This is a genomic window from Myxosarcina sp. GI1(2024), assembly GCF_053543375.1.
On record NZ_JBKGTY010000018.1, the window covers coordinates 1 to 54284 of the forward strand.

At 43.0% G+C, this 54284-nt stretch carries 50 protein-coding genes and 3 pseudogenes; 23 read left to right on the plus strand and 30 right to left on the minus strand.

Annotated elements, in window-relative coordinates:
- The first annotated feature begins 304 nt into the window (after positions 1–304).
- From ACLFKQ_RS29585 to ACLFKQ_RS29600, 4 genes are all read left to right on the plus strand, one after another.
- A complete protein-coding gene (locus tag ACLFKQ_RS29585; protein WP_449003196.1) occupies positions 305–592 on the plus strand; it encodes a hypothetical protein in 288 nt (95 codons plus the stop codon).
- A gap of 422 nt (positions 593–1014) precedes the next feature.
- The gene (locus tag ACLFKQ_RS29590) at positions 1015–2577 is read left to right on the plus strand and encodes a gamma-glutamyltransferase (protein WP_449003197.1); all 1563 of its coding nucleotides are present in this window, start codon (positions 1015–1017) and stop codon (positions 2575–2577) included.
- Positions 2578–3145: 568 nt separating this feature from the next.
- On the plus strand, positions 3146–4501 hold the full coding sequence (locus ACLFKQ_RS29595) for an IS701 family transposase (protein ID WP_449003198.1): 1356 nt from the start codon (positions 3146–3148) through the stop codon (positions 4499–4501).
- A gap of 361 nt (positions 4502–4862) precedes the next feature.
- Positions 4863–5099 (plus strand): hypothetical protein, encoded by a 237-nt coding sequence (locus ACLFKQ_RS29600; RefSeq protein ID WP_449003199.1) that lies wholly within the window; start codon positions 4863–4865, stop codon positions 5097–5099.
- A gap of 120 nt (positions 5100–5219) precedes the next feature.
- Here the strand turns inward: ACLFKQ_RS29600 and ACLFKQ_RS29605 are convergent, their stop codons facing one another.
- From ACLFKQ_RS29605 to ACLFKQ_RS29705, 21 genes are all read right to left on the minus strand, one after another.
- Positions 5220–5654, minus strand: coding sequence for a hypothetical protein (locus tag ACLFKQ_RS29605; RefSeq protein ID WP_449003200.1), 435 nt, complete (start codon positions 5652–5654; stop codon positions 5220–5222).
- A gap of 50 nt (positions 5655–5704) precedes the next feature.
- Positions 5705–6298, minus strand: coding sequence for a hypothetical protein (locus tag ACLFKQ_RS29610; protein ID WP_449003201.1), 594 nt, complete (start codon positions 6296–6298; stop codon positions 5705–5707).
- A gap of 194 nt (positions 6299–6492) precedes the next feature.
- Positions 6493–6747 (minus strand): hypothetical protein, encoded by a 255-nt coding sequence (locus tag ACLFKQ_RS29615; protein WP_449003202.1) that lies wholly within the window; start codon positions 6745–6747, stop codon positions 6493–6495.
- 40 nt (positions 6748–6787) lie between these two features.
- Complete coding sequence (apcD, locus tag ACLFKQ_RS29620; protein WP_449003203.1) at positions 6788–7309, minus strand: allophycocyanin subunit alpha-B; 522 nt, start codon at positions 7307–7309, stop codon at positions 6788–6790.
- Entirely contained in the window at positions 7281–9620 is a 2340-nt protein-coding gene (locus ACLFKQ_RS29625) for a phycobilisome rod-core linker polypeptide (RefSeq protein WP_449003204.1), read from the minus strand. The genes apcD (ACLFKQ_RS29620) and ACLFKQ_RS29625 overlap by 29 nt, the downstream gene beginning before the upstream one ends.
- A gap of 93 nt (positions 9621–9713) precedes the next feature.
- Positions 9714–10190, minus strand: coding sequence for an allophycocyanin subunit alpha-B (gene apcD, locus ACLFKQ_RS29630; protein WP_449003205.1), 477 nt, complete (start codon positions 10188–10190; stop codon positions 9714–9716).
- Between the two features lie 69 nt (positions 10191–10259).
- Positions 10260–10745 carry an allophycocyanin subunit beta gene (locus tag ACLFKQ_RS29635; protein WP_449003206.1) on the minus strand — a complete coding sequence of 162 codons (486 nt, stop codon included), beginning with the start codon at positions 10743–10745 and terminating at the stop codon, positions 10260–10262.
- Positions 10746–10919: 174 nt separating this feature from the next.
- Complete coding sequence (gene apcD, locus ACLFKQ_RS29640; RefSeq protein WP_449003207.1) at positions 10920–11396, minus strand: allophycocyanin subunit alpha-B; 477 nt, start codon at positions 11394–11396, stop codon at positions 10920–10922.
- 42 nt (positions 11397–11438) lie between these two features.
- On the minus strand, positions 11439–11582 hold the full coding sequence (locus tag ACLFKQ_RS29645; protein WP_449003208.1) for a hypothetical protein: 144 nt from the start codon (positions 11580–11582) through the stop codon (positions 11439–11441).
- Between the two features lie 106 nt (positions 11583–11688).
- Positions 11689–11913: a photosystem II reaction center phosphoprotein PsbH gene (psbH, locus tag ACLFKQ_RS29650; protein WP_449003209.1), complete on the minus strand. Its 225-nt coding sequence runs from the start codon at positions 11911–11913 to the stop codon at positions 11689–11691.
- Between the two features lie 55 nt (positions 11914–11968).
- Entirely contained in the window at positions 11969–13519 is a 1551-nt protein-coding gene (gene psbB, locus ACLFKQ_RS29655; RefSeq protein ID WP_449003210.1) for a photosystem II chlorophyll-binding protein CP47, read from the minus strand.
- Positions 13520–13563: 44 nt separating this feature from the next.
- Positions 13564–13704 (minus strand): hypothetical protein, encoded by a 141-nt coding sequence (locus tag ACLFKQ_RS29660; RefSeq protein ID WP_449003211.1) that lies wholly within the window; start codon positions 13702–13704, stop codon positions 13564–13566.
- Between the two features lie 47 nt (positions 13705–13751).
- Complete coding sequence (locus tag ACLFKQ_RS29665) at positions 13752–13874, minus strand: hypothetical protein (RefSeq protein WP_449003212.1); 123 nt, start codon at positions 13872–13874, stop codon at positions 13752–13754.
- Between the two features lie 41 nt (positions 13875–13915).
- Positions 13916–14974 (minus strand): photosystem II D2 protein (photosystem q(a) protein), encoded by a 1059-nt coding sequence (gene psbD / locus ACLFKQ_RS29670; protein WP_449003213.1) that lies wholly within the window; start codon positions 14972–14974, stop codon positions 13916–13918.
- A 256-nt stretch (positions 14975–15230) separates the two neighbouring features.
- Positions 15231–16646: a photosystem II reaction center protein CP43 gene (gene psbC, locus ACLFKQ_RS29675; RefSeq protein ID WP_449003214.1), complete on the minus strand. Its 1416-nt coding sequence runs from the start codon at positions 16644–16646 to the stop codon at positions 15231–15233.
- A 58-nt stretch (positions 16647–16704) separates the two neighbouring features.
- A complete protein-coding gene (locus ACLFKQ_RS29680) occupies positions 16705–17829 on the minus strand; it encodes a photosystem II q(b) protein (protein ID WP_449003215.1) in 1125 nt (374 codons plus the stop codon).
- 85 nt (positions 17830–17914) lie between these two features.
- Positions 17915–18997 carry a photosystem II q(b) protein gene (gene psbA, locus ACLFKQ_RS29685; RefSeq protein ID WP_449003216.1) on the minus strand — a complete coding sequence of 361 codons (1083 nt, stop codon included), beginning with the start codon at positions 18995–18997 and terminating at the stop codon, positions 17915–17917.
- Positions 18998–19574: 577 nt separating this feature from the next.
- Positions 19575–19964, minus strand: a complete 390-nt coding sequence (locus ACLFKQ_RS29690) for a response regulator (RefSeq protein WP_449003217.1) — start codon at positions 19962–19964, stop codon at positions 19575–19577.
- A gap of 225 nt (positions 19965–20189) precedes the next feature.
- Positions 20190–20558 (minus strand): response regulator, encoded by a 369-nt coding sequence (locus tag ACLFKQ_RS29695; RefSeq protein ID WP_449003218.1) that lies wholly within the window; start codon positions 20556–20558, stop codon positions 20190–20192.
- A gap of 71 nt (positions 20559–20629) precedes the next feature.
- On the minus strand, positions 20630–23101 hold the full coding sequence (locus tag ACLFKQ_RS29700) for an ATP-binding protein (RefSeq protein ID WP_449003219.1): 2472 nt from the start codon (positions 23099–23101) through the stop codon (positions 20630–20632).
- An 81-nt stretch (positions 23102–23182) separates the two neighbouring features.
- Entirely contained in the window at positions 23183–25024 is a 1842-nt protein-coding gene (locus tag ACLFKQ_RS29705; RefSeq protein ID WP_449003220.1) for a response regulator, read from the minus strand.
- A 340-nt stretch (positions 25025–25364) separates the two neighbouring features.
- Here ACLFKQ_RS29705 and ACLFKQ_RS29710 point away from each other — a divergent pair.
- From ACLFKQ_RS29710 to ACLFKQ_RS29745, 8 genes and pseudogenes are all read left to right on the plus strand, one after another.
- Positions 25365–25638: pseudogene (locus ACLFKQ_RS29710) on the plus strand (hypothetical protein); the annotation flags it as partial.
- Between the two features lie 407 nt (positions 25639–26045).
- Positions 26046–26264 carry a hypothetical protein gene (locus tag ACLFKQ_RS29715; RefSeq protein WP_449003221.1) on the plus strand — a complete coding sequence of 73 codons (219 nt, stop codon included), beginning with the start codon at positions 26046–26048 and terminating at the stop codon, positions 26262–26264.
- A 513-nt stretch (positions 26265–26777) separates the two neighbouring features.
- On the plus strand, positions 26778–29111 hold the full coding sequence (gene psaA / locus ACLFKQ_RS29720) for a photosystem I core protein PsaA (RefSeq protein ID WP_449003222.1): 2334 nt from the start codon (positions 26778–26780) through the stop codon (positions 29109–29111).
- A 202-nt stretch (positions 29112–29313) separates the two neighbouring features.
- A complete protein-coding gene (gene psaB, locus ACLFKQ_RS29725; protein WP_449003223.1) occupies positions 29314–31545 on the plus strand; it encodes a photosystem I core protein PsaB in 2232 nt (743 codons plus the stop codon).
- Positions 31546–31713: 168 nt separating this feature from the next.
- Positions 31714–32283 (plus strand): photosystem I reaction center subunit XI, encoded by a 570-nt coding sequence (locus tag ACLFKQ_RS29730; RefSeq protein ID WP_449003224.1) that lies wholly within the window; start codon positions 31714–31716, stop codon positions 32281–32283.
- Positions 32284–32345: 62 nt separating this feature from the next.
- Positions 32346–32498: a photosystem I reaction center subunit VIII gene (gene psaI, locus ACLFKQ_RS29735; protein ID WP_449003225.1), complete on the plus strand. Its 153-nt coding sequence runs from the start codon at positions 32346–32348 to the stop codon at positions 32496–32498.
- Between the two features lie 68 nt (positions 32499–32566).
- Complete coding sequence (locus tag ACLFKQ_RS29740; RefSeq protein WP_449003226.1) at positions 32567–33046, plus strand: Photosystem I reaction center subunit III; 480 nt, start codon at positions 32567–32569, stop codon at positions 33044–33046.
- Positions 33047–33121: 75 nt separating this feature from the next.
- Positions 33122–33262 (plus strand): photosystem I reaction center subunit IX, encoded by a 141-nt coding sequence (locus ACLFKQ_RS29745; RefSeq protein WP_449003227.1) that lies wholly within the window; start codon positions 33122–33124, stop codon positions 33260–33262.
- A gap of 708 nt (positions 33263–33970) precedes the next feature.
- Here ACLFKQ_RS29745 and ACLFKQ_RS29750 read toward each other — a convergent pair.
- The 3 genes from ACLFKQ_RS29750 to psbD (ACLFKQ_RS29760) form a co-directional block, all read right to left on the minus strand.
- Positions 33971–34642, minus strand: a complete 672-nt coding sequence (locus ACLFKQ_RS29750) for a HEAT repeat domain-containing protein (RefSeq protein ID WP_449003228.1) — start codon at positions 34640–34642, stop codon at positions 33971–33973.
- A gap of 177 nt (positions 34643–34819) precedes the next feature.
- Positions 34820–36202, minus strand: a complete 1383-nt coding sequence (psbC, locus tag ACLFKQ_RS29755; protein WP_449003229.1) for a photosystem II reaction center protein CP43 — start codon at positions 36200–36202, stop codon at positions 34820–34822.
- Positions 36186–37244 carry a photosystem II D2 protein (photosystem q(a) protein) gene (gene psbD, locus ACLFKQ_RS29760; RefSeq protein WP_449000900.1) on the minus strand — a complete coding sequence of 353 codons (1059 nt, stop codon included), beginning with the start codon at positions 37242–37244 and terminating at the stop codon, positions 36186–36188. The genes psbC (ACLFKQ_RS29755) and psbD (ACLFKQ_RS29760) overlap by 17 nt, the downstream gene beginning before the upstream one ends.
- Before the next feature lie 473 nt (positions 37245–37717).
- Here psbD (ACLFKQ_RS29760) and ACLFKQ_RS29765 point away from each other — a divergent pair, with 473 nt between their 5' ends.
- The 9 genes and pseudogenes from ACLFKQ_RS29765 to ACLFKQ_RS29805 all read left to right on the plus strand — a co-directional run bounded on the left by ACLFKQ_RS29765 (position 37718) and on the right by ACLFKQ_RS29805 (position 45735).
- A complete protein-coding gene (locus tag ACLFKQ_RS29765; protein ID WP_449003230.1) occupies positions 37718–38269 on the plus strand; it encodes a photosystem I assembly protein Ycf4 in 552 nt (183 codons plus the stop codon).
- A 115-nt stretch (positions 38270–38384) separates the two neighbouring features.
- Entirely contained in the window at positions 38385–39128 is a 744-nt protein-coding gene (locus ACLFKQ_RS29770) for a peptidylprolyl isomerase (protein ID WP_449003231.1), read from the plus strand.
- Positions 39115–40248 (plus strand): beta-ketoacyl-ACP synthase, encoded by a 1134-nt coding sequence (locus ACLFKQ_RS29775; RefSeq protein WP_449003241.1) that lies wholly within the window; start codon positions 39115–39117, stop codon positions 40246–40248. The genes ACLFKQ_RS29770 and ACLFKQ_RS29775 overlap by 14 nt, the downstream gene beginning before the upstream one ends.
- Before the next feature lie 395 nt (positions 40249–40643).
- A complete protein-coding gene (locus tag ACLFKQ_RS29780) occupies positions 40644–41969 on the plus strand; it encodes an ISNCY family transposase (RefSeq protein WP_448998174.1) in 1326 nt (441 codons plus the stop codon).
- Between the two features lie 296 nt (positions 41970–42265).
- Positions 42266–42431: pseudogene (locus ACLFKQ_RS29785) on the plus strand (IS1634 family transposase); the annotation flags it as partial.
- Between the two features lie 178 nt (positions 42432–42609).
- A complete protein-coding gene (locus ACLFKQ_RS29790) occupies positions 42610–42882 on the plus strand; it encodes a hypothetical protein (protein WP_449003232.1) in 273 nt (90 codons plus the stop codon).
- Positions 42879–43001 (plus strand): annotated as a pseudogene (locus ACLFKQ_RS29795) (clan AA aspartic protease); the annotation flags it as partial. The gene ACLFKQ_RS29790 and the pseudogene ACLFKQ_RS29795, both read left to right, overlap by 4 nt.
- Before the next feature lie 333 nt (positions 43002–43334).
- On the plus strand, positions 43335–44411 hold the full coding sequence (acsF, locus tag ACLFKQ_RS29800; protein WP_449003233.1) for a magnesium-protoporphyrin IX monomethyl ester (oxidative) cyclase: 1077 nt from the start codon (positions 43335–43337) through the stop codon (positions 44409–44411).
- A 373-nt stretch (positions 44412–44784) separates the two neighbouring features.
- The gene (locus ACLFKQ_RS29805; protein ID WP_449003242.1) at positions 44785–45735 is read left to right on the plus strand and encodes a pentapeptide repeat-containing protein; all 951 of its coding nucleotides are present in this window, start codon (positions 44785–44787) and stop codon (positions 45733–45735) included.
- A 97-nt stretch (positions 45736–45832) separates the two neighbouring features.
- On the opposite strand, the gene ACLFKQ_RS29810 is transcribed toward ACLFKQ_RS29805, so the two are convergent.
- On the minus strand, positions 45833–46093 hold the full coding sequence (locus ACLFKQ_RS29810; RefSeq protein WP_449003234.1) for a DUF1830 domain-containing protein: 261 nt from the start codon (positions 46091–46093) through the stop codon (positions 45833–45835).
- Between the two features lie 351 nt (positions 46094–46444).
- Between ACLFKQ_RS29810 and ACLFKQ_RS29815 the strand changes: the two genes are divergently transcribed.
- Both ACLFKQ_RS29815 and ACLFKQ_RS29820 read left to right on the plus strand, forming a co-directional pair.
- Positions 46445–46855, plus strand: coding sequence for an acyl-CoA thioesterase (locus ACLFKQ_RS29815; protein WP_449003243.1), 411 nt, complete (start codon positions 46445–46447; stop codon positions 46853–46855).
- Between the two features lie 50 nt (positions 46856–46905).
- A complete protein-coding gene (locus ACLFKQ_RS29820; RefSeq protein ID WP_449003235.1) occupies positions 46906–47865 on the plus strand; it encodes a DUF362 domain-containing protein in 960 nt (319 codons plus the stop codon).
- A 168-nt stretch (positions 47866–48033) separates the two neighbouring features.
- Here ACLFKQ_RS29820 and ACLFKQ_RS29825 read toward each other — a convergent pair whose 3' ends face one another.
- From ACLFKQ_RS29825 to ACLFKQ_RS29845, 5 genes are all read right to left on the minus strand, one after another.
- On the minus strand, positions 48034–49905 hold the full coding sequence (locus ACLFKQ_RS29825; RefSeq protein WP_449003236.1) for an iron uptake porin: 1872 nt from the start codon (positions 49903–49905) through the stop codon (positions 48034–48036).
- Positions 49906–50264: 359 nt separating this feature from the next.
- Positions 50265–50792, minus strand: coding sequence for a 2-oxo-4-hydroxy-4-carboxy-5-ureidoimidazoline decarboxylase (gene uraD / locus ACLFKQ_RS29830; RefSeq protein ID WP_449003237.1), 528 nt, complete (start codon positions 50790–50792; stop codon positions 50265–50267).
- Positions 50793–50829: 37 nt separating this feature from the next.
- A complete protein-coding gene (uraH, locus tag ACLFKQ_RS29835) occupies positions 50830–51195 on the minus strand; it encodes a hydroxyisourate hydrolase (protein ID WP_449003238.1) in 366 nt (121 codons plus the stop codon).
- Positions 51196–51260: 65 nt separating this feature from the next.
- On the minus strand, positions 51261–52424 hold the full coding sequence (hpxO, locus tag ACLFKQ_RS29840) for an FAD-dependent urate hydroxylase HpxO (RefSeq protein ID WP_449003239.1): 1164 nt from the start codon (positions 52422–52424) through the stop codon (positions 51261–51263).
- A gap of 45 nt (positions 52425–52469) precedes the next feature.
- Positions 52470–53873: a uracil-xanthine permease family protein gene (locus ACLFKQ_RS29845; protein WP_449003240.1), complete on the minus strand. Its 1404-nt coding sequence runs from the start codon at positions 53871–53873 to the stop codon at positions 52470–52472.
- Positions 53874–54284 lie beyond the last annotated feature (411 nt).

The window sequence follows — 54284 nt, forward strand, 5'->3', positions numbered from 1 at the left end:
ACTCTCTCGGGGGGGGGTTTTAAAAAGCGCTGGCGTGCTTTTTCGCGGGGGGGTTTGGGGGGGGGGGGGGGGGGGGGGCGGCCCCCCCCCCCCCACCGCCCCTCCTCAGCAATTAAAGACCTCCGTCGTTGCTCAATCTGTTTCAAACCTTGGGCTAGATTTGAGATGGATTTTCCAACCTTGTCTGCTTGGTAATTTTGTAGTAGACAAGGTTTCTGCTTACAATAGCTAGATTTATACTTTGTCCAATCGGAAGTGCGATCGCTTCAATCTTTCTTAATGCATTAATTTTGAGGAGGTCATAATGTTAGAAAAAGATCGCGAACTTGCTAGTTTAATTAATTACTGGGAAGACCATTTAGCCAAGTGGGAAAGGGAATATCGCTTGTTTGGTCCCAAGGGAGAGCTCGAAAAACATCAAACAGGCTTTGTTAAGTCGGATATCAATGGCTTGAAACGCCGAATTAACAAACTCCATCGTTTACAAGAACAGGTCAACTCCACAGTTGAGGAACTAGAAAATTATCGTCAAAAAATATTAGAACAAGGCAACCAAAGAATGAATCAATTCCACATACATCAGTACGAATAGAAGAAAAAAGCTGATGACTAACTATGTATATCTGCTCGAAAAACTTAGCTAAGTGGCAATTCAATGCACTACATAAAGTCTCTAGTCCGACGAATCGAGCTAGAGATCCTCTAAATTCTAACGTGGCAACTAGGTATTCATCGACGGAGATTTTGGTGTTTCGCCACAACTAAAAGATTCAGCAATCCAGGACAATCAAATCTTCTGGTCGGTCGTGGTGCTTATCAATCAGTAATAAGTTAGCTTGATGATTGCCAAGGTATCGTTGATAACTATCAAAGCTGTTATAGCTCCCGCAAGTTTTTCGTGGAGTTCGAAATAATTACTTTCCAAGCTCTAAAAAACAAGAATCTTTCTTTTATATTTAATTTTACCCAGCTACTTAGTATTATTATGTGTTAACTGATAGCAAATCCATTTTTATGCCGAGAAAAGTTATTATTGCTTCTGATGCTCAAATTGTAGTGGATGCTGGTGCTGCCGTAGCTAATCGGGGAGGAAATGCGGTTGATGCAGCCATTGCCGCGACTTTAAGTTCTATGTGTACCAACCTGGGAATCATCGCTCCCGGTGCTAGCGGTTTTATTACCATTTGGCGTGAGGGAGAAGACCCCATTGTCATAGATGCCTATGCAGAGATGCCGGGACGAGGATTGGATTCGGTTGAGTTTGGTAGTGGAATGCAAGAGGCTTTTTTCGATTACGGTGGCGGCACGAGTACGATGGTGGGTTATGGTTCTGTGGCTACCCCTGGGATGTTTGCCGGTTTGAGTTTGGCTGCAGAACGATATGGCAACCTTCCTTGGTCAGAAATAGTTGCTCCAGCACAACAGCAGGTAGCACAAGGCTTTTCTCTCTCTCAAGTAGCAGCAGAATATTTTTCCTACACTCATCGAGTTATTTTTGGTTGGCATCCCGACAGTTATCGAATCATTCATCAAGCCGACGGTAAACATTTACAGTTCAACGATGTGGTGAGACTTCCCGAACTAGCTCGAAGTTTGCAGTCGATCGCTGAGGGGGGAGTAGACGTTTTATATCGCGGAGAGTTGGGAGAAAAAATTACTGCAGAAATTCAAGCCAATCAGGGTTTACTCACTCTCGAAGATTTAGATTGCTATCGAGCGATCGAGCGATCGCCAATCATAATTAATTTTGGAGATTGGGAAATTGCTACTAATCCTCCTCCGGCAGTAGGAGGTATTTGTTTGGCTACGATGCTGCTATTAATGAAGGAGCGATTGAATTTGCCACGCCATCAAGGTCAAGTAACATCTCTGAATCCAGAGACAGTCAAGAAAATAGCAGAGATTCAACAGGCGGTATTGCAATATCGTAGTAACTATTTAGAAGGAGTAAGTGAGGAACTAATCGATCGCGAAGCAGTTCATTTACTGTCAATGGCAGCTGAAAATGATTGGCAACAGCTAACTAAATCTCCGTCTACAATACATATCTCAGCAGTGGATAGTGATGGCTTGGCTTGTTCGATCTCTGCCTCTTCTGGATATGGTTCGGGGGTAATGGCTGGAGGTACGGGTTTGTGGCTGAATAATTCTTTGGGAGAAATTGAGCTGCATCCCCGAGGTTTACACGACTTATCTCCAGGGACTCGCCTTACTTCTAATATGGCACCTACGGTTTGTCGACATGCCGATGGCTCGGTGTTGGCGATTGGTTCTCCTGGAGCATCACGCATTACTACAGCGATCGCCCAAGTTGTGTTTAATTTTATTAGCTTAGACCTATCATTAGAGCGAGCAATCTCAAGCCCTCGATTGCACTTTGAAGTTTTTAACCATATTCCTACGATCGCTTTTGAAACCGGGTTAAATGTGGATGCACTAAATTTAACCAGTCGTCGATTCGAAAGACTCTCTATGTATTTTGGAGGAGTGCAAGCGGCTTTATGGAGTCCTACCAATGGTTTGACTGCCGCTGCCGATCCGCGTCGTACTGGAGGCATTGCCTGGGGTGAAAACTAACTAACGTCAGTTCGGGTTAAGAGCATTAATTGGTTGAGGTAGCTGCAAGCAGGCTGCTACCGCAGCGAGTCCTTTTTCTAAATACAAATAAAAGGACTCGGCGCAAGTGCGCCCAGCCCTTTCAAGGTCTCGTAATTTCCCCAAATTATAATTAGATGGAAAAAATATAGTTTGTAGTTGAGAAATAGCCAGAATGATTCTAAGTCAAGTATTTGAGCGTTTTGTAGAAGAAAGTCCTGTTTCGGTGATGGTTCGGGGACTGCTCGAAACAATTCTATATCCTCAAAAACTTGACGCTCTATTTGAAAGGAGTACAGAAATTCAGTACACGCAGTAACTACTGTTTTCTACTGTAGTAGAGATGATGAATGAAGTTGCTTGTGGAATTCGACCTTCAATTCATGCTGCACGCTCTAGCTAAAGTATCAACAATGAATGAAGGTTTCGGTCACTTCGGTTTATAACAAGCTAAATGCAATGGAGCCTAATCTCGACTTTATCCATTGTGAAAGAAAAGTGAAGTCTAACAACGATACATTATTTCTAAGTGTATCGTTAGGCTCAAAGCATGAGTTTTAAGTTGCCCATTGAAATCATTAGCGTTCTCTTGCCTTTTGCTAAATTATTCTCCAAAAAGGTTTGGAATCATGTTCAGCTTCTGCTAGTTGGTGCGATTCTCACAACAGGAAAACGAACTGTAACTTCAGTAATAGAAGTGATGGGACTAGCTGATAAGCCGAACTTTCAGAATTATCATCGGGTGTTGAATCGTGCAGTGTGGTCAAATCTTCAAGCTAGCAAGATATTACTAACAACTTTAATGATGACATTTATTCCTAACGGAACAATAGTTTGCGCAATAGATGACACGATAGAATGCCGGAAAGGAAAAAAGATCAAAGCTAAGGGTATCTATCGCGATCCAGTACGCTCGAGTCATAGCCATTTTGTCAAAGTCAGTGGTTTACCTTGGTTATCAATGATGTTGTTGGTAGAAATTCCCTGGGCAAAAAAGGTTTGGGGCTTACCATTTTTAACAGCTTTAGCTCCATCCGAACGATATCACCAAGAACAACAACATCGACATAAAAAACTAACTGATTGGGCAAGACAAATGATTTTTCAAGTTAGACGATGGCTACCAAATCGAGAGCTAGTAATCGTGGCAGATAGTAGTTTTGCTTGCCTAGAACTACTTTCATCTATTGGTAAACTGGCTTCTACCTCAATGATTACTCGTTTACGCTTGGATGCTGCACTTTATAAACCTGCTCCATCAAGACCCCCAGGCACGATGGGTCGTCCCCGTCTCAAAGGAAAAAGGTTGCCCAACTTGTCCCAGGTTTTGCTTGATAGTAATACACACTGGACAAGCATGACGCTTTTGCGTTGGTATGGAGAAACTGAGCGTCAAGTAGAAATTACTACAGGATTAGCTGTTTGGTATCATACTGGACTGCCTGTTGTTCCGATTCGCTGGATTTTAGTCCGCGATCCTTTGGGCAAATTTAAGACTCAGGCTTTGCTGTGTACTAATTCCAAATATCAACCCCAGCAAATCTTAGAATGGTTTACACGTCGTTGGCAAATGGAAGTAACCTTTGAAGAAGCTAGAAGACATTTGGGTCTAGAAACTCAACGCCAATGGTCAAATTTAGCCATTGCACGCACTACTCCTCTTATTTTGGGGCTATTTTCTCTGGTTACTCTTTTAGCTCATCATTTACAAACCGATTTTACTTGGACTACTAGACAAAAAAGTTGGTATGTCAAATCTCTGCCTACTTTTTCTGATGCCTTAGCTCTGGTGCGTCGATTTCTCTGGGCTAGCAGTTTTTCCATGTCATCTAATCCTGCTGACATCGTAAAAGTCCCTCGTTCTTTATTCAACCGTTTGAGAGATCTTGCTATTTATGCTGCTTGATTGGATAAAGTCGAGTTTAGTTTCTGTGCTGAATTAGTTAGAGAAACCGCAGCTTCAATAGAAGCAATTGTTCAACATTTAATTTAAAGGGAAATTTAGCTGATTGGCTACCTGGTTATCGACTGAAAATTTTAGACGGAAATGCCATAGCGGCGAGTGAACATCGTCTCAAACCTCTTCGTAACTCTAATAGTGCTCCGTTACCTGGACAATCTTTAGTGGTACTCGAGCCATCGTTGTTTCCTATAATATTCTTTCTGTCGTTTTAGCGACTCTGAGAAGTCTTCACGGTATTAGAAAAATTGAGCAAGAAGTTTCCAGCTATTATCTAGCCGATGAAATTTGCGGCACCTATCGTGGCATGATGATTGCAATTCCACCACAAGAATGGGAAATCTTTGGGCAAATGAATCTCATTGAATTGACCAATATCCTTCAAAATTTGGCAACTCATGTTGATTTAGCTGTTTTTATGTCCCATCCTCGCGGACCAAAAAAGACAAGAAGGAAATTCAAACGAACTCGTCCTTCTAAACGTCCTCATGTTTCTACTGCTAAAATTCTATCCAAAATTAAGACCAAAAAACAGACACCTTGAAAGGGCTGCTTGTCTCTAAGTCTAATTCCCCTTGAAAATCGACCTGAAGTTTGATAGTTTCAGCTAAACTTCTTTTGGCGATCGCATTGCAGGTATCTATCTGATTGACTGACAAAACTTTTAGGAAATATTGTAGGAATATGTTTGAACCTTAAACTCCAACTGAAAAAAGCGTTGGTTATGTTGTTTAAGTGATGCCATTGCAGGAGTCGGGTCTTGATTACCACAGAAGGTCACAGAACGAATTAACTTCCAACCATTAACAACTGCAGCTTTGACCCAATCCCAACCAATACGGAAATAGCTATTGCCACGAAACCAATGAGTATCAACCCATCGTCGTTTACCGCTATCGACTACCTCAACGCCTTGTGCGCTAGTATAAAGAGTAGCTACAGCCAAAATAAACCATAAGCGGCATAAAGCACAGACATCTCGAATCATGGAACGTTGAATATTGCACCCTCCTGACTGGTCATCTAAAAAGTTTTCTTCGATATCGAAACGTAATCCATATTCAGCAAAAGTTTGTAGTGTGGTTTTTTCGTCACTCACAATTGCCCAAAGTTCTCCATTGACGTTATTACGACCAATAATTACATGAACTATGCCATAAAATTCCCCTTTGTGAATTCGGACATTATGTAGGCAAATTGCCTCTCCAAAGTCAACATTTTCATTAACTCAGTATGCACAAAGCCCCTATCAGCTAGCAGCACTACCTTGACTGATTTTGCTAGTCTGGCTGGTGCTTGTTTGAGCATTTCTCGATAATCCGAAAATGAAATGCTAGCACTTTCGTGTTTCATTACCCTCCAGATTACAGGTAAAGCTCTGCCACGATGAATTACGCAGAGGCGGACTAAACAATATTCATCCCAAAAAAGCGAGGTGTCTAATGCCAGAAAAATACTTTCTTCTTGCCAATTCGCCAAAGCTGTCTTGATTAATGGTTTGTACAGACGATGAACATTGATTCGAGGATTATTTAACCATCTCTCTATTCTTCTTTGTCTGCTTTGGGCATATTTTCCGCGACAAGGAATATATATTGACCATTTTGTCAGATTTACGCTGTTTGTATCTATCAAAGCAATTATCATCCAAATGCAAGTTTTGAGATGGCATAGATGTGACCAGTTCACTGGTTGAGAAATCCATTGACCCAAGGCATTATAAAGACGGGAGTTTTGATTCACAGTATTCTGAAATTACGAGTAGTGTCTAATCTCAGAATGCTGACTCCCCTTGCCGTTTGTCAATCCTGTAACTTCCTACTGCTTCTTGATTTCAAGACTTGTATTCTTCTCTTTTGTCAGTCAATCAGGGTATCTATAACGGCTTTGTATACGAGTGGTCAGACAAAAATTCGGAGACAAAAATGCGAGGTTTACTACGGCGATCGCCTTTCTGAAGTGAAGTTGGGTTCGAAATCTTGGCAGTCGATCGCTTCTTCCGTTAGAGCGATCTTGGGGTTTAAGGAACATTTTAGATAGTGTTTGCCTGTAAAATAGACACATTTGGAGCAGGGTATTTGATGTAGTTTTTTTAAATAAGCAAACGCTTTTTGAGACGATCGCATAATTTTAAGAGCTAAGAATGAAAGAACGATCGCCCAAAAGCATACGACAAAAACAAAATGTAACATTAAAGTAAGTAAAACAGGTTACTTTATCTTGCAGACAAAACTAATATTCTACCGATCCATCGTTAATGTAGTAGTGGGGGTCTGGTGTAGATAGAGTTTGAATGATATGGTCGAAGTAAGGCGTGACTTCTGCTGCATCGACCTCGCCCAGTAAAATAATTGCTTCTTCTTTGAGACAGCGTATGGCTTCAGTCCAGTTACCCAGAGGAATGCCTAAAGATTGATACATTTCCTTCATGCCGATAGTGCCAATATCTGCTAGGGGTTGTTCGTTGCCAGCCAACACACAATAGGCAATCAAACGGACATACCAACCTTGGTCGCGCTGACAGGAATTGGTCTTTCTTAGGTTGCCACTATTGCTTGGTGTGACTGGACAGCGTTTCCAAAATCTCCGCGAACCCCTTTGTACCAGCCTAGTTTCATTGTCGGCAAGAATTTTAGCGATCCGAATTCGATTTGCTCCCGATTGACAAAAGTTTTGCAAGAGATTAATTTCGCTAAGGTTGAGGTAGCGGAGTTCTTCATCGGCATTAAGAATCACTTGTTTTACTATACTCATAGGTTTCTGTGGTTTCTGTTTCTGGGGAATTTTCTGGGACGGATGGTAATTCTGTCTGAGGTTTGGCTCGATCGGAGTTAGAAGTAGCAACTGATGCTGGTTCTTTTGAAGGGGTAGCTTGTTTTATAGCCATTGCCACATTTATGGTCTTACTAGCAGCAGAACCATTAGTTTCTTTTGCCAATCTAGCCAGTCGCTCGCTGTCTTCCCGTTTTTTTTGAGCTACAACTTGTCCTGCTGTAGTTTTACGGTCTAGTTGTGCTTGCGACCAATTTGTCGGTTGAGAGAGCGATCGCATCGCCCAACCTCTGGGGGTAAGATAGCGTTGGTAGGGAACTGTATCTTCGCCAAAGGTTTCTAGATATTCGTCGCTGTCTAGGATGACATCGACTAAGGGGTAAAAACCTTGTTGGGAACATAGATCGTAATATCGATTTAGCTCTGAACGTCCATAGGTAGGACGACCTAACAAACGTCGATGAATGGATTCAATCGCTTTGGTAACGTAGAGTTTATCCCAATACAAATCGCGAAACCAGGAAGATTTAGCCAACTGGCGCACGAACTCGCGGACAGTAATCTCGCCACCTTTAAGTTTGGTTTCGGCTGAGGTTAAGTTTTGCCCAGAATATGGCTGTTGTCCCCAAACCTGTCGATAGGCTCTGTCGATTATGGCTGCGACTTGATGATGAGATAGATCGACATTGCTCGTGCCGTCGTGAGGAAGGCCATCTAGTTTGAAGTTCTTTTCCTTTGAATATATGCTGCTGCTGGTGTTTTGAACCCCCAAACTGGAACTAATCAACAGACGATGGTTATCTTTGCCAAAAGGTGCTGGTTGAGTATAGGGATTGCGAGTCTCGCTGGGAAAAACCGCTCCAAACTGAGTTTCAAGACAATCGTTACCGATACCGTAAGGATGATGATTGGGTAGTGGTTGTTGATAGTTGCCAAACAGCGTCGCAAACTGAGCTACTTTGCGAATGGAGGCACTATACTTGAATAGATTTAACTGTGCTCCCCAGTTGCGGCATTCTTGAGCTTCCTGACCCAATCCTCGGAGATAGGGAACGGTTTCTTCCCCAAAATAATCGGCATATTCAGTCGAGTCTACTAGAGCATCGACTAACGCTGGCAAACCGCTACGAGAAATAATAGCAAAATAGTCTTGAAATTCTTCGGGAGAACTCAAACCCCGTCCCAAAAAGTGACGAAATGCTAGTTCTATAACTCTAGAGATGGTGTATGGTTCGTAGAACAGTCGCAGATAAAGCCGCGATTTTCCCAGTCTGCGGACAAACTCTTTCATAGAGATTGTGCCACCCATAAGCTGAGATTCCAGTTCCTTAAAGGCGATGCCATAGGTGCGTTGGAGATCGTCTTCAAAAACTTGTCGGTAAGCTGCTCTGATTACAGCCTGTTGTTGTGAGATTGACGTATGGGGTTTAATGACATATTTTGGTCGCGATTCTGCTGCCAAAAAATAGCTTTGAGGGAGTTGTAAACCCTGTTGGTGGTTATCTGCGCCTTGGCGAATTCTTGTAGAAGGCTTTTCAACTTCATACTCGCGAATTAAGACATCAAAGTAATACCTAACAAGATTTTTCGCCTCTTCGTCTTCAGAAAAATAAGACAGCGACTTACGACACATGGTTTTGATTGCCACAACGGTAGCCACAGTGACATCTTCAGGAATTACACCCCGCAAGCCTCTGGCATTGACCGTCAAAATACTCTCATCACCAGCCACGATCGCATAGGTAACATAGCGCAGAAACCAAGCTAAATCGCGCATCGAGCGCTTCATTCTCGCCGCACCGTAGCGAGAGATACTAATCGGTCTAAACCCTCCTGGTAGTGGTTCGCCACCTAGCTGCATTCGATAGACAATTTCCAGCAAAAGTTCGACAAAGCTAAAGCGACGTGGGGTAGATGCAGAATCTTGTTGTCGTAACTTTTCTGTTTTCTTGACGGCATTTGCTTTAGCAACCGCAGCACCAACCATAGTTACTGGTTTGCCATAGCCTGGTAGATCTACCATTTCTTGTGGCTTTTCTAGGTATTTCATGGGATTGCCGCCATAAAAAATGCGATCGCCACCAGCCGCCACAATTGCATCGGCATTCTGGTTGAGGATCTCGGCAATTTCTAATAACTTGCTACCAGAACTAAAATAGCTAGCAAGTCGATTTAATTCGCTTTGTTTTAAATAGCGATCTTGCTGTTCGGCTTGAGAAATAACTGCTAGGGGTGTAGTTTGATATTGTTGTGGGTGGACGAGGGGACTACCACCGCCAATATGAACATTCATTTATTTTTTCTCCTCTGTTATTTGTTATTTGTCTTTTGTCCTTCGTCCCTTGTCCTTCGCGTTCGACGATCAATGACTAATGACTAATTACTATTAACTAAATCCTTGTTTGAGATAGTCAAAATAAGGTGCTACTTCAGCAGCATCTTCCAGACTCAGCATCTCTGTAGTTACTTCTTTTAAACAACGCATACATCCAGCTAAGTTTTCTAGGGGAATTTCTAGAGATTCATACATCTCTTTTACGCCTTTGATACCAATTTGGTCGAGGGGTTCGGTGTCGCCAACCACGATCGCATATGTAATTAACCGCAGATACCAACTCTGATCCCGCAAACAAGAGGCTCTAAAGGTAGGGTTGCCAGTGTTGCTGGGAGTATTGGGATATCGCTGCCAAAACCTCTGACTGCCTCGATTAATAATTTCTGCTTCGTTCGCCATCAAAATCTGAGCGAGGCGAAGTCTATCCGAACCATCCTGATAAAATTCTTCAATCGCCCTTAACTCCCCTAAATTCAAATAGCGGGCTTCGCGATCGGCATTGGCAATAGAACAAGTAATGATACTCATGATTTTTTTCGCTTGTGGAGATGGAAAATAATCTGTAGGGGGCGAACGACGGTTCGCCCTTGCAAATGGCTAACTCAAGCCCGAACAGATGTAGTCAAAATAAACTCCCATTTCTTTACCAGCTTCTGTACCAACTAAATCGGTAGTGACCTCTTTCATCGCCTGGATTGCCCTGACTGTGCCACCGATGGGTACTCCCAGAGAGTTATAGGTTTCCCGCAAGCCATTGAGAATCCGCTCGTCGAGGATCGAAGGATCGCCAGCGAGCATCGCGTAGGTAGCATAGCGAAGATAGTATTCTAAATCTCTGATACAGGCTGCATAACGACGACAGGTATACATATTGCCACCAGGGGCGGTAATATCGGTATACATCAAAGATTTAGCAACTGCCTTAGTGATAATAGATTTAGCGTTGGCACTAATTGCCAGACAAGCTTTGGCTCGCAGCGTACCGCTTCGGAAGTATTGTTCTAGCTTGTTCATCGCCTCGCTATCGGGGTACTGTCCGCGCACATCAAAGGTGTTAATGGTAGAAGTAATTGCATCCTGCATTGTCTTTTATCTCCTATTATTTGTATTTGGTTCAATATTTTTTCTAAGGAAGAATTATTTCCCCCAAAGTTGGGGGTTAGGGGGCTTGAATTAGTTTGCTGTACCCAGCAAATTAAGCTATACGCGCCACCACTAGCTTCGTCTTAACCTAGAGCCTAGAGCCTAGTGCCCAATCTAAGAAAGCGATTGAATAATATAGTCGAAGTAAGGTGCGACTTCAAAAGCATCTTCTTCGTCCATCATCGATACCGCTTCTTCTTTGAGACACTGCATACATTCGGCAATATTGCGGATCGGTATTTCAAGAGAGTTATACATTTCTTTGATACCAATGGTGCCGATTTCTTCTAGAGGTTTTTCACTTCCCGCAAGTACTGAATAGGCAATTAGGCGAATATACCACCCCTGGTCTCGTTGACAAGAAGCGGTTTTTCTCTCGTTACCGCTATTGCTGGGAGTGACGGGACAACGTTCCCAAAATCTATTGCTGCCGTTCTGAACGATTTTTTGTTCGTTTTCGGCGAGAAAGCGGGCGATTCTCATGCGTTTTTCCCCTGTTTTGAGGAAGTCTTGAAAGATATTTAGCTCCTTGGGACCTGGATAACGTGCTTCACTGTCGGCACTGAGGATTAATTCGGAAACGATACTCATTGATTTGCTCCTAAGATAGATTGAGATTGATGTAGTTTGTGTCTACGGGCGATCGCTCGGATAGGTTTGGCTAGCGTAAACTCCTAATAGAATAAGAAGGATTAGCAACGCTAGCAAACCAGAGGCAACCCCGGTAGCAGTGGCGGCGAATTGTCCCTCACCATAGGCAAAAAAGAGTGGCTGCATTTTTCGTTAGTCGTCGGTTGTTAGTCGTAGGGTGGGTAAATTTGAGAGTTTAAATTAAAATTAGCCGAGCAATAACATTGCCCACCTTACAGTTAGTTGCAAGTAGTTAATACCTCAAGCTCGTCCAATCTACGTCCATCCCTTCAAGCAGAATTGAAGCATTGGCTATCTGAAGGATAATTAGGAGAAACAGAAAGAACAAAAACATCAAAACTACCATTAGTGGAGTAGTACCCCAACCGCGAGTGACTTTTCCTGCTTCTGAGTTGAGGGGTTTGAAAAAATACTGAAGGGGAGCGGCTTTTTTGGAGGCAAATTTTGCTTGTGTCATTTTGGTTAGTGGTTAGTGGTTAGTAGTTAGTGGCTTGTCGATTCTGCTGCACTACCTACTCAGATTGACTTTTAAGTGCTAATTCTGGCTTTTTACGAGTGGTGACATCGCCGACTTTTGCCCAAACGCCAAACTCTACTTGCTCTTCGAGTTCGATATCGATACCTGCAAAGACATCGCGGAAAATAGCGCGACTACCATGCCAGATGTGACCGAAAAACCAGACTAGGGCAAAACAGGCATGGAAGAAGGCAAAAAAGCCACGATTGCTGGTGCGAAACACGCCATCTGAATTGTAGGTTTCGCGATCGAATTGAAAGGCTTCTCCCAGTACCGCTTGGCGGGCATATCTTCTGACATCAGCAGGATTGCTAAAGGTTTTACCGTCCAAAAGACCGCCGTTAAAACTTACGGTAACTCCAGTCTGCTCGATACTGTATTCTGCTTCTGCTCTACGGAAAGGAATATCGGCACGAACGATGTTATCTGCGTCAGTTAAAACTGTAGGAAAGGTTTCAAAGAAGCTAGTCATCCGCCTGACGGTTAACTCGCTTCCCGAACTGTCTTTAAAAACGGGATGACCGATCCAAGCTATGGGCAGACCATCACCATCGATCATTCGCCCGTAGCGAAACAAGCCGCCCTTAGCAGGATTATTGCCGATGTAGTCGTAGAACAGTAGCTTTTCTGGAATACTCGACCAGGCTTGAGATAGACTATTGCCTGCGGCTAGACTAGTTTCCACGCGGCGTTCGATTTCCTGTTGGTAGTAGCCTTTGTCCCACTGAAAACGGGTCGGTCCCCAAAGTTCGACGGGAGTAGTTGCCGTTCCATACCACATTGAGCCACTGGCAATAAATCCTGCAAAAAAGAACACCGCCAAACCACTAGCCAAAGCACCTTCGATATTGCCCATCTTCAGCAGTCGATAGAGTTCTTCTGAAGGTCGCACCGCGATATGAAACAGTCCACCAATAATACCGACAACACCTGCGGCAATATGATGGGCGACTACACCACCAGGATTATAAGGATCGAAACCTGCCGCACCCCAGACAGGTGCGACTCCCTCAATATGTCCTGTCAGTCCATAGGGGTCTGATACCCACATCCCCGGTCCAAAAATGCCCGTTAAATGAAAAGCACCAAAACCAAAACAGAGTAAACCAGCTAGTAACAGATGAATGCCAAAAATTCTCGGTAAGTCTAGGGTTGGTTTGCCAGTTTCTTCATCGTAGAAAGTGATCAAATCCCAGTAAACCCAGTGCCAGCAAGCGGCTAAAAACTGTAGTCCCGAAAAGACGATGTGAGCGATCGCAACGGTTTCAAATGTCCAAAAACCAGGATCGGTAAAGGTTTCACCCGTTACGCTCCAACCCTGCCAAGAATTGGTTACGCCCAACCTAGCTACAAAGGGCATCAGAAAACAGCCCTGTCGCCACATAGGATTGAGTACGGGATCGCTGGGGTCGTATAATGCCAGTTCGAACAACAGCATCGAACCAGCAAAGCCCGCGCAAAGTGCGTTGTGCATTAAATGGACGGATATTAAGCGTCCTGGGTCGTTTAAAACTACCGTATGGACGCGATACCAAGGTAAGCCCATTGGCTCTACTCCTTTTATTATTTATCGACAGTTGAATAAAAAAGTTAGAAAAAAAGTTTGAGATAGGTGCCATCTAAAGAGCCACGAAAACAACAGTTTAAAACCGTTACCATTACTGAAAAGACAGCAGCAATAATTTCGTAAACTAAAGGTAAGGCGATCGCATATTTAAAAATCTTTGACATTGGCTAGCCTCCGCTCGATCTTTAGGTACAATTCGATTTTTCTACTACTATCGCTCGTGAAAAATAACGTCTAAAAATGCTGCTACTACTGAAAAGAGAGCGACAACAACTAAGAAAAGCATTGGTAATAGAACGGGTAATACGATCGCATCTCTTAAAACTCGCTCCATTGTCTAACCTCCGTTGGTTATATAAAATTCGAGCTGCATGGTTACTCTGCATTGCCCCGGGGCAAGACTTCTTCGGGAAACTGAAAACCTTCGTGGGGTTGATCTAGGGGTGCCATCCAAGCCCGCAGACCTTCATTGAGGAGAATATTTTTGGTGTAGAAAGTCTCAAATTCGGGATCTTCTGCGGCTCTTAACTCCTGGGAAATAAAGTCGTAGGCTCTGAGGTTAAAAGATAAACCCACCATACCAATGGCACTCATCCATAAGCCAGTTACGGGGACAAAAAGCATAAAAAAGTGCAGCCATCGCTTATTAGAAAAAGCCACACCAAAAATCTGCGACCAAAAGCGATTTGCCGTAACCATCGAATAGGTTTCTTCAGCTTGAGTCGGATTAAAACCGCCAAAAGTATCAAATGCTTCGGCATCCTTAAACAAAGTATTTTGCACCGTAGCACCATGAATGGCGCAGAGTAAGGCTCCTCCCAAAATTCCCGCTACTCCCATCATGTGAAAGGGATTGAGGGTGTAGTTATGAAAACCCTGAAAAAAAAGCACGAAGCGAAAGATCCCTGCAATACCCAAACTCGGACCAAAAAACCAGCTAGATTGGTTCAAAGGATAGACTAAAAAGACCGAGACAAACACCGCGATGGGTGCAGAAAAAGCGATCGCGTTATAGGGACGCACTCCAATCAGTCGGGCAATTTCCAGCTGTCTGAGCATAAAGCCCATCAGCCCAAAGGCACCGTGAAGTACGGTAAACGTCCACAAACCGCCAATTTGACACCAGCGCGTAAAGTTCCAGTTAGCCTCCGGTCCCCAGAGAAATAAGAGAGAGTGACCCATGCTATCGGCAGGTGTAGACACCGCTGCAGTGAGTACATTGCAGCCTTCAATATAGGAACTGACTAGCCCGTGAGAATACCAAGCGGTTACAAAAGTCGTTCCCGTAAACCAGGCTCCAATTGCTAAATAGGCACAGGGAAATAATAACAGTCCCGACCAGCCAATAAACACGAAGCGATCGCGTTTGAGCCAGTCATCGATTTTTTTAAACCAACCAATATCTAGTTGGGGGTTATCTATAGCAATAGTCATTTTTAAAAATTGTGTATGTGTAAATTAAATGTGTAAGGAAGAAGGATGAAGTAGGATTATTCCCTCTTCCTTCAAGCAAAGAACGCTAAATTGCGGCGGGAAGACTTGTCAGAATAAAACTTAAAAACATTACAGTTGCTAAAGCTATAGCCAGAGTCACAATTGACATAATGGATACACTATTAAAAACTTTTTGAAAATTCTGCATTTGCTCTCTTCAATCTATACTTGATACTTGCCTCTTGCCTTCTAATAATCAATCAATATCTCCCATTGATAAAACGGGTTCGTCTTGGCGATCGATTCCTCTTTCGAAACCAGCAGCTTGCGCTCTTGCCCTACCTGCGTGCCACCAATGACCGACGAGAAAGAAAAAAGCGAGAATCAGATGGGAACCAGTCATCCAGGTACGAACTGATAAAAAGTTAAAGCCGTTAGTTTCGGTTGCTAGACCAGCTACAGAGTTAATCGAACCCATAGGTGCCTGCACCATATATTCAGAGGCGCGGCGAATTTGCCAGGGTTGAACATCGTTACGCAGCTTATCTAGGTCTAGACCGTTCTGTCCGCGTAGTGGTTCTAACCAAGGACCGCGAAAATCCCAAAAGCGCATGGTTTCACCGCCAAAGATAACTTCTCCAGTAGGCGATCGCTGCAAGTATTTGCCCAAGCCTACAGGACCTTGAGTTGTGGCAATGTTAGCTCCCAGATTTTGGTCTCGAATCAAAAATACCAACGATTGTGCCTGGGATGATTCGGCAACAGTCGGACCGTAGAATTCGCTTGGATAAGCAGTGTTATTAAACCAAATAAACATCGCAGCGATAAACGCCTGACCTGCGACATTGCCCAAACTTTGAGAAAGATAGGCTTCTCCCGACCAGATAAAAACTTTGTCAGTCCACTCAAAGGGAACGGTTACGACATGCCAGATGCCACCAGCGATTAAGATGCCGCCCATCCAGATATGACCGCCGACAATATCTTCTAAATTATCGACGCTAACGAGCCAACCGCTTCCACCAAAAGGATTACGAAAGAAGTAACCGAAGATGACTCTGGGATCGAGAGTGGGATTTGTTACCAGGCGCACATCGCCCCCTCCAGGCAACCAAGTATCGTACAAGCCACCCCAAAACATCGCTTTGCAGACCAAAAGTAGTGCGGCTACTCCCAAAGCAATCAGATGGTAGCCCAAGATCGAGCTAATCTTGTCTTTGTCCGACCAGTCGAAATCGAAAAAGCCAGATAGTTTACTCGGTCCTCGTAAAGCGTGATAGAGTCCGCCAAGACCCAAAACAGCCGAACCAATCAAATGCAACACGGCGATCGCCATGAAAGGGAACAGATCGACCACTTCTCCACCAGGACCGACTCCAAACCCTAAAGTGGCAATGTGAGGCATTAACAAGCAGCCCTGTCTAAACATCGGCAGATCGGGATTGTAGTGTGCCACTTCGTACAGCAGCATTGCTCCAGCCCAAAAGGCAATCAAGCCAGCATGAGCGACGTGCGCTCCTAAAAATTTACCGGAAAGGTTGATAAAACGGGCATTTCCAGCCCACCAGGCATATCCTGTAGAAGCTTTATCTTTTCCTTCTCGTCTGGGATCGATTTCATCTCCAGCAGTGGCAGTAATATTGAGGGTTAAATCGGTAAACGGGGTTTCCATAATTTGTTGTTAGTAGTTAGTAGTTAAGCGCTCCGTTGACTATAGTTTTAAAGGAAAGCTAATAAGCTGTAGGTCTGAAGTTGTTTCCCAGTCTGGAAAAACCCCAGTCTGGAAAAACTGACAGATTGCACAGATTGCTCGGTTGTCTGGTTATCTCCGACAACCCCAAATTGGCATCAAAAATAATATCCATCCAGGTGGGAATTATGTGCTCTTGACTGACGATCGTAGGCTGTTGGAAATTAAATCCTTCAAAGTCGAAAGCCGCAATATCAATCCCAATCGCTGCCGACCAAATTCCCGCTACGGGAAAAGCCGCTAAGAAAAAGTGGAGCGATCGCGAATTGGGAAAACTTATTCCCCACAGACTGCGCTGATAGCTCTGAGATTTACCAAAGCTATAGGTTGATTTCTTTTGACCCAGCTTATATCCTAGATTTATCGATTCATGCTCATTGGTGTTGCGAATTAGGGTCGAGGTGACAATTGAGCCGTGCATGGCACAAAATAAAGCCCCACCCAAGACACCTATTACCCCCAACTGATGAAAAGGACTCATCAAAATATTGTGGTCTGCTTGTAGGCGAAACATAAAGAAAAACGTACCAGAGATTCCTAAAGGCATCCCTTCTGAAAAACTTCCCTGTCCGATGGGATAAATTATCAACACCGATATTGCCGCCGCTACGGGGGCTGTAAAAGCTAGAGAAATCCAAGGTCGCATTCCCAAGCGATAACTTAATTCCCACTCTCGGTCTTGATAGGCAATAATTCCAATCAGAAAGTGCAGTACGATTAGTTGATAGGGACCGCCATTGTAGAGCCATTCATCTATTGAAGCCGCTTCCCAAATTGGGTAAAAGTGCAAACCAATTGCTGCTGAAGTCGGAATGACTGCCGCAGTGATAACGTTATTGCCAGCTAACAAAGAACCAGAAACAGGAGAACCCAGTCCATCCCAATTTACAGGTGGTGCAGCCACGATCGCGATGATAAATACAATACTGGCAGTGAGCATCGTGGGAATCATCAGTACTCCAAACCAGCCAATGTAGATGCGGTTATTGGTACTGGTAACCCAGCGACAAAATTGTTCCCATAAGCTAAGATTGGGTTCGGCTTGGCGATCGACAGCAGAATCTAATTCCACCGAAGTTGAGAGTATTTGGTCTTGCTGAATCATCTATTTGTAGCTCCTTACTAAAAACATATCGCTGCGGTTTCCGAGTTGAGAAGCAAGAAAATAAGTGCTTGAGTTGATAATACACCTAACCGCCGATTGAGGGCGCTGTTAGAGCGATCGGAGTAGCCTCACCACAGGCTAAATCCATGGGAAAATTATGGGCATTGCGTTCGTGCATTACTTCAAAACCCAAATTGGCGCGATTGATAACATCTGCCCAACTCGGAAGTACCCGACCTTGAGAATCTAAAATTGACTGGTTGAAATTAAAGCCATTGAGGTTAAATGCCATGACGCAAATCCCCAAAGCTGTAAACCAAATGCAGATAACGGGCCAAGCTGCTAAGAAAAAGTGTAGGTTGCGGCTGTTTTGAAAGCTGGCATACTGAAAGATCAGACGACCGAAATAGCCATGAGCGGCAACTATGTTGTAGGTTTCTTGTTCTTGACCGAACTTATAGCCATAGTTTTGGGATTCACTATCGCTAGTTTCTTTAATTAGTGAAGATGTTACTAGCGAACCGTGCATGGCAGCAAAAAACGCTCCACCAAATACCCCTGCAACTCCCAACATATGAAATGGGTGCATTAAGATATTATGTTCGGCTTGGAAGACAAACATAAAGTTAAACGTGCCGCTAATGCCCATAGGCAAACCGTCTGAAAAGCTACCCTGTCCGATGGGATAGATTAAAAAAACAGAAACAGTCGCTGCTAGAGGCGCGCTAAAGGCAACACAAATCCAGGGACGCATTCCCAGGCGGTAGCTTAATTCCCACTCTCTTCCCAGGTAGCAGCAAAGGGCGGGAATGTAATGAAAGGCAATCATTTGATAGGGACCGCCATTGTAGAGCCATTCGTCCATCGAGGCAGCTTCCCAAATTGGATAAAAGTGCAAGCCAATGGCATTGGATGTAGGTACTACGGCGCCAGTAATAATATTATTGCCGTAGAGTAAGGAACCAGAGATTGGCTCTCTAATACCATCGATATCTACTGGCGGTGCGCCAATAAAGGCAAGGATAAAAACTGTGGTTGACACACCCAATAGGGGAATCATCAAAACACCAAACCAACCAATGTATAGTCGATTTTCAGTACTAGTAACCCATCGACAAAAACGCTCCCATAGATCGAGGGGTTGCTGTTGTTGAATGGTCGTGGTCATAATTTTTTCGATCTCCTAACTGAACAATTAAATAACTACAGCAGTTTTGGCTCTCATAAAGTACATTTGCTCTATATTTCTAACTTTGTTCGCTCTAAATTCGTGTTTAATCGATCTGAAAACCGCTGTAAATACGTTTGAGAAAGAGCGATCGCACCAAGAACTTTTGTTGTGGATAGTTCGAGTTGTTCTGAAAATTTACAAGCGAGAAAGATAGGTAATTTTCTGTCTCAACTCAAGGCTAGTCAGAAGCTCTGGTTTTGACTAGCCTTGAGTTGCTCGACTAAATTACTAATCTGAACCTGGGAGTGTTTGAGAATGGATAAATGCTGTAACATAATTAGTAATTCCTTGCTAAAAGGGTAGGAATAAAAACCTCATCGTTGCGGTTTCCGAGGCCAGAAGCGATGGGGTTAATTTCAGGAATGTAAGTAAATTTACCAGGCAACTTAACTTTTTACTTGTCTGTACGATACGATATTAAACAAACAATCTGTAAAACTTCTGAAGAAGACAAATTTTTAGCAAAAAATTTAAATATTGTTCCGAGGGATTATCTTATAGCTAACAGCTTTTCTTAGTTCCAGCGAAGTAATCTAGAAATTTGACTGGCTAAATTTAGCAGATCGAAAGATTTAACAACCGGCTCAAGTTCTGTTATCTGCTGTAGCCGAATTAGTTCTTGAGATTGAGGTGAAGCTGTCAAGAGAATTAAGGGAATATTGTTGGTCGAAGAATTTTGCTTTAAATTGCAAATTATTTCTCTCCAACTCAAATCGGGCATCGTTTCATCGAGATCGAGTAGAATAGCTCTAGGTAGCTCTATCGCAGCTCGTTCGATTCCCTCAGCACCAGAATTAGCTACAATCGCTTCGCAGTTCAAAATAGTCTCTAAACAAACCTGCATCACTTCCTGGATACTATTTTCACAACTAATCAATACGATTTGCCGCGTCTTGATTGGCATCGACGGTAACTCTTACAGCTTAATGTATGTACATTTTGGATTTTAGAGAACAAATCTGAATAACTAATGAAGCAATTTATCCCTGACAACTTTAGCGATCGAGTAGTTAGTAGCGAGTCAATACCGTTCGGTTAAAAATTAAGTAGCAGAAGAAGCAACAGCAAAAGTAATTGTTTGAAGTTGAGTAAAACCAGTTCGATATAACCTACTTTTTATTTCCTTTATTTATCCCAAAACTTTGACAATGCGTTCTGATAGGTCAAAGGGGTCGTAGGGTTTCGTAATTACATCCGACACCTGTAGCTGAGTAAACTGACGCTGTTCGGCTGGTTGAGCTTTTGCCGTTAGTAAAATTACGGGAATATAGCGAGTTGCAGAATTAGCCTGTAGTTGTTTAAAAGTCTCCAAACCATCTATATCTGGCATCATTACGTCTAACAAAATGATATCGGGTTGTTCGGCGATCGCTTTAACCAAACCTTCTCTACCCGAACTCGCGGTCAAAATTTCCCAATCTCCTGTTAATTCCAGACAGATTTGCGTGGCTTCTCGAACATCATTATCGTCGTCAATTAGTAAAATTTTTTTGGTCATTGGTTGTTAGTCCTTGTTTATGTCTCTAGTCCTTTGTCCTTAGTTACAGATGACAAAGGAAAAAGGACTATTTAGTTAGGAATTGGCAGGGTGAACAAGAAAGTACTTCCCTTCCCTAAGACGCTTTCTACCCAGATTTTACCGCCGTGCTGTTGGACGATACTGCGACAAATGGCAAGTCCCAAACCCGTCCCCCCGCGATCGCGAGAATCGGAAGCATCGACTTGTTGAAAGCGATCGAAGATAGTTTCTAGGTTTTCTGGAGGAATACCCCTACCGCAATCCCTGACGCGAAACATGACCGAGTCGGTAGAGTCCCCAGAACCCAAAACTTCGGTAGCGTTCACTAAAAGCGCATCCAGACTAACCGTAGTCTGGGGTGGTGAAAATTTGATGGCGTTACTCAGTAAGTTAGTTAGGGTTTGGATGATGCGATCGCGATCGAGCCATAGCGTAACTGCTAGTGGGGTTACGGAAAGTTGGATATTGGCTTTATCTGCCAGACTTTGCATCACCTCAACCGCATCGAGCATCACCTCTGCGGCGTTGTAGGTGTCTTTGACCATTGTCACCTTGCCCGATTTAATCCGCTCTAAATCCAGAATGTCGTTAATCAAACGTACTAGTCGATTGGAATTATCGAGAGCAATTTCCAACAAACGCTGGCTTTTGGGAGAGGTAGGATCTAAACGACCACTAGCCAGCATCCCAATGGCACTGCGAATGGAAGTTAGAGGGGTTCGCAGTTCGTGGCTGACCACCGAGATAAATTCGTCCTTCATGCGGTCTACGATCTGCCGTTCGGTAATGTCTTTAAAGATGACCACTGCTCCCACAATCTGCTGCTGTTCTCGGATTGGGGTGCTAACATACTCTACGGGAAAATTGGTTTTGTCTTTACGCCAAAATATTTCGTTGGTTACGTGATGTACCTCGCCAGTTTGTAGGGTTTGACAAATAGGATTTTCCTGCCAGGAATAGACAATTTCTTCTGAGGTTGAATGATTGACGACCTCGTGCATTAAGTGGTTTTGTAGGTCGGTGACCTGATATCCGAGCATTTCAGCCGCCGCAGGATTGATAAAGGTGGTTTTTCCTTGCAAATCTAGCCCGTAAATACCTTCTCCAGCCGAATTTAAAATCAATTCGTGTTGATGGCTGAGTCTTTCTAGAGAAGCTCTAGTTCTGAGGCGATCGCTAATTTCTCGGATTAACTTTTGGTTGGTCTGCTGTAGCTCTGCGGTTCGCTCTTGCACTCGACATTCTAAGGTAGCGTTAAGGGTGCGAATCTGTTGATAGAGTTGGTATTGATAGATAGCGATCGCAAAATGACTGCCTAAAGTCTGTGCCAGTTCGATTTCACTACTCGTCCACTGACGAGCTTGGTTTTGCTGGAGTTCGCGCCAAGTCTCAAAAGACTTACGGGGAAACTGATTGCGGGGATCGTCGCGGTCTGGTCTTTTTGCCCAAATGGTTTCAATATCCACACCCTGGCGAAACACGGTGAGATAACCCAAGATTCTGCGTCGATACTCTAGCCGAATGGTTAAAATACTTTTAATTTTTGTCGGTTGGAAAGCGATCGCCCAATCCGCAGGCATGGGGGCGCGATCGATCTCGGCAATCGCCCAGGGCATAATTACCCGCTTTTCATGCAGTGTAGTTTCTAGCCATGCTTGCCAACTAGGATGCTGCTCTAGAGGGATTGGAGCGACAGTGTTGGCGTTATCTGTCTCGGCTAAGAATACGGGTTGTTCGCCAGAGACATACAGTTGCGCTACTGATTCGGAATTTTGGGGGGTAATATATACTCGACCTCCCGACCCCTGTAGGGCGGAAACAGTATGCTTTAAAGCCTGCTGTAGCTGCATTTCCGTCATCGAATGCAGCGATTTACCAACGCGGTTGATGGCAGCTTCCTGACGCGCTTGCACGCGGGTAGACTCCAATAAATTTGCTTGGGCGATCGCTATTGAAGTTTGATCGGCGACTAGTTGCACCATCTCCAATTCTTTGACGGTGACGATGCGCGGCAAGCTGTGGTGAGAAACCAACAATCCCCAGAGATCGCCACTGACAATGGGAACTACCAAAGAAGATTGTACTCCCATAGCTGTCAGGTACTCGACATGACACGGATCGACCTCGCGAAAGCTAATATTTTTGCCATTTTCAGCCTTAGCTGACGAACTCATGCCAATTTGGCGTGTCGCTACATTAACGATGGTTCGCTGGCGTTCCCGCAAATAGAGTTCGCGCATTTCTAGAGGTATATCTTCGGCTGGAAAGTGCTGTCCCAATAAAGATGGTAGCTGCTGGTTATCAACTGACTCTGCTACTACTTCCCCACTGCCGTCTGCTTCAAACCGATAGATTTTAACTCGGTCAGTTTTTAAAAAAGCTCTAACTTCGGCTACAGTAGCAGAAAGAATTACCGAGAGTTCTAAAGACTGACGGATGCGATTCATCATCCGATGCAGCAACATTCCCCAAGATTCAAGATCTTGATTATCGGTTTGAGATGGTCGATTTTGTTGGCTCATGTTTCTTTATAGAACGACAAAAATAAAGCGAATTAGTCAGCAGTTGTCATTTGTCATTGGTCTTTAGCTACCATTCGTCAATTAGTACTGAATAGCCCGCAATAATTGACTGCGGTTGAGATGATTGAATATTTTAGTTACCAATTCTGTCTGAGGAATAGTTTTACTCACAAAATCGTTTGCTCCCGCAGCTAGAACTCGATACATAGTGCGGCGATCGCTGTGAACGGTAAAAAACAAAATTGGTAACTCACGCCAACGGGGATCGTTGCGGACTAGCTGGCAAAGTTCGATCCCGTCTGACTCGGGCATCGCCACATCCAGAATCAGTAAATCTGGATCTAATTTGGCGATCGCCTGCCAAAATTGCCGTGGGTTCTCTAACGTCGTCAAATCCAGATTCCAAGGCTTGATGACACTGCGAATAAATTCCAAGACTTCGGCATCATCATCCACCAGTAACACTTTTGCCTCTTTATGTTTAATTCTCTTGATGGCTTTAACGAGCGAGACAATCGCTTGTTTGCTTAGTGCCGATTGCTGTAAAAGTAGATTTTTCTGCTCGAACAGACGGACGAATTTGAGGCGATCGCTTAGGTTATCGTTATTTGTCAAGAGGATTACTAAGGTCGGCAAGATCTCGTTAACTAGACCTGCAAAATCATTGAGTTCTACTGCCGTCAAACCGCTTAGAGCAAAATCCCAGATTACAACATCTAGATCTGGCTTATCCAATGCTTGTTTGAGATTAGCTTGGTTGCTAACTAACTCAAAACCAATGTTGGCAGCAGACATCTCAGCTAAAACTCTTGCTACTAATTGAGAGCAATCGTCGATCGCCAAGATTAAAGGACTATTTTGCTCTGTTAGGGCAGGCTGTAAATCGCGATCTAATTTTAAAGAATTTTTTAAGGCGAGTAATAGTTCGGAAAAGTAACTGGCTCGCTCTGGTTCGGAAGTTTCTTGCACTCTAAGTAGATCTTCAATTTCAATTGCCAAACGCGAGCCTTCAGCAAAGCCAAACACGCCAAGCCCTCCTGCCAATCTATGAGCCGACCATTTTGCCTGTTGTAAGAGTTCGGCTTCTAAAGTATCATCTTGCCAAGCACGATTGGCTCGTTCGAGAATTTCTAAACGTTGGTTATTTAAGCCTTCAAACTTTTGCCAAAGTGACGCTAACGAACTTTCTAACTTCTGTCGCTTAGTTAGGTCTGGCTTTTGAGATGGGGCTGGAGAGTTAGTATTGGTGGCTATTGATTTGAGTCGATAACCGACTCCATATATGGTTTCAATTAAGTTGGTATTGGCTCCAACTTGTTTGAGTTTACGCCGTAGATCTTTAATATGAGCCATAACTGCGTTTTCGGTTGGCGCTTCATCAACCGACCAAAGACTATCCAAAATTACACTCCTAGTTAAAACTCGATCGCCATTACGTAAAAAAAGCTCTAGTAAGCGATATTCTTTAGGTGTTAAGTTGAGTAACTTTCCTCTATAAGTCGTCTCGTGAGTTCTAGAGTCAAGACGCAAATCTTCCCATTCTAAAATTGGCAGAGTTAAGGAATTTTTGCGACGTAATAAGACCCGAATTCGCGCCAATAACTCGGAAATTTCAAAAGGTTTGACTACATAATCATCCGCTCCTGCATCCAGTCCAATTATTTTTTTGTTATTAGAATTTTGAGCGGTTAGTAACATAACGGGGGTTAGATCGCCCGCAGAACGTAATCTTCGACAAAGCTCAATTCCATTTAGTTTGGGCAGGATAATATCGAGCAGAATTAAGTCATAATTATATGCCTCGATAAATCTCCAACCCAACTCGCCTTCAGCAGCACGATCGACAACATAGTCGTGATCGCGCAAAATATTTTCTAAGGTTTGAGCAATCAATTCGTCATCTTCAATCAATAAAATTTTCATAAACAGTAAGCCGACATATATCTCAGCATTTAAAAAAAAAATTTATTAACTATTGGTTGAATTTTAAAAAAGGCTTATTATATATTTGTCATATTCCTATTTCTACATAATACATATACATAAGTTTTTTTACATAAGTTTTTTAGTAAGTTACTAGAATTTTACATTGTTTATTGTCTGAATTTGTTTGATGACCGATTCTCTTCAAGATGTTCTGTTAGTTTTTTTTCTTCGTCTGCTGTCATCTGTTTCCTCTTCTAACCACACCTGATTTTAACGTTGAAATCGAGCGTTTTTATTCATTTAGTTCACTTGTCCTAACAAAACTGACCTGCTCCCTGGGGAACGTTTAAGCAAATTAATTGCCTTGATGACATTGGCTTTATGTTAAGCAATTAAATACAGGGGAATGGTTACATCATCAGCATCAACCAATCAAAGTCAAAAAACATGGTCGCAAAGCTAAAAGTATTTTTCGCTATGGTTTCGATCATCTGCGCTCTATTTTCACTGATTTAGATTTGAAACAAGATGAGTTTTTACACTCTTTGCAATTTTTGTCCTGTCCTGTACTTAGCAGTCAAGTACAAATTTTAAAGTTTTGTAAAAAATAACAGCAACCTTAGCTAAGTGACCATTTGATTCTGGTATAAGTTTAAATAAGCAAATCTAGCTATCTAGCGGAATAATCTTCTTTCACATATAGCATTCATTATAAAAATATCAGAGAAAATCTATTAGATTGCTTGAATGAAATCATCGAGCGACGGGGCATTTAATTAATCTGGCGAGGAAGCCGAGTCTTCGACTTGCGTACGAGACACTCGGAGGTTCCCTCCACAAGTGTAATCGCGTAAGACGCTCCGCAACCGCCAGCCAGCCCCTTATCAACGTTACGAGGACACTTCGTAACTACGCTCGTTCAATTAGTATCAAAACCATCAAAGTCGATTGTTGCCTCTGGCCTCGGAAACCGCAGCAATAATCGGTAATTTGCCCTTTTAGTAAGGAATTTTCGATCGTGAAATTGCAAGAAATAAATATAGTACGTTCTAATGGTTTCGCTTCCTTTTTGACAAGCGATAAATTAACTGGGAAACCTATCAAACATTGGAAACTTGGTTCGGAAATGTCTTGGGATGAAGAAGCTCGGTCTAGTTTTCTAGAGAATGAATTATTAGTAAAAACCGTTTTGGCATTTCATAAGACTGTAAAATTCAAGATAACAAAAGACATCTAGCTATTAGAACTTTCACCAATCAAATATGATTGCTATAGCCCTCTTCTGTTACTTTTCGAGATAGAATCATACAGCGAGCTGATTACAGCCATGCTTCGCTCTGAATTTTTATTATTTAGAAAAAAATTGAACAATCTTTATTTTCTGTAAAGACTTCAGAATTTATAAGTGACAAAAGAGGGATAGGTTCTTATTTTGATAGATAAGCGATCTGGTTTTACATGCGCCAAATGTAATTGAAGTTGTTGAAAAAACAGATCGATCGAAATAAACGCAAGACTTTATTTACTCAAAAATATCTATTGCTGATTTGAGGCAAACATAAAGCAACTAGCAGGTCAGGTAATGATACGGCGGCAACCGCAGTATCACAAGCCGAGGGGCTGAGTCTCGAACTTGTTTCGAGACTTTAAACGTCCCCTCTGACCATTGGTCAATTTTTGTTTCCAGAAATTACTAACAATTTCTGAGTTGGCAACACTGCAAAACTCTTCAATTTAAAGGAGAATTTACATGACAATTAGCCCTTCAGAGTCTGAGCAAAAGGCAAAAGTTGTCGTAGATACCAATCCAGTACCTACTTCTTTTGAGAAGTGGGCAAAACCAGGGCACTTCGATCGCACCCTGGCTAGAGGTCCGAAAACTACCACCTGGATTTGGAATTTACACGCCGACGCTCACGATTTTGATACCCACACCAGCGATTTAGAAGACGTTTCCCGCAAGATATTTGCCGCCCATTTCGGACACTTGGCGGTAGTCTTTGTCTGGTTGAGCGGGATGTACTATCATGGTGCTAGATTTTCCAACTACACCGCTTGGCTATCAGACCCCACTAGTATTAAACCCAGTGCCCAGGTTGTCTGGCCGATTTTCGGTCAAGATATTCTCAATGGCGATGTCGGTGGAGGCTTTCACGGTATTCAAATAACGTCGGGTTTATTTCAGCTTTGGCGTGCCGCAGGTATTACCAATGAGTTTCAGCTTTACTGTACCGCGATCGGTGGTTTGGTGATGGCAGCTTTAATGATATTTGCAGGCTGGTTTCACTATCACGTCCGCGCCCCCAAGCTGGAATGGTTTCAGAATGCCGAGTCGATGATGAATCATCACTTGGCAGGATTACTCGGACTCGGTTCTTTGGGCTGGGCGGGACACCAGATTCATGTGGCATTACCAATTAATAAGCTATTGGATGCAGGTGTCGCTCCTGCCGATATTCCCTTACCCCATGAATTTATTCTCGATGCGAATAAAATGATCGAGCTATATCCTAGCTTCGAGCAAGGATTGCGACCATTTTTTACTTTAAATTGGGGAGTTTACGCTGACTTCCTCACTTTCAAAGGTGGTTTAAACCCCGTTACGGGGGGTTTATGGCTCTCGGATAGCGCTCACCATCACTTGGCACTGGCGGTAATTTTAATTATTGCCGGTCATATGTACCGTACCAACTGGGGTATCGGTCACAGCATGAAGGAAATGCTGGAGGCACACCGAGGACCGTTTACGGGACAGGGACATAAAGGTCTATACGAAATTTTGACTAGCTCCTGGCACGCGCAGTTAGCCATCAACCTGGCGATGATTGGTTCTCTAAGCATTATCGTGGCACATCATATGTATGCAATGCCGCCCTATCCATATTTAGCGACTGACTATGCCACAACTCTATCTTTATTTACCCATCACGTTTGGATTGGCGGTTTTCTCATTGTAGGTGCTGCCGCCCATGCTGCTATCTTTATGGTGCGAGACTACGACCCCGCTCAAAATGTCAACAATCTTTTAGACCGAGTGATTCGCCATCGCGATACTATTACTTCCCATTTAGCTTGGGTCTGTCAATTTTTAGGCTTTCATAGCTTTGCGATTTATTGCCATAATGATACGATGCGGGCTTTTGGTCGTCCTCAAGATATGTTTTCCGATACGGGAATTCAATTACAGCCAGTCTTCGCTCAATGGATTCAGCATATTCATACGATGGCAGTTGGCAATCCCGCTCTTCAAGCTGCTCAGCCTACGGGTAATGTTTTTGGAGGCTTTAGCAATATTGCACTGGGAGGATTGGGAACTACCGCACCTAGTATAAGCGAACCCGTTAGTTATGCTTTTGGCGGTGGCGTGTTGGCTGTAGGAGGTAAGGTGGCAATGATGCCGATTACTTTGGGTACGGCAGATTTTTTAATTCACCACATCCATGCCTTTACCATTCACGTCACGGTATTGGTATTGCTCAAAGGAGTTCTCTATGCTCGTAGTTCTCGTCTAATTCCCGATAAGGGTATTTTAGGCTTCCGTTTCCCCTGTGATGGACCGGGACGGGGTGGTACTTGTCAGGTATCGGCTTGGGATCACGTGTTTCTCGGTCTTTTCTGGATGTACAATTCCCTTTCGATCGTGATTTTTCACTTTTTCTGGAAGATGCAGTCAGATGTTTGGGGGACTGTAGATGCCGACGGCACCATTAGCCATATTACTGGGGGGAATTTTGCTCTTAGCTCGATTACCAATAACGGCTGGCTGCGAGATTTCTTGTGGGCACAAGCTTCCCAAGTAATTACCTCCTATAACAGCGCCCTTTCTGCCTACGGTCTGATGTTCCTAGCAGGTCACTTCGTCTTTGGCTTTAGTTTAATGTTCCTGTTTAGCGGTCGCGGCTATTGGCAAGAACTAATTGAGTCTATCGTCTGGGCGCACAACAAGCTCAAGATTACCCCTGCTATCCAACCCCGCGCTCTCAGTATTACTCAGGGTCGGGCTGTAGGAGTCGCTCACTATCTGTTAGGAGGAATTGTTACCACTTGGGCATTCTTCCTGGCACGAATGGCGGCGATTGGTTAACTACTTTAACTGTAAGTAAGGTGGACAAAATTATCTTTCAGTAAAATTTTCTAGTTTGAACTTTAAAATTTGCCCACCCTACGATCTGACTCGAACGAATAGCAGCGATTGGTTAGACGTACAGACAAACCCAATCGAAAAACCTCAAAGGGCGAATTACCATTCGCTCCTACCAACAATTAATGTCTAACAATTATTAATTATGGCTACTAAATTTCCTAAATTTAGCCAAGACCTCGCCCAAGATCCTACTACCAGAAGGGTTTGGTACGGGATTGCTACGGCTCATGATTTTGAACTCCACGATGGCATGACGGAAGAGAAGCTATATCAGAAAATATTTGCTTCTCACTTCGGTCATATAGCGATTATCTTTCTGTGGACTTCAGGGCTGCTGTTTCATGTGGCATGGCAAGGCAACTTCGAGCAGTGGATTAAAGATCCGCTCAATATTCCTCCCATCGCCCACGCGATTTGGGACCCTCAATTTGGACCCGGAGCAATTGAAGCATTTACCAGGGCGGGCGCTTCTAATCCTGTAAATATAGCTTACTCTGGAGTTTATCACTGGTGGTATACCATCGGGATGCGCTCTAACAACGAGCTATATATGGGGTCGATTTTTCTACTCATACTCGCCTCGGTAATGTTATTTGCAGGCTGGCTACACCTCCAACCAAAATTTAGCCCCAGTCTGGCTTGGTTTAAAAACGCCGAGTCCCGACTCAATCATCATTTGGCAGGGCTGTTTGGCGTTAGTTCTCTAGCCTGGGCTGGTCACTTAGTTCACGTGGCAATTCCCGAATCTCGCGGACAGCATGTAGGTTGGAATAATTTTTTATCTACTCCACCACATTCAGCAGGTTTGGGCGCTTTCTTTACTCTTAACTGGGGAGTTTACGCACAGAATCCCGATACTGCCAATCATGTATTTGGCTCCTCTGAAGGTGCGGGAACGGCAATTTTGACTTTTCTGGGTGGTTTTCATCCCCAAACCGAATCTCTGTGGCTCACTGACATGGCTCATCACCATCTGGCGATCGCCGTTCTGTTTATCGTTGCGGGTCATATGTACCGCACCAATTTTGGCATCGGTCACAATATCAAAGAGATGACTGAAGCTTTAGCCGGACCTGGTTGGGATGGTTTCTTTATCGCTCCCAACACTGGTCGCGGACATAAAGGTATTTACGATACCTACAATAATTCGCTGCACTTTCAACTAGGCTGGCATCTGGCTTGTTTGGGAGTAATTACTTCTTTGGTGGCGCAGCATATGTATTCAATGCCGCCCTATGCTTTTATTGCCAGGGACTACACCACACAGGCTGCCTTATATACTCACCATCAGTATATTGCTGGCTTTTTAATGGTTGGTGCCTTTGCCCATGGGGCGATCTTCCTGGTACGGGACTACGACCCAGAACTAAATCGGAACAACGTCTTGGCAAGGGTTTTAGACCACAAAGAGGCGATTATTTCGCACCTAAGCTGGGTATCGCTATTTCTCGGTTTCCATACTCTGGGTTTATACGTTCACAATGATGTCGAAGTAGCCTTTGGCGCAGCAGAAAAACAAATTTTAGTCGAACCCGTATTCGCGCAATGGGTTCAGGCAGTTCATGGTAAGACACTCTATGGCATCAGCACTTTGCTCTCCAATCCCGATAGCATCGCTTCTACTGCATGGCCCAATCACGCTAATGTCTGGCTACCAGGTTGGCTCGAAGCGATTAATAGCGGTACAAACTCCCTATTTCTCACTATCGGTCCTGGAGACTTCTTAGTCCATCATGCGATCGCACTCGGACTTCACGTTACCACCTTAATCTTAGTCAAGGGAGCGTTAGATGCTCGTGGTTCTAAACTGATGCCCGACAAAAAAGATTTTGGTTTTGCTTTCCCCTGTGATGGACCGGGACGGGGCGGTACTTGCGATATCTCGGCTTGGGACGCTTTCTACCTTGCTACTTTCTGGATGCTCAATACCCTGGGTTGGATTACCTTCTATTGGCATTGGAAACATCTGGCGATTTGGGAGGGCAATGTCGCTCGATTTAACGAAGGCTCTACTTATCTGATGGGTTGGTTTAGGGACTATCTTTGGGCAAACTCCGCACAGTTAATCAATGGTTATAACCCCTACGGCACTAACAATCTGGCGATCTGGGCTTGGATATTCCTTTTAGGACACTTAGCCTGGGCGGTTAGCTTTATGTTCCTAATTACTTGGCGGGGTTATTGGCAAGAGCTAATCGAAACTCTAATGTGGGCACACGAACACACCCCGTTATCTTTTGGCTATCCCAAAGACAAACCCGTGGCTCTATCCATCGTTCAGGCTCGCCTAGTCGGTTTGACTCATTTTGCAGTCGGCTACATTGCTACCTACGGAGCCTTTCTAATCGCAGCAACAGCTAGTAAGTTTGGTTAGCTTTGTCGTTCCTTGTCATTGGCTTTGCCCTTCAACACCCGAAGACTAATGACTAATAATCAGTATTGACAAGTTTGGGGGATTCTCCTCTCCCAAAATAGACAAGACCCGATCGCAAATAGGGCATACGGTCGGGTTTCCTTACCAATAATAATCTAGAGAAAAAACATGACCCAAAATACAACTGCTAAGATTACTCCAGCCTATGCTGATGAGGAACTAATTAAACCCTATAAAGGCGATCCCTGGTTGGGTAATCTCTCAACACCAATCAATGATTCAGACTTGGTTAAAGGTTTTATTCGCAATTTACCAGCCTATCGTGAAGGATTGAGCCCCTTTATGCGAGGACTAGAAATTGGTATGGCTCACGGTTACTTTTTAGTAGGACCTGAAATTGTGTTCGGACCTTTGCGCGAAACTTCTCACGGAGCAAATTTAAGTGGTCTAATTACCGCCATTTATATTACCGCTTCGGCAGTTTTAGGTATTTCTATTTTTGCTATGGCTACTTTTCAAGGCGACCCCAGAGGGGCATATAATTCTAATTCTCAAGACGATCTGAGACCTTTGAAAAAAAAAGAAGAATTTTTTCAACTTGGTGGCGGTATCTTTTTAGGTGCTATGGGAGGCGCGGTGTTTGCCTACGCTTTACTAGAAAATTTTGACGATTTAGATGCAATTTTACGCGGCGCGGTTAATGTTAGCCAACAGTTAAATTTCTGGATCTGGGGTTAGGCTACTAATTGCGATTGTCAACAACTAACAACTAACCATTTAAAATTACGAGGATTAGTCCTATGACAGATGTTACCCAAATGACAGGTTCTTACGCTCTTTCTTGGTTGCCTTGGATATTTATTCCCTTAATCACCTATATTCTTCCATTTCCCGTGTTTGCTCTATTATTTCTTTGGATTGAAAGAGAAACCAAAGAGCGATCGCCAGAATAAAGCAATCTTAGCTTACTCAATTTTAAAAATTGCAACCTGACATTAACTTTTTGTAATTGTGAAAAAAAATGATGCGAAAACTATTTACCTTAATTTTAATTTTATCAATTTGGTTTGCTGTCGTTCCTACTGCTTCAGCCAATGACCTGCTAGTAAAATGTAAAGACTCGCCAGCCTATCAAGAAAGAGTGGCAAACTATCCAAATAACTATTACTTCAACCAACCCGATCGCGCCTACGCAGAGTACTTACCCTGTGGGACTGATGGATTGCCGCATTTAGTAATTAGTTTCCGAAATACGATCGATATCGCGATCGCTTTCGGCATTTTTTTCTATATTACAGGTTTTATCGGCTGGTCGGGACGTTCTTATTTACAAGCGATTAACGAAAAAAAATCTCCTCAAGAATCAGAAATATTTATTGATTTACCTTTGTCAATTAAATCTTTAGCTCAAGGTCTGGTGTGGCCAACATTAGCAGTAAAAGAACTGTTAAGTGGGGAACTAACTGCTAAGGACAATGAAATTCCGGTTTCACCTCGTTAGTTCGTTATAGATTTTATTGACTAACAGTCAGAAAAATTATTTGTTTGTAAAATACAAATTTAAGCAAGAACAATCATGCAGTATTTCATAAAATATTTAACCAGTGCCCCCGTAGTAGCTACTCTTGCTCTAGTTATTGTCGCGATCGTTTTTATCGAACTAAATTACTTTTTTCCTGGGTTACAGTATGGTACATATTTTCATGGTTTGCCATAATAGGTAGTGAAACAAAAATCTGTGGGATTGAGTCTAAAGAAGTGGTTAGTAAATTGAAAAATTTAGATGGAATGTCTTCTTTGTGGTCATCCAATAGCTCGCAAACACGGAAAAACAACCAAAGGAATTCAGAGATATCCCTCGTCTGTCACTTTCCAATATTTCATATTAGGAAAAGGTTTTCAAGGGAAACAATATCAATTCATTGAGCCATTTGTAGTCAAATTTTCGTCATCCGTCCGCCTCAAAAAATTTCTATTAAGAAAAAACTCCGCGATCGCATAGTAGATAATGGTCACAGAACTTAGAATTTGCTCTAGTTTTCGGAGTCTGACAGAAGCGTTTCATTAGCGATCGCTAATAATAAATCAAAGAAACTCAGCAGATTATTGGTTCATATGAACTGAAAAAGTTGAGTTTCTTAGGAGTCAGCTCAGGCTGGTTCGCTTTTCGGTACATTTGTTCTTACCGAGTGAGTGCCAGGGGGTTTCATCAATTTTAGGGCTTTTCCGTTCCCTGAACCTAACTTTTTCGTCGCCAAAGAATGTCTGTAACCTTCTTTAGCTCAACATTTGAAACTTTGCAAAGTCTACATTAGAGGCGCGTCGCGCCTCTATATATCTCTATATATTGGGGAGCTGTTTAGTGCGAAAAAACTAGCGCGATCGCTTTGGTTAAATTTATTCGAGTTCTTGACAATTAAAAACATCAACTGTCATTCTCCAAAGCTGCCAAAGAAATACGAGCTGCTTGGCTTACCTGGGGATGAATGTCTTTGGCTAAAAACTTAAGGGCAGAAATGCTTTTTTCGGTATTAAAATTAGCTAAGGCTTCGGCGAGTCTCTGTCTGACTAGCCAATCTTCCGAACTGGCAAAATCGAGGATGCGATCTACAGACTCAGTAGCTTGAATTTCTCCTAAAGCTGCGATCGCTGCCTGTTGTAAAATGATCTCTTCGCTATCTAAAGCCTCTAAAAGTACTTCTCTAGCTCTAATGTCTTTTAAATTACCTAAAGAAACTGCAGCACTAAAGCGTACTAACCAGTTAGTATCTTCATAGAAAGCCCTCACCAACGGTTCAAAAGCTCGAATATCTCCGAGATAACCTAAAGCACCTGCTGCATCGGCGCGAATACCATAATCTTCATCGGTTTCTAAAAGATTGACTAAGATAGGATAGCATTCAGGAGTTGGTTTGATTCCTAACGCAAATACTGCCATCGATCGCACTGGTAAAATCTCATCATTCAGTACTTTTTTAATTAAAGGTACGGCATCTTCGGGAGGCACCGCTCTGAGAGATGTCAAAGCCAGCAGCCGGTCTTTAGAATTAGGACTTTCTAGCTGAGTGGCGATTTTGTCTAAATCGGATTGTTCCATAGTCGATTTACAGTAACTTGTCAAATTTAAACAGTAGACGATCGCGGTTGGAGAATGGTACGCTAAATCGCTAACTATCAAGGTTTTGCTCAAAAATTAAGCTCCTGCTATCTAACAGGAGCTTAACTGATGTTTCTTAACGATTAACTCGTTTTAAAATCCGACTGAGACGATCTATTAGTCTAGATCTGGCATACTCAATACGGGTTCGGTTTCGCGGTTGATACCCCTCTCAAAACCACCTGCGGCAGCTCTAGCACGTCCAGCGTGCCATAGATGACCGACTAGGAAGAAGAAAGCCATCACGAATTGGAAAGCAGCCAACCATTGACGGATATTAACGAAGTTAAACGAGTTAGACTCGGTAATAATCCCACCAACCGAGTTAATCGAAGCGTTGGGGGCATGAGTCATGTACTCTGCAGCACGGCGCAACTGCCAAGGCTGAATATCGTTACGAATTTTATCGAGGTCGATACCGTTAGGACCGCGCATGGGTTCTAACCAGGGACCGCGAAAATCCCAAAAGCGCATCGTTTCTCCACCGAGAATAATTTCACCAGTGGGAGAACGCATTAAGTACTTACCAAGACCGGTAGGACCTTGGGAAGAACCAATATTCGCACCCATTTGTTGGTCGCGAGCTAAGAAGGTGAAAGCTTGTGCTTGAGATGCTTCGGCATTGGTGGGTCCATAAAATTCACTGGGATAAGCAGTGTTATTGAACCAGATGTAGCCAGCAGCAATAAAAGACATCAAGGATACAGCACCAATACTGTAAGAAAGATAGGCTTCACCAGACCAGATTAGAGAGCGACGTGCCCAACCAAAAGGCTTGGTCAGGATGTGGAAAATACCGCCAGCAATACAAATCAATCCTACCCAGATATGTCCGCCAATAATATCTTCCATATTATTAACGCCAACAATCCAACCTTCTCCACCAAATGGAGAGGAGACTAAATAACCGAAGATCGCTGCTGGATTGAGGGTAGGATTGGAGATGACTCTGACATCACCACCGCCTGGCGCCCAAGTGTCATAGACACCGCCAAAGAACATGGCTTTAAATACCAACAGAAAAGCACCACAGCCTAACAAAATCAGATGGTAGCCAATAATGTTAGTCATTTGGTCTTTATCTTTCCAGTCTTGACTGAAGAAGTTGGAATATTCTTCTAAAGTTTCTGGACCGCGAAGCGCGTGGTAAATACCGCCTAAACCAAGAACGGCAGAGGAAATTAGGTGGAGCACGCCAATTACAAAGTAGGGATAAGTATCGATGACTTCACCGCCAGGACCTACTCCCCAACCCAACGTAGCTAGGTGAGGAATTAAAATCATTCCCTGTTCGTACATGGGTTTTTCTGGGACGTAGTGGGCGACTTCAAAAATAGTCATCGCGCCTGCCCAGAATACGATGAGCCCTGCGTGAGCGACATGTGCCCCAAGAAGTTTACCTGAAAGATTAATTAAACGGGCGTTACCAGACCACCAGGCATAACCTGTGGACATTTGGTCGCGACCGCCTGCTAATGCTGGATTAGAGAGCGTTACCACGTGGTAGTACCTCCTCTGGGAATTCAAATCGTTGATGTGGTTGGTCTTGTTTTGCCATCCATGCTCTGAGACCTTCGTTGAGCAGGATGTTTTTGGTGTAGAAAGTTTCAAATTCTGGGTCTTCTGCCGCTCTCAACTCTTGAGAGACAAAGTCATAGGCTCTCAGGTTGAGGGCAATGCCGATGATGCCGATGCTCGCCATCCACAATCCCGTTACCGGTACGAACAACATGAAGAAGTGTAGCCAGCGTTTGTTGGAAAAGGCGATGCCGAAGATCTGCGACCAGAAGCGGTTGGCTGTCACCATACTGTAGGTTTCTTCTGATTGGGTCGGCTCGAAGGCTCGGAAGGTATTGGAGCCATCTCCGTCTTCAAACAGGGTGTTTTCTACCGTGGCACCGTGAATCGCACATAATAGTGCTCCTCCTAAGACCCCCGCTACTCCCATCATGTGGAAGGGGTTGAGGGTGAAGTTGTGGAATCCTTGGACGAATAGGATAAAGCGGAAGATTCCCGCTACTCCAAAGCTGGGTGCGAAAAACCAGCTCGATTGCCCCAGGGGATAGAGTAAGAACACCGAGACGAATACGGCTATCGGCGCACTAAAGGCGATGGCGTTGTAGGGTCTGATTCCTACCAGACGGGATATTTCAAACTGACGCAACATGAAGCCGATCAGTCCGAAGGCGCCGTGCAGCGCGGTAAATGTCCACAAGCCGCCGATTTGACACCAACGGGCGAAGTCCCAGTTGGCTTCTGGTCCCCAGAGAAAGAGTAGGGAGTGTCCCATACTGTCTGCTGGGGTGGATACGGCTACGGTCAGAAAGTTACAGCCTTCGAGATAGGAACTGGCTAAGCCGTGGGTATACCAGGAAGTTACGAAGGTGGTACCGGTGAGCCAGCCTCCTAGTGCCATGTAGGCGCAGGGGAAGAGCAAGATTCCCGACCAGCCAATGAACACGAAGCGATCGCGCTTGAGCCAGTCGTCGATGATGTCGAACCATCCTCGCGACGCTGGCGCGCGTCCTACTGCTATTGTCATATTTTTAATCCTCTTGTTTGAATCGACAAACTAAGATTTCTCATAATGTACGCTAATACCATGACTGAGACAGTGCGATCGATTAACGATTGTAATAAACTGTCAAATTTTATAAAATTCTACCCACTAAGGGATAGAATTCTTATATATTTGGGCGAAACTGCCATTAAATCTCGTTTACTTTTGGCGTTTGCTGAATTCGCTCAACGTAACATTCTTTAAAATAGCACGAAAGCAACGTACATCAGAGGCTAAAATCGATCTTCGATACAAAATTTCGAAAATTGATTATTGAGTAATCATTTATATAATTATTAGCAAAAGTTTAACAAACTAACATATTTTTTCTCATAATTTAATATTATTTAAATTATTAATCTTCAAGTAAATGCCTGCGGCTGTAACAAAAGCCTAGTCTGGCTCACTCGAGGAGATCGGCTTGAATTGCATTCTCTAGTTAATAAAAATTGGTAATGGCAGACAATAGCAGCGTTTTTCAGCAAAATATTTTAGGTGCCCGTCGATTTAGCAACTTTTTCTGGGCAGTTGCCGTGTCCCTCGGCGGTACGGGATTTTTACTAGCAGGACTGTCTAGTTATTTTCAAACTAATTTATTAATCGTTTCCGACCCTACGGATTTGCAGTTTATTCCTCAGGGAATCGCTTTGACCTTCTATGGCGTAGCGGGTTTACTGCTGGCAATTTATCTCTGGTTGGTCATCTTCTGGAATGTGGGGGGTGGCTATAACGAATTTAATAAAGAAACTGGTATGGTAAAAATTTCTCGACTGGGCTTTCCCGGCAAAAATCGCCGAGTAGAAGTAGAAATACCGCTAGAAGATATTCAATCGGTTAAAGCAGAAATCAAAGAAGGCTTAAATCCCAAGCGCAGCCTATATCTAAAAGCAAAAAAACGAAGAGATATTCCTCTGACTCGCGTCGGAGAGCCAATCGCGCTATCGACGTTAGAAAATCAAGGTGCAGAACTAGCTCGGTTTTTAGAAGTTCCCTTAGAAGGCTTGTAGCAGATTGTTGATTCTAAGTTAGCAGTTAAGCTAAAACTGTGAACAGTACCCTGCCGCAAAACGACAGGGCTTGCGTTCACTTCGTCAGTATTGTGAGTAACAAAAATCAAAAAAGATGACTCCAAAAACTAAAGTTCGCTCGCTCGCTCTAATTTTGCTAATCTCCATTGGTATCTTCGCCACTAGTGGCTGTACTACATCGGCATCAGATGTTTCTCAAGCCTCATCATCTGATAATCTGACTACAGAGCAATCTCAAACGGCGATCGCCAATAAGCAAAATATGACTAATTTACCTCAACTAGAAGGAATGGCAAAAGTAGAGCTGACCGTTAATGGTTCGCCGATCTCGATCGAAGTCAACGGCAACGAAGCACCTATAACAGCCGGTAATTTTGTCGATTTAGTCGAACGAGACGTTTATGACGGACTGGTATTTCACCGAGTTATCCCGGGTTTTGTAGCTCAAGGAGGCGATCCGCAGGGAAAAGATCCTAATTTTAGCGGTACTTTAGGAACTGGAGGATTTATCGATCCCGAAACGGGCAAAGAGCGCAGAATTCCTCTAGAAATCAAGCTGTCAGGAGAAGATAAACCCACCTATAGCCAAGCGGGTTTACCTTCAGATGCAGTATCTCTCAAGCACGACAAGGGCGTAATTGCCATGGCACGTTCGGCAATGCCTGATTCTGCTTCTTCGCAGTTTTATATTGCCCTAGAGGATTTAGAGTCTTTAGACGGTGACTATGCCGTATTTGGCAAAGTTATCGAAGGTATGGACGTAGTAGCAAATATCAGTCAGGGCGATCGCATCGAATCGGCAAAAGTTGTAGAAGGTGCAGAAAATCTCAAACAATAAATCGGGCAACTCTGAATCGGTAGTAGTAACGGGAATGGGCTTGTTAACCTGTCTCGGTTCGCTACAGGAGAGTTGGACGAGTTTATTAGCAGGTAAATCTGGAATTAGACTGAGTCAGCCTTTTCCCGAAATAGTGTCACTACCTTTGGGGTTAATCGGTAGCCAGCCAGTCTTACTCTCAGAACTAACTAAATTAATTGTCGCGGCAGCAATTGCCGATGCTCAGCTCGAGATTCCTTTACCAAAATGCGCCGTAGTAATTGGTTCTAGTCGCGGTTGTCAGGCAGATTGGGAGCAGTTTACCAGCAACTCTAACTGGTTAGAAACTTTGCCCCATCAGCCATCGATCGCCACAGCTCGCTATCTTCAGACGTTCGCACCAGTCTTAGCACCGACGGCGGCTTGTGCCACCGGCATCTGGGCGATTGCTAGAGGTTATGAGTTAATTACCACTGGTCAATGTCAGAGAGCGATCGTTGGTGGCGTAGAGGCTCCTATTACTAAACTGACTCTTGCCGCTTTCGAGCGCATGGGAGTTTTAGCCACTTCTGGATGCTATCCTTTTAGCAGTCACAGAGAAGGATTGGTTTTAGCAGAAGGGGGCGCAGTGTTAGTTCTAGAAACAGCAACTCTAGCTCGCCGCCGCCAAGCACGTATTTACGGCGAAATTTTAGGTTTTAGTTTGACTTGCGACGCATATCACATCAGTTCGCCAGATGCTAATAACAGAACGGCTTATTTAGCTGTTAAACAGTGTCTCTCTCGGAGTCAAATAGAAATAGACGCGGTAGACTTAATTCATACTCACGGTACCAGCACTAAGTTAAACGATCGCCGCGAAGCTCAATTAATTAACTATTTATTTTCTTCCGAAGTAGCCGTAACCGCCACCAAGGGAGCGACAGGACATACCCTAGGGGCATCGGGCGCGATCGCAACTGTTTTAACTTTAATGGCGATCGCCGAAAGTTACCTACCTCCGTGCGTAGGTTTGCAACAGCCAGAGTTCGCGCTCAATTTCGCAACCACTCCGCGTCAGTACCCGATAAATAAAGCCCTTTGCTTTAGCTTCGGCTTTGGCGGACAAAATGCCGCGATCGCTCTAGGGAAATATGAGTAGTTAGTAAGTTTTACTCTATTACCCGCTCCCTATGCAATCCTCTTGAGGTCAAACTTAATCCTCTCTGGGTAGACGCTCCTCAGTAATTTCCCGTAGAGTATCTCAATTAGCAAAATTTGAGAAAATTCTTAATAAGCCTAAAAAGATTGGAACGGTGAGGAGTAATAGATTGCTGAGATTGACAGAAATAATTGGATTAAGTGCGATCGCGATCGCCTTTTTAGATAGTGCAACCCAGCAATTCTCATTTTAAGATTTCATGACATTGAAACCCAGTCCAGAATCGTTACAAGCAGAAGAATTGGGAATTAGTTCTCTATTCAACATAGAGAACTAAAACAAGAAGGGGCAATTAGCTTAAAGTAAAAGGCATTAACCTTCGCTGGAGTGGCAACATGGGTTTAGCAATAGGGATGCCTGAATTATTATCGATGCTAACCGACGAGTTAGATGAGCTGCCCGATGAAAGAAAACAGGGCAATAACACCAAATATAGGGTTGAAGAAGCGATAAAAAGTGCTTTTTCGGTCTTTTTCATGCAATCGAGGTCATTTTTAGACCATCAACGCTTGATGAAAACCCAGAAAGGGAGAGATAATGCGGCTAGTCTGTTTGGGATCGAGCGCATCCCCTGTGATAATCAGATTCGTACCCTGCTCGACCCGGTGCCAGCTTCAACGGTGTTTGGGGTCTTTCGCTCCGTCTATGACGGTTTGTCAAAAACGGGAAATCTCAAGCCCTATCAGTGCTTTGGTGGAGAATTTTTACTGACTCTCGATGGCACTGAATATTTCTCGTCCAAGAAGATTCACTGCTGTCACTGTTGCCATCAGACACATAAAAACGGCAGCACCACCTATTTTCACGCTGCTGTAACACCAGTATTAGTGGCTCCAGGACGACCACAGGTCATCAGTTTAGAACCTGAATTCATCACTCCCCAAGATGGTCACGACAAACAAGATTGTGAAAACGCTGCTGCCAAGCGTTGGATTGCTGCCCATGCCTGTGAGCCACAAGACCCGCCTGTAACTTTACTTGGGGATGACCTCTACTGTAACCAACCCATCTGTGAAAAGGCTTTGAACCATGGCTATCATTTTATCTTCGTCTGTAAGCGAAGCTCCCATCCAGAAGTTTATGACTGGGTGGATTACCTCGAACGAGTCGGTGAAGTGCAAACTCTGACCGAGATTGAGTTCCATGGACGAAAGCGTTTGTCTGATCACTATCGTTTTGTGAATAAAATTCCCCTCAGAGCCACCCAACCAGCCCTGGACGTAAACTGGTGTGAGGTGACGGTAACAGATACCAGCAACCAGAAAACTCTATACTACAATGCCTTTGCTACTTGCCATGAAATTCATGCCCAGAATGTGTCCGAGATTGTCACTGCTGCTCGTGCACGCTGGAAGGTAGAAAATGAAGGGAATAATATTCTCAAAACTAAGGTTTATCATCTCGAACATAATTTTGGTCACGGTCAAAACCACCAGGCAGAACTTCTATTTTGCCTTAATTTATTAGCCTATCTCTTCCACACCACTCTGGATTTAATCCACATCACTTATCGTGCCGTTCGCTCCATGTTGGTTACTCGCCAAACCTTCTTCAACGAGCTTCGGGCACTGACCAGATATTTATGGTTTGAGAGTTGGCAGACTTTGTTCGAGTTTATGCTGAGGGAGGGAAAAGCACCTGACGGGGTTAACTCTAGCTAAATTTCGCGACTGTTGAACCTGAACCAATTCGCGCCCCTTATAGCTCTACAAAGTAATAGCTGGTTGTTCCAAGTATTACTTGGCTTTTTCATGGCTCAAAACGAACTTGCTCAGGGATGATAGCTGCTCCGGAGCTTACTTTGACTCACAATCAATTAACTCTTCGACTTTGTTCGCGAAAAAGTTTCGCGAACAAGTTCCCAATTTTTATCTTTTACCCTCTATTTTCTTCCGTTCAGGTTTCAAAATGAGAATTGCTGAGTGCAACCCGCTTTGGGAGCAGAGGGGATAGTATGAATCAATTGGGCAAGCCTACAGCTACGCCAACGATGCGTTGGGTGTTTCAGTGTTTTCTTAGTCATCTTCGATCGAGTGCAGCAGATTGTCAACTTGACCCACGAGCATCAAGGGATTCTTCAGTTTCTCGGTGCCCCCTGCCAAAAATATTATTTATTGGTCTGATCGACCTGCGGAATGTGGGTTCTATTTGTTCTGAGGTTAAATTGTTAAGGCGATAAGCCTACGGCAATAGCATAATCGCATACGATGCGCGGAGGGCTTCACTACGCACTTTTTTAGTTAAATTTCAAATTTCAGGTAGTTAGAATAAGATCGATACAAGTAAAAAGCAGGTGTGATTATGCAGGCTATTTTTTGGACTGTCGAAGAAGTCGCTCAAAGAGCCAAACAATTTTACGAGAGTGAAATTCGCTCCTGTGTCGAGCAGGGAGATAATCTTGGCAAGATGATTGTCATTGATGCCGAGACTGGCGAGTATGAAATTGATGAAAGTGGTGTGAGATCGATATTAGCGTTAAAGCAAAAGAATCCCCAGGCTAGATTATTTATGATACGAATCGGATATAATGCTGCGTTTGGCTTTGGTGGGACAGTAGAACCGATAGCAGAATGATTTACGGAAGATTAGTTGGCGGTAAAGCGACAGTTTCAGTGATTTTTCGCTTACCCGAACAACCAGACTTTTCGCTAGATTTTATCATCGATACAGGATTCAACGGCTATCTAACCTTAGTACATATATTCAAAATGGTTGCGATCGTAGGCTCGAACTACAACATGGCGTAAAATTGCGGATTTGGAGTTTTGAACCTCGGCAAAATTTAATTATCCAATACGATAATGTAAATTCAAACCATTGTTCTAACTGCACTAACTGTTCTCACTATCCTAACTGCCTTCTGCCCTCTGCCTTCACTAAATAAGTGATTAACATTCGTTAACTAGCTGCGATAAACCTCTCAATATATTGCAAAATATACCTTTAGTAGCCCTAGCAATAATTTTCGCGGCTTTCGCGGCATAAATAAAAATTAATCGAGTTAAAGTTAAACAATAAAAAATCTCATGGTAGATAGCCTAAAAAAACCTAAGTTTGAGGAAATGCGTCCTGGAGTTAAAACTCCAGCCGCCGAAACTATTCTTACGCCTCGCTTTTACACCACAGATTTCGAAGAAATGGCAGAGATGGATATTTCTGTCAACGAAGATGAATTAAAAGCAATTCTCGAAGAATTTCGTGTCGATTATAACCGCCATCATTTCGTGCGCGATGAAGAATTCAATCGCTCTTGGGATAACATCGACGGTGAAACCCGCCGACTTTTCGTCGAATTTCTCGAACGTTCCTGTACGGCTGAATTTTCTGGCTTTTTACTCTATAAAGAATTGGGTAGACGCTTAAAAGGCAAAAACCCAGTCTTAGCAGAAATTTTTAATTTGATGTCGCGAGATGAAGCTCGTCATGCAGGTTTTCTCAATAAAGCTCTGTCTGATTTCAATCTCTCTCTCGATCTGAGCTTTTTGACGAAAAGCCGTAAGTACACTTTCTTTAAACCCAAGTTTATTTTCTACGCTACCTATCTTTCCGAAAAGATCGGTTACTGGCGTTACATCACGATTTATCGCCATTTAGAACGACATCCCGAAGACAGAATTTATCCTATCTTCCGTTTCTTTGAGAACTGGTGTCAGGATGAAAACCGTCATGGTGACTTCTTTGACGCGATTATGAGATCTCAGCCCCAATTTCTGAACGATTGGAAAGCTAGATTGTGGTGTCGTTTCTTCTTGCTGTCGGTATTTGCCACGATGTATCTTAACGACATTCAACGTTCTGGCTTTTATGCTTGTATTAGTTTAGATGCCCGAGAATACGACAAGCAAGTCATCGAGAGAACCAACGATACTGCAGGCAGAGTTTTTCCGATAATTCTCGATATCGAACATCCAGAATTTTATCAGAGATTGGAAACTTGCATTGACAATAACGATAAACTCAGAGCGATTGACAATTCTGGTTCGCCTGGAGTAGTTAAATTTGTTCGCAAGCTACCACATTACGTTTCTAACGGCTGGCAATTTTTAAAACTTTATCTAATTAAACCAATTTCTGTCGAACACTTGGCAGGAACCGTACGTTAAATTCAGCATTTTACCGAGTCAGAGAGAGCCTTGTCTGTTTAAGGCGGGTTTTCTCTGAGTATTTCAAGCCCCAAAGTTTCGCCCGAACGGAACTTTTTTCATCCTTCAATTTAGGTGGAGTTACCAGTTTTCGGTAAGTAAAATATAGTTGGTAGTTAATTATTTTATACGGTTGATTTGCAGTAGCGATCGCCAAACGATACTTTCCTCGAGCGAGAGGAATGGTAATTTTTTTAATGTTTTAACAAAATTATCGTTCGGGGTTGCTATCTTTAAATGTAAGTTTAGTATTAGCTATGAAAAATATAAATAATTTTTATAGTTTGAGCTAAACTAGGCAAGAAGTAGTATTAAAGGGAAGATTGCAATGGCGATCGAGAATCTAGAGCGATACTATAAAGTTTTAGGATTAGAGCTAGGAGCTTCTATAGAAGAAGTCAACCAAGCTTACAAAGATTTAGCATTTATTTGGCATCCCGATCGCCTTCCCAAAGAAAATCAAAGGTTGATCGAAAAATCCCTTGAAAAAATTAAGGAAATCAATCACGCACGAGACTTGTTGCGTTCTGTCCATCGTCGTAACGGCAATAGTACCTCTAAATCTAAACCTGCTTCAGCTTCGAGACCGACCTCCCAGTCCCCAAATCGCTCTTATTACAATCCCCATTCCTATCGCTCCAGCAATCGCACCAGTTACGATAATAGTACTCATAGTTACAGCGATCGCAGCAATCGCCAGTCTCAGAATTACTATCATCATCGCGATCGTCAGACTTATAGTAACGGACATTCTTATAGTTATAGCGATAGCAATAATTACCAGTCCAAAAATTATTATCGTCAAGGCAATCGCACTAACGCTACCAGTAGAAATTCCTACCGCGCACATGATTGTCCAGATTACAATAGCAAAAACTACTATCACAGTAGCTACGGAAATTCCCACAAACGACCTCACGACCGAGACATGAAGGGAGTAGACCTGAGTCGAGCTAACTTAAAAGAAAAAGATCTCTCGGGTAAAAATCTTCAGCAGGCAAATCTCAGCTACGCAGATTTAAGCGATAGTTTTTTACATAACATCATTTTAGAAGAGGCTAATCTTACAGGAGCCAATTTGTTTCGTGCCAACTTGTTATCGGCAAACCTGAGAAAAGCCAATCTACGGGATACTAATTTAATTGGTGCCGACTTGAGCGGTGCTGACCTCAGTGGTGCCGACCTAACTGGAGCTAAAGTTGGTACTAGCAATAAAATTTTAGTTAAATTGACGGGAGTAAAGTTGACAGGAACCATCCTTCCTGACGGCTCAATTCATTCTTGACTCGCCACGCCACAATTTAGGCGCGACACGGGGTTAACCTCCTAAGCATAGCTATGTCTGAGCCTTTTATTAATTGACACGAGAAGTTACAGCTTGCTTAACAATGGAATTTAATTGGGGCACGAGTTTGCAATTTTTGACAAGGAATTGAAGCGAACAAAGATGTCTTTCCAGCTGTTTCAATAAAAATCTTCAACTCACTTCCTTCGGGAGCATCAAATAAAAGTTTTTCGTAGGGAAAAATAATCTTCTCAAATTGAGGGTTCTCTTGAATTTTAGCTACTTGAATCTGAGACGTGGTATTTACATAACCGCAAAGCATTATTTGATTTTGAGGATTAGAAAAATTAGTATGCATAGGCTCGAAGATTGTTTGACATAATGTTTGAGCAGATCTTGTGTGAGCTTTTCCAAGAACTTGGAGTTCTTTTGAGCTACTAATTTAGTGTTTAGACCTAGATTCGGTAAGATTCTAATTACAATCTTAGTTGAAATTTGAGGTTAGATCGCTTCAATTATGATTAAATTGCAAATTATCAATGTATAAATTGCATAACTGCAGCGATTTTCTCTAGAAGGCTCGAGATCGAAAGCATCAGAAAAAGCTTTTTCAACTCTTCTGAGATTATATTTTTATGGTGTAAAGTACGGTTGACTAGCAACCGATGGCAGCCAAAACAAGCAAGGACAGTAATTAGTGGAAAAACAGATGGGTTTTACTCATTCTCGAACGGTATATTTATCTGATACGGATGCAGCAGGAGTCGTTTATTTTGCTATTGGAATGCAGATGTGTCACGAAGCTTATGAGTCATCTTTGATGGTGGCAGAAATTAGTCTGCAGCAGTTATTAGTCGAAGGTAAAGTTGCTATTCCGATCGTTCATGCAGCAATCGATTTTTTTCGTCCCCTATTTTGCGGCGATAAATTACAGGTTCATTTAAGAGTTATTCGCTTAAAAGCTAGTGAATTTGCGATCGCTTACAAAATTGTCGCCATATCCAATCCAGATAAAATATTAATTAAAGCCAATACCAAACATGTTTGCATCGATCCTCAAACTAGAACTAGAATTGAGCTTCCCGAATTAATTACTCAATGGATAAATAAGTATAGTTAACGATCTTATTTGATATCTTGGAGAAAAATAGCAAGATAAAACTTGACATAATGCCCAAAGCCAGCCTAATCCGAGCCAGTTCTTACGATCTAGCCAAACTGCGATCGCGCCTTGAATATTTACTCGCACCCCTGGGAGGAATCAAAGCAATCGTCAAGCAGGGCGATCTCGTTTTACTCAAACCGAATTTACTTACGGGTAGTCGTCCGACTAAAGAGTGTATAACTCGTCCAGAGATAGTTTACTGTGTCGCTCAATTAGTAACCGAAGCAGGGGGCAAACCTTTTTTGGGAGATAGTCCCGCTTTTGGCAGTGCCTTGGGAGTAGCCAAGGCTAATGGTTATTTACCACTGTGCCAAGAATTAGACTTACCAATTATTGAATTTAAAGGGCAACGCTATCCTACAGCAAGTCAAAGTTTCAGTCATCTGCGACTTTCCAAGGAAGCGATGGATGCAGATGTAGTAATTAATTTGCCTAAAGTGAAATCTCATATGCAGCTTACGATGACTCTGGGGGTTAAAAATCTTTTCGGTTGCGTTCCCGGTAAGATGAAAGCCTGGTGGCACATGGAAGCGGGTAAAGATACCGAGCGCTTTGGCGAGATGCTGGTAGAAACGGCTAGAGCGATCGCTCCGAATTTAACCATCATTGACGGTATTATCGCTCATGAGGGTAACGGTCCTAGTGGTGGCGAACCGAGAGAGTTGGGAATTTTAGGCGCAGCTACTAATGTTTTTGCTCTCGATCGCGCCTTTGTCGAGATTCTTAATGTCGATCCGCTATTAGTACCCACTCTCGCAGCGCAATTTAGATTGGGACTTTGTAGAGATTTAGCCGAAATTGAGTTTCCTTACTGTCAGCCACGAGAACTAAGAGTAACCGACTGGAAGTTGCCCGATGCTTTCATGCCTATAGACTTTGGTTTGCCTCGGGTACTGCGATCGATTTTCAAGCACTTTTACATTCGTTTCGTTCGAGAACGCCTCGAAGCATATACTGCCAAATAAGCCAGGACTTACACATTTACACAGTTGAATGAGTTTCGCTCCCCTCGTCCCCGAACTCGCGCTACCCATCGCGTCTTTTCAAGACACGGGGTCGCTCGTCAAATCTGGGGGAAACAAATTCTAAGTCCTCCATCCTGGGGAGGGAACGAGCAGATACGTCCTAGTTAACTAAAAGCTAAACTGCATCCGCAAGTTACCGACATAAATATTGGGATTGTCCTCAAAGTTGTTGGGATTGGCGACTAGATAGAAAGCAGGAACTAAGGCAATATTATCGTTAACTGGATAGAAATAGGTCAGTTCGAACTCGTACTGAGTGCCGCCATCACCAGCACCAGAAACTAAAAACTCTTCACCATCGATGACATCGAAGGGAACCACAAAAGAAAACGTTCCCAAGCTTCCTTCTTTAATTAAGTCGGGAAAAGCTATCCCTGCTTGAAAGGCTTGAGCGTTAACTTCTCCATCATCTCTACCTGGAGTACGGGGATAAATATCCGTACTACCATAACTGTAGCGTCCAAAAACACCGAGCCAATCTAAAATTGCCCAATCAAAGTTGACGGCAAAAGTATCTGCAGGAGCATCCCCAATCGTACCGCCAAAACCATCATCGGCAACTCCATAGAGTGGTTCTCCTGTAGAGCCGCCCACCCCAAAGCCAGTAATATTGCCAGCAGCATCGAGTATGGGTTGATTGTTATCCAAATTAGAACGAGTGTAGAGTAAGCGAATATTAGCGCGATCGGCGATCGCTAAATCTACTTCCGCAGTGATAGTATTGGTAGCATTAAACAAGCCTTTTTCAGGATCGGAGGAAGTATTAAAAAATTCTGCTGGTAGGAATTCGGTATTTTCTCCCAAATAACCGACTGTGAAAGTCAGAAAATCGTTAACATCCCAAGTTATTACCGCTCCCGAACCGCGATCGATCGCATTGACTAAGGTTCCGCCACTGGAATTGTAGCTACTCGCACCAGTGAGGAAAAAGGTGTAGTTATTATTATCAAAATAGCGATACCAGTTAATTCTCGGTCCTACTACTACTCGAAACTTTTCGCCGATGGGAAAATCGTAAAATAACTCCCGAATTGCTACGCTATTTGCTGCAGGCGCACCGGTTTGATCGGTAAAGGGTACGCCAAAGGTATTGTAGAGTCCTGCAGAAATAAAGGTGTTGGCAGGAGAGTTGCCGTTACCTGCAACTAATTGAGTAACTAATGTATCTTCCCCAGTAAAAGAAGTATTGAAGTTAATCCAAGAGTAATAGCTAAAGGTAATTTCTGGATCGTCAGTTATGTTACTAACTATAGGATTGCCGTCCGTTCCTCTAGCAGCGCGCCGGATGGTTAGGGGTGTATTTAGATCGTTGGTTTCGGCAAGCACATTATCCCCAGCGGTCGCCCCCGTAAGGTTAAAAAAGATATTGCCGGTTAATTTAGTAGTAGTCGAAAACTGATTATCTTCTAAGAAAGCGACTCTTCCCTCTAAGTTATCTACTCTACCTTCAATTGTGGCAAGTTCGGCAGCAAACTCTTCACTCAAGCGACTTATAGTAGCTAAATCTTGTCTAGACACGGCTTCAGATAAAGCAATTAACCGCTCAATTTGATTCAAACAAGAATTTAATCCGGCGGCAAACTCATAGCGAGTTAAAGCTTGAAAACCGCGATAAGTTTGGTTGGGAAAACCTGCAATACAACCATAACGATCTACTAAAGAGCGTAATGCTTCGTATGCCCAGTCAGTAGGCTCGACATCTCGTAACTGGTTGATGTTAGTAACTTGTGACAACCTGTCGGGATCTTCTATTATATTTATATTTTCAATGTTCTCAAAGATTACTGGCGAGGTTTCCTCACCAGCCTGCTTCGAGCGTTGCTCAATTTCTGATAAGAGAAGATCTTCTTCTGATGCAGATGTTTTTGCTGCGCTAGTTGCTAACAAAGTTAACGGTAAAAGTAAGAGAATTGAATGATCGACTAACTGAAAACTTTTACTCGGATTCAAACACCATTGTTTTAATTTTTGAACGGTCATTTTTTACTCTCACACCTAAATAATAATAATTTCGATTAATAAAAATATCATTGTTATTTAGAGGCAAAAGTATTAATGTATACAGTATGCATTTTTTTTAAATAGGTTGGAAACTATTTATTATTGAAGAATATTAATTTCAAAATTGTTACCTTGGGATAGTTTAGGTGATAAATGGTCAGAAAAAAATTGAGATTTTATGATTTAAAATCATAGAAGTACTGGCAGTTTTCTAAACAGTTAAATTAGGGCTGAATACTATTTTTAGACATCTAAAAAATTATAGTCAACTCAATCGCTTCAATACTAAAATATGAATATTTTGGTCTAGATGAATCGAGCTAGCTATAACAAAATTGTTATTCTACGATCGCCTGTAAACGGAAGCGAGCGATCTGGCTAATTTCTGTTAGTGCCTGTTGTTTTTCGGTTGCTACAGAATTGTTTAAACGCCGTTCGAAAGCTTGCAATATACTCTCTTTAGTATGGTTTTTGACCGCAACGATAAACGGAAAGTCAAACTTATTTTTATAAGCCTGATTGAGAGACTGAAAACGCTGATATTCTTCAGCAGATAAGCGATCTAAACCCGCTCCTGCCTGCTCTTTTACCGAAGCTTCCGCCATTTTGGCTTTACTTCCCAAGTCAGGATGAGCTTTAATTAGAGCTAACTGTTCCGAGTCGCTCATTGCTTCTACTACACCAAGCATTGCTCCATATAAAGTTTCAAGATCGGCAAAAGGGCGATCGCGCCAAGCTTTTTTAACAATTACTGGCGTTTCTTCCCAGATACTTGCCAAAGCAGCCGTAAACTCAGCTTGAGACATTTGATTTAATTCTGAGAGAGAGTATTGGCGATGGTTGATGGTTAATGGTCGCTCGTTCATAGCTGAATCGTAGTAAACTTCATCTTTGATTCTCGCTTCAACTTCCCCGATAGGTACTGTAAGACCAAGGAGAAACTAGCAAAGGAACGTGATAGTGAGCATCAATTTGACTAATTCCAAAGCGAATGGGAATTCGATCTAAAAACAGCGGCTGGGAATAGTCAGAATACTCAGCAAAGTAATCGCCGATACTAAAAACCAACTCATACACTCCCGGCTTAAATTCTGCTCCGAGCAAAAGTGGTTCGTCGGTACGTCCATCCTGATTGGTTGAAGTAGTTTTTAACAGAGTTTTAGAGTCGAGTTCCAAGTCCGAACCCAGCTTCCATAGAGCGATCGCAACTTCTTTAGCGGGACAACCATGAGCCGTGTCTAAAACGTGAGTGGTTAATTTACCTGACATAAATATTGTTTGCTCAAATCATCAATCGTTTGTGTGTTGGAGCAATTAGTAAATCGCTCTTGGGTTTAACGTAAAGGACCACCTAAAATAATTTTTGCCAGTGCGTCGGTAACATCTTTCTCTCGCTCGTGTTTTAGTTGTTCGTACCACTGTTGGGTTAAATCTGGCTCCTTGTTATAAATAGTATCGGTACGCTTGCGGGCTTTCAAAACCAAATTAGCAACTCGTTCCTTACGTTCGGCTTCGTAACGCTTGAGAGCATCTTCAATACTGATGTTGGTCGTTACCAAATAGCGACACAATACATCTGCATCTTCCATAGCCTGACAGCCTCCCTGTCCGAGAGTGGGAGTAGTTGCATGAGCAGAATCCCCAACTAGAGCAATTCTACCTTTTACCAAATTAGGTAAAGGCTCGATGTCGCTAATTTCTAGACGATTAACCTGTTCGGGATCGAGTTTATCGATTAAATTTTGTACTGGTTGTGCCCATCCTGCAAAGGTCTCTTTTAATTCAGCCCGAATATCTTTTGGTTCTACTTTGGTTCCCTTGGGTTTGGGACAGCCAAAGAAAAAGTAAAAACGATTTCCTCCAACGGGCATCATCGAAGCTCGTTTTCCTTCGCCGACATAGATTACCCAAACATCACTTTCAGCCAAATCGGGACTAGCATCTACCAAACCATTCCAGTTAACGTAACCTGCATAGCGGGGTTCTACCTTACCATTATTGAGATAAGTACGCACTACCGAATGAATGCCATCAGCACCGATAACCACATCCCCCGTAGCAGTAGTACCATCTTCAAAAATAGCCGTCGCACTGTCTTGATCTTGCTTCACTTCGACACAGCGCATTCCCATTTTTAAATCTGCTTCGCCAAAGGCAGTAAGCATCATCTGCTGGAGGTCGGTACGAGATACGGGATAAGGTCTTTGTCCTACCTGTTCTACTAGGGGCATTAAGTCGATGGGATTTAGAACTTCTCCTCGATGACTCAGATACTCCATACGGTTCATCTCGCCACCAATGGCGGCCACTTGTCGACCAAGTCCCAATTTATTGAGAACTTTAATGCCATTCGACCACAAAGAGATGCCAGCTCCCGCAGGACGAAGTTTGCTTGTTTTTTCGTAAATTTCTACTTCGTAGCCTGCCTGGCGCAAAGCAATTCCCGTGGCAAGTCCTGCCATTCCCGCGCCAATAATAACTGCTTTTAAGTCGTACATGGTAATTATCTATGGTTATTGATTGTCTTAGTGGTCTTTTGGATTTTATTCTCCGCCAGGGATAATGAGATTGAGCAATAAAGCAGTAATGCCTCCTGTAGAAATTCCAGATGAGAAGATACTTTGAACCAATGAAGGTAATTCTTCGAGAATTTCGGGGACGAAAGTAACTCCCAAACCCATACCCAAGGATACTGCCAGAATAATTGAATTACGTTTGGTCAGATTGACACAAGAAAGAATTTTAATTCCCGCTACTGCTACAGTGGCAAACATCACGATAGTCGCGCCACCGAGTACTGGTTGAGGCAAAGCTTGAAAAACCCCCGCAATAATTGGAAATAAACCGAGAAGAAAGAAGATTGCCGCAACAAAATAGCCTACATAGCGACTACCAACTCCGGTTAATTGAATTACACCATTATTTTGACTGAAAGTTGTATTGGGAAAAGTATTGAAACAAGCTGCAATAATTGAATTTATTCCATCTCCTAAGACTCCACCCTTGATGCGCTTGAAATATTTAGGTCCTTCAATTGGTTCGCCAGAAATAGCAGAAGTAGCGGTTAAGTCGCCAATCGATTCAATCGCCGTGATTAAATACAAGAAAGCAAAAGGAATAAACGCCCCAAAATCGAATCCCAAACCATAACGCAGGGGAATCGGAAGTGCAAATGCTGGTAAGTTAGCCAGATTACTAAAATCTACTAGACCTGCTGGAATCGAAACTAAGTAACCAACTATTAGACCGATAACGATCGATGACATTCTGAGAAAATTACTGTTAGTGCTGTTAAGGGCAATAATTACGATTAAGACTAAAAACGCTATTCCCAAATAAACTGGATTGCCAAAGGTTTCATTGTTCTGGGCTGGTACTCCACCACCCATAGAGGTCATACCTACTTTGATTAGAGTCAAGCCAATTAAAGTTACTACCACCCCCGTTACTAATGGTGTAATGATTTGATTAGCTAAATGTAAAAAACGACTGATAAATATTTCTACAAAAGCACCAAAAAAGCACAAGCCAAAGATTAAGCTCAAGGCTTCTTGAAATGTACCTCCCTGCGCCGTAACCGCCGAGCCTGCAGCAATAATCGGACCGAGAAACGCAAAACTAGTACCCTGAACGCTTAACAAACCAGAACCGACAGGACCAAATCTTTTTGCCTGAATAAAAGTAGCAATACCAGAAACTACCAAAGACATACTGATGATAAAAGCGGTATCTTCTGGTGGTACTTCTAACGCCCCACAAATAATCAACGCCGGGGTGATAATGCCCACGAAACAAGCAAATACGTGCTGTAAGGCTACAAAAATCGATTCTAACAGCGGGGGACGTGCCTCTAACCCATAGATTAAGTCCGATCTAATCTTAGAAGTGGCTTCGGTCTGCACATTTTCTGTATTTGTACTCAGTTCTTGTTCTGTTGGCTGTATCATATTTATCTGTCAATTCTTAATGCTTAAATTAATAGTGGTTTTTAATAGCGATCGCATATTCTCTACCAGAATTTCTGAGTTATTGTATACAGTATGCAGTAACGACCTGACAAATTGTATTAATAGTTACGATTTTGTCTTTTGTCATCAAATTAGGATTTTTATACTTATGAAAATTCTGAGTTGGTGTCAAATTGGTGTCACCCAGAATGCACTTAGATAATCAAGATAAAGCCAAAAATACTAAGTTACAGTAATTTTTTTACAAGGGAGTGCAGTTATCAGAACCTATCCCACTAATGTCTAAAGGTGATAATTTAACTATTGAAAGTCAAATAGTGGAATACAGATGGCTAGGTGGGAATTGAAACCTATGGCAAAGCCAAACAGACTTGGTTAGAAACCTTTTGA

Excerpts from the sequence above, each read along its gene's own strand:
- ACLFKQ_RS29770 (WP_449003231.1), top strand. The coding sequence starts at position 38,385 with ATGACTCCAAAAACTAAAGTTCGCTCGCTCGCTCTAATTTTGCTAATC.
- ACLFKQ_RS29585 (WP_449003196.1), top strand. The coding sequence starts at position 305 with ATGTTAGAAAAAGATCGCGAACTTGCTAGTTTAATTAATTACTGGGAA.
- ACLFKQ_RS29645 (WP_449003208.1), bottom strand. The coding sequence starts at position 11,582 with ATGCAGCCACTCTTTTTTGCCTATGGTGAGGGACAATTCGCCGCCACT.
- ACLFKQ_RS29845 (WP_449003240.1), bottom strand. The coding sequence starts at position 53,873 with ATGATACAGCCAACAGAACAAGAACTGAGTACAAATACAGAAAATGTG.
- ACLFKQ_RS29625 (WP_449003204.1), bottom strand. The coding sequence starts at position 9,620 with ATGAATGTTCATATTGGCGGTGGTAGTCCCCTCGTCCACCCACAACAA.
- ACLFKQ_RS29740 (WP_449003226.1), top strand. The coding sequence starts at position 32,567 with ATGATGCGAAAACTATTTACCTTAATTTTAATTTTATCAATTTGGTTT.
- uraD (WP_449003237.1), bottom strand. The coding sequence starts at position 50,792 with ATGAACGAGCGACCATTAACCATCAACCATCGCCAATACTCTCTCTCA.
- ACLFKQ_RS29595 (WP_449003198.1), top strand. The coding sequence starts at position 3,146 with ATGAGTTTTAAGTTGCCCATTGAAATCATTAGCGTTCTCTTGCCTTTT.
- psbD (WP_449003213.1), bottom strand. The coding sequence starts at position 14,974 with ATGACTATTGCTATAGATAACCCCCAACTAGATATTGGTTGGTTTAAA.
- ACLFKQ_RS29690 (WP_449003217.1), bottom strand. The coding sequence starts at position 19,964 with ATGCCAATCAAGACGCGGCAAATCGTATTGATTAGTTGTGAAAATAGT.
- psbH (WP_449003209.1), bottom strand. The coding sequence starts at position 11,913 with ATGACACAAGCAAAATTTGCCTCCAAAAAAGCCGCTCCCCTTCAGTAT.
- ACLFKQ_RS29765 (WP_449003230.1), top strand. The coding sequence starts at position 37,718 with ATGGCAGACAATAGCAGCGTTTTTCAGCAAAATATTTTAGGTGCCCGT.
- apcD (WP_449003205.1), bottom strand. The coding sequence starts at position 10,190 with ATGAGTATCATTACTTGTTCTATTGCCAATGCCGATCGCGAAGCCCGC.
- ACLFKQ_RS29635 (WP_449003206.1), bottom strand. The coding sequence starts at position 10,745 with ATGCAGGATGCAATTACTTCTACCATTAACACCTTTGATGTGCGCGGA.
- ACLFKQ_RS29810 (WP_449003234.1), bottom strand. The coding sequence starts at position 46,093 with ATGCATACTAATTTTTCTAATCCTCAAAATCAAATAATGCTTTGCGGT.
- apcD (WP_449003203.1), bottom strand. The coding sequence starts at position 7,309 with ATGAGTATAGTAAAACAAGTGATTCTTAATGCCGATGAAGAACTCCGC.
- ACLFKQ_RS29790 (WP_449003232.1), top strand. The coding sequence starts at position 42,610 with ATGCAGGCTATTTTTTGGACTGTCGAAGAAGTCGCTCAAAGAGCCAAA.
- psaI (WP_449003225.1), top strand. The coding sequence starts at position 32,346 with ATGACAGATGTTACCCAAATGACAGGTTCTTACGCTCTTTCTTGGTTG.
- ACLFKQ_RS29600 (WP_449003199.1), top strand. The coding sequence starts at position 4,863 with ATGATGATTGCAATTCCACCACAAGAATGGGAAATCTTTGGGCAAATG.
- psbB (WP_449003210.1), bottom strand. The coding sequence starts at position 13,519 with ATGGGCTTACCTTGGTATCGCGTCCATACGGTAGTTTTAAACGACCCA.
- ACLFKQ_RS29615 (WP_449003202.1), bottom strand. The coding sequence starts at position 6,747 with ATGTTACATTTTGTTTTTGTCGTATGCTTTTGGGCGATCGTTCTTTCA.
- psaB (WP_449003223.1), top strand. The coding sequence starts at position 29,314 with ATGGCTACTAAATTTCCTAAATTTAGCCAAGACCTCGCCCAAGATCCT.
- ACLFKQ_RS29815 (WP_449003243.1), top strand. The coding sequence starts at position 46,445 with ATGGGTTTTACTCATTCTCGAACGGTATATTTATCTGATACGGATGCA.
- apcD (WP_449003207.1), bottom strand. The coding sequence starts at position 11,396 with ATGAGTATCGTTTCCGAATTAATCCTCAGTGCCGACAGTGAAGCACGT.
- ACLFKQ_RS29660 (WP_449003211.1), bottom strand. The coding sequence starts at position 13,704 with ATGTCAAAGATTTTTAAATATGCGATCGCCTTACCTTTAGTTTACGAA.
- psaA (WP_449003222.1), top strand. The coding sequence starts at position 26,778 with ATGACAATTAGCCCTTCAGAGTCTGAGCAAAAGGCAAAAGTTGTCGTA.
- psbD (WP_449000900.1), bottom strand. The coding sequence starts at position 37,244 with ATGACAATAGCAGTAGGACGCGCGCCAGCGTCGCGAGGATGGTTCGAC.
- ACLFKQ_RS29825 (WP_449003236.1), bottom strand. The coding sequence starts at position 49,905 with ATGACCGTTCAAAAATTAAAACAATGGTGTTTGAATCCGAGTAAAAGT.
- ACLFKQ_RS29820 (WP_449003235.1), top strand. The coding sequence starts at position 46,906 with ATGCCCAAAGCCAGCCTAATCCGAGCCAGTTCTTACGATCTAGCCAAA.
- hpxO (WP_449003239.1), bottom strand. The coding sequence starts at position 52,424 with ATGTACGACTTAAAAGCAGTTATTATTGGCGCGGGAATGGCAGGACTT.
- ACLFKQ_RS29730 (WP_449003224.1), top strand. The coding sequence starts at position 31,714 with ATGACCCAAAATACAACTGCTAAGATTACTCCAGCCTATGCTGATGAG.
- acsF (WP_449003233.1), top strand. The coding sequence starts at position 43,335 with ATGGTAGATAGCCTAAAAAAACCTAAGTTTGAGGAAATGCGTCCTGGA.
- ACLFKQ_RS29745 (WP_449003227.1), top strand. The coding sequence starts at position 33,122 with ATGCAGTATTTCATAAAATATTTAACCAGTGCCCCCGTAGTAGCTACT.
- uraH (WP_449003238.1), bottom strand. The coding sequence starts at position 51,195 with ATGTCAGGTAAATTAACCACTCACGTTTTAGACACGGCTCATGGTTGT.
- psbA (WP_449003216.1), bottom strand. The coding sequence starts at position 18,997 with ATGACCACGACCATTCAACAACAGCAACCCCTCGATCTATGGGAGCGT.
- ACLFKQ_RS29680 (WP_449003215.1), bottom strand. The coding sequence starts at position 17,829 with ATGATTCAGCAAGACCAAATACTCTCAACTTCGGTGGAATTAGATTCT.
- ACLFKQ_RS29695 (WP_449003218.1), bottom strand. The coding sequence starts at position 20,558 with ATGACCAAAAAAATTTTACTAATTGACGACGATAATGATGTTCGAGAA.
- psbC (WP_449003214.1), bottom strand. The coding sequence starts at position 16,646 with ATGGAAACCCCGTTTACCGATTTAACCCTCAATATTACTGCCACTGCT.
- ACLFKQ_RS29590 (WP_449003197.1), top strand. The coding sequence starts at position 1,015 with ATGCCGAGAAAAGTTATTATTGCTTCTGATGCTCAAATTGTAGTGGAT.
- ACLFKQ_RS29700 (WP_449003219.1), bottom strand. The coding sequence starts at position 23,101 with ATGAGCCAACAAAATCGACCATCTCAAACCGATAATCAAGATCTTGAA.
- ACLFKQ_RS29780 (WP_448998174.1), top strand. The coding sequence starts at position 40,644 with ATGGGTTTAGCAATAGGGATGCCTGAATTATTATCGATGCTAACCGAC.
- ACLFKQ_RS29750 (WP_449003228.1), bottom strand. The coding sequence starts at position 34,642 with ATGGAACAATCCGATTTAGACAAAATCGCCACTCAGCTAGAAAGTCCT.
- ACLFKQ_RS29665 (WP_449003212.1), bottom strand. The coding sequence starts at position 13,874 with ATGGAGCGAGTTTTAAGAGATGCGATCGTATTACCCGTTCTATTACCA.
- ACLFKQ_RS29705 (WP_449003220.1), bottom strand. The coding sequence starts at position 25,024 with ATGAAAATTTTATTGATTGAAGATGACGAATTGATTGCTCAAACCTTA.